The organism is Paracoccus halophilus, assembly GCF_000763905.1.
GTDB lineage: Bacteria > Pseudomonadota > Alphaproteobacteria > Rhodobacterales > Rhodobacteraceae > Paracoccus > Paracoccus halophilus.
On sequence record NZ_JRKN01000021.1, the window covers coordinates 1 to 56379 of the forward strand.

Annotated in this window: 56 protein-coding genes and 1 pseudogene (1 of these 57 only partly in view); 41 read left to right on the forward strand and 16 right to left on the reverse strand. The window is 58.6% G+C overall.

Going from position 1 to position 56379, the window contains the following annotated elements:
- Nucleotides 1–2354 (reverse strand): hypothetical protein (locus tag IT41_RS13605; RefSeq protein ID WP_197055996.1); only part of this gene is annotated, 2354 nt, incomplete at its 3' end.
- 121 nt (nucleotides 2355–2475) lie between these two features.
- Entirely contained in the window at nucleotides 2476–3129 is a 654-nt protein-coding gene (locus IT41_RS13610; protein WP_036742339.1) for a hypothetical protein, read from the reverse strand.
- Nucleotides 3130–3338: 209 nt separating this feature from the next.
- Between IT41_RS13610 and IT41_RS13615 the strand changes: the two genes are divergently transcribed.
- A complete protein-coding gene (locus tag IT41_RS13615; protein WP_139221714.1) occupies nucleotides 3339–3974 on the forward strand; it encodes an antitoxin Xre/MbcA/ParS toxin-binding domain-containing protein in 636 nt (211 codons plus the stop codon).
- Between the two features lie 214 nt (nucleotides 3975–4188).
- Here the strand turns inward: IT41_RS13615 and IT41_RS13620 are convergent, their stop codons facing one another.
- The 4 genes from IT41_RS13620 to IT41_RS21890 all read right to left on the reverse strand — a co-directional run bounded on the left by IT41_RS13620 (nucleotide 4189) and on the right by IT41_RS21890 (nucleotide 6842).
- A complete protein-coding gene (locus tag IT41_RS13620; RefSeq protein WP_036742341.1) occupies nucleotides 4189–5886 on the reverse strand; it encodes a recombinase family protein in 1698 nt (565 codons plus the stop codon).
- A gap of 12 nt (nucleotides 5887–5898) precedes the next feature.
- Entirely contained in the window at nucleotides 5899–6279 is a 381-nt protein-coding gene (locus tag IT41_RS13625; RefSeq protein ID WP_036742343.1) for a helix-turn-helix domain-containing protein, read from the reverse strand.
- Nucleotides 6269–6592 carry a type II toxin-antitoxin system HigB family toxin gene (locus IT41_RS13630; RefSeq protein ID WP_036742345.1) on the reverse strand — a complete coding sequence of 108 codons (324 nt, stop codon included), beginning with the start codon at nucleotides 6590–6592 and terminating at the stop codon, nucleotides 6269–6271. Before IT41_RS13630 ends, IT41_RS13625 begins: the two co-directional genes overlap by 11 nt.
- Before the next feature lie 124 nt (nucleotides 6593–6716).
- Nucleotides 6717–6842 (reverse strand): hypothetical protein, encoded by a 126-nt coding sequence (locus IT41_RS21890; RefSeq protein WP_269429316.1) that lies wholly within the window; start codon nucleotides 6840–6842, stop codon nucleotides 6717–6719.
- Between the two features lie 616 nt (nucleotides 6843–7458).
- On the opposite strand from IT41_RS21890, the gene IT41_RS13640 reads away from it, so the two are divergent.
- The 3 genes from IT41_RS13640 (at nucleotide 7459) to IT41_RS13650 (ending at nucleotide 11517) form a co-directional block, all read left to right on the forward strand.
- A complete protein-coding gene (locus tag IT41_RS13640; protein ID WP_074948147.1) occupies nucleotides 7459–9654 on the forward strand; it encodes a hypothetical protein in 2196 nt (731 codons plus the stop codon).
- A 648-nt stretch (nucleotides 9655–10302) separates the two neighbouring features.
- Complete coding sequence (locus IT41_RS21970) at nucleotides 10303–10620, forward strand: tyrosine-type recombinase/integrase (RefSeq protein ID WP_331435324.1); 318 nt, start codon at nucleotides 10303–10305, stop codon at nucleotides 10618–10620.
- A 240-nt stretch (nucleotides 10621–10860) separates the two neighbouring features.
- Nucleotides 10861–11517, forward strand: a complete 657-nt coding sequence (locus IT41_RS13650; protein ID WP_036742353.1) for a DUF2971 domain-containing protein — start codon at nucleotides 10861–10863, stop codon at nucleotides 11515–11517.
- Here IT41_RS13650 and IT41_RS13655 read toward each other — a convergent pair.
- On the reverse strand, nucleotides 11514–12761 hold the full coding sequence (locus IT41_RS13655; RefSeq protein ID WP_139221715.1) for a Shedu immune nuclease family protein: 1248 nt from the start codon (nucleotides 12759–12761) through the stop codon (nucleotides 11514–11516). The two genes, IT41_RS13650 and IT41_RS13655, sit on opposite strands and share 4 nt — an antisense overlap.
- A gap of 263 nt (nucleotides 12762–13024) precedes the next feature.
- On the opposite strand from IT41_RS13655, the gene IT41_RS13660 reads away from it, so the two are divergent.
- A complete protein-coding gene (locus tag IT41_RS13660) occupies nucleotides 13025–13453 on the forward strand; it encodes a hypothetical protein (protein ID WP_036742356.1) in 429 nt (142 codons plus the stop codon).
- Nucleotides 13454–13552: 99 nt separating this feature from the next.
- Nucleotides 13553–14322, forward strand: a pseudogene (locus IT41_RS20055) (IS5 family transposase).
- A 526-nt stretch (nucleotides 14323–14848) separates the two neighbouring features.
- Here IT41_RS20055 and IT41_RS19515 read toward each other — a convergent pair.
- Nucleotides 14849–16558 (reverse strand): SIR2 family protein, encoded by a 1710-nt coding sequence (locus IT41_RS19515; RefSeq protein WP_081967565.1) that lies wholly within the window; start codon nucleotides 16556–16558, stop codon nucleotides 14849–14851.
- Nucleotides 16559–17354: 796 nt separating this feature from the next.
- Between IT41_RS19515 and IT41_RS13680 the strand changes: the two genes are divergently transcribed.
- The 3 genes from IT41_RS13680 (at nucleotide 17355) to IT41_RS20065 (ending at nucleotide 18846) form a co-directional block, all read left to right on the forward strand.
- Nucleotides 17355–17882, forward strand: a complete 528-nt coding sequence (locus IT41_RS13680) for an antirestriction protein ArdA (protein ID WP_036742463.1) — start codon at nucleotides 17355–17357, stop codon at nucleotides 17880–17882.
- A gap of 168 nt (nucleotides 17883–18050) precedes the next feature.
- Nucleotides 18051–18266 carry a transcriptional regulator domain-containing protein gene (locus IT41_RS20060; RefSeq protein WP_074948148.1) on the forward strand — a complete coding sequence of 72 codons (216 nt, stop codon included), beginning with the start codon at nucleotides 18051–18053 and terminating at the stop codon, nucleotides 18264–18266.
- A 115-nt stretch (nucleotides 18267–18381) separates the two neighbouring features.
- Nucleotides 18382–18846: a DUF2285 domain-containing protein gene (locus tag IT41_RS20065; protein WP_231564750.1), complete on the forward strand. Its 465-nt coding sequence runs from the start codon at nucleotides 18382–18384 to the stop codon at nucleotides 18844–18846.
- A gap of 7 nt (nucleotides 18847–18853) precedes the next feature.
- Here the strand turns inward: IT41_RS20065 and IT41_RS13690 are convergent, their stop codons facing one another.
- On the reverse strand, nucleotides 18854–19150 hold the full coding sequence (locus IT41_RS13690) for a DNA -binding domain-containing protein (protein ID WP_197055998.1): 297 nt from the start codon (nucleotides 19148–19150) through the stop codon (nucleotides 18854–18856).
- Nucleotides 19151–19611: 461 nt separating this feature from the next.
- On the opposite strand from IT41_RS13690, the gene IT41_RS20070 reads away from it, so the two are divergent.
- The 8 genes from IT41_RS20070 (at nucleotide 19612) to IT41_RS21345 (ending at nucleotide 25909) form a co-directional block, all read left to right on the forward strand.
- Nucleotides 19612–19884, forward strand: coding sequence for a helix-turn-helix transcriptional regulator (locus tag IT41_RS20070; RefSeq protein ID WP_074948149.1), 273 nt, complete (start codon nucleotides 19612–19614; stop codon nucleotides 19882–19884).
- The gene (locus IT41_RS20075) at nucleotides 19885–20976 is read left to right on the forward strand and encodes a replication initiator protein A (protein ID WP_074948150.1); all 1092 of its coding nucleotides are present in this window, start codon (nucleotides 19885–19887) and stop codon (nucleotides 20974–20976) included.
- A complete protein-coding gene (locus tag IT41_RS13700) occupies nucleotides 20973–21380 on the forward strand; it encodes a ParA family protein (RefSeq protein ID WP_052081562.1) in 408 nt (135 codons plus the stop codon). The genes IT41_RS20075 and IT41_RS13700 overlap by 4 nt, the downstream gene beginning before the upstream one ends.
- The gene (locus tag IT41_RS13705; protein ID WP_036742366.1) at nucleotides 21377–21895 is read left to right on the forward strand and encodes a DUF2840 domain-containing protein; all 519 of its coding nucleotides are present in this window, start codon (nucleotides 21377–21379) and stop codon (nucleotides 21893–21895) included. The genes IT41_RS13700 and IT41_RS13705 overlap by 4 nt, the downstream gene beginning before the upstream one ends.
- Nucleotides 21892–22437: a S26 family signal peptidase gene (locus IT41_RS13710; protein ID WP_036742368.1), complete on the forward strand. Its 546-nt coding sequence runs from the start codon at nucleotides 21892–21894 to the stop codon at nucleotides 22435–22437. The genes IT41_RS13705 and IT41_RS13710 overlap by 4 nt, the downstream gene beginning before the upstream one ends.
- A 35-nt stretch (nucleotides 22438–22472) precedes the next feature.
- Nucleotides 22473–22808: a DUF736 domain-containing protein gene (locus tag IT41_RS13715; RefSeq protein ID WP_036742371.1), complete on the forward strand. Its 336-nt coding sequence runs from the start codon at nucleotides 22473–22475 to the stop codon at nucleotides 22806–22808.
- Nucleotides 22809–22812: 4 nt separating this feature from the next.
- Nucleotides 22813–23523, forward strand: coding sequence for a lytic transglycosylase domain-containing protein (locus tag IT41_RS13720; RefSeq protein ID WP_036742472.1), 711 nt, complete (start codon nucleotides 22813–22815; stop codon nucleotides 23521–23523).
- A 1153-nt stretch (nucleotides 23524–24676) separates the two neighbouring features.
- Nucleotides 24677–25909 carry a DUF3363 domain-containing protein gene (locus IT41_RS21345; RefSeq protein ID WP_081967567.1) on the forward strand — a complete coding sequence of 411 codons (1233 nt, stop codon included), beginning with the start codon at nucleotides 24677–24679 and terminating at the stop codon, nucleotides 25907–25909.
- A 25-nt stretch (nucleotides 25910–25934) separates the two neighbouring features.
- Here the strand turns inward: IT41_RS21345 and IT41_RS13730 are convergent, their stop codons facing one another.
- Nucleotides 25935–26831 (reverse strand): LysR family transcriptional regulator, encoded by an 897-nt coding sequence (locus IT41_RS13730; RefSeq protein WP_197055999.1) that lies wholly within the window; start codon nucleotides 26829–26831, stop codon nucleotides 25935–25937.
- 129 nt (nucleotides 26832–26960) lie between these two features.
- Between IT41_RS13730 and IT41_RS13735 the strand changes: the two genes are divergently transcribed.
- Nucleotides 26961–28460, forward strand: coding sequence for an MFS transporter (locus IT41_RS13735; protein ID WP_036742476.1), 1500 nt, complete (start codon nucleotides 26961–26963; stop codon nucleotides 28458–28460).
- Between the two features lie 27 nt (nucleotides 28461–28487).
- Entirely contained in the window at nucleotides 28488–29432 is a 945-nt protein-coding gene (locus IT41_RS13740) for a LysR family transcriptional regulator (RefSeq protein ID WP_036742376.1), read from the forward strand.
- Nucleotides 29433–29455: 23 nt separating this feature from the next.
- Here the strand turns inward: IT41_RS13740 and IT41_RS13745 are convergent, their stop codons facing one another.
- Nucleotides 29456–30334, reverse strand: coding sequence for a LysR family transcriptional regulator (locus IT41_RS13745; RefSeq protein ID WP_036742379.1), 879 nt, complete (start codon nucleotides 30332–30334; stop codon nucleotides 29456–29458).
- A gap of 173 nt (nucleotides 30335–30507) precedes the next feature.
- Between IT41_RS13745 and IT41_RS13750 the strand changes: the two genes are divergently transcribed.
- From IT41_RS13750 to IT41_RS20790, 18 genes are all read left to right on the forward strand, one after another.
- Nucleotides 30508–32031 carry an MFS transporter gene (locus tag IT41_RS13750; RefSeq protein WP_175496431.1) on the forward strand — a complete coding sequence of 508 codons (1524 nt, stop codon included), beginning with the start codon at nucleotides 30508–30510 and terminating at the stop codon, nucleotides 32029–32031.
- Nucleotides 32032–32068: 37 nt separating this feature from the next.
- Complete coding sequence (locus IT41_RS13755; protein ID WP_036742384.1) at nucleotides 32069–32743, forward strand: NADPH-dependent F420 reductase; 675 nt, start codon at nucleotides 32069–32071, stop codon at nucleotides 32741–32743.
- Nucleotides 32744–32785: 42 nt separating this feature from the next.
- Complete coding sequence (locus IT41_RS13760) at nucleotides 32786–33718, forward strand: LysR family transcriptional regulator (protein ID WP_036742387.1); 933 nt, start codon at nucleotides 32786–32788, stop codon at nucleotides 33716–33718.
- A gap of 164 nt (nucleotides 33719–33882) precedes the next feature.
- Nucleotides 33883–35871 carry a conjugal transfer protein TraG gene (locus IT41_RS13765; protein ID WP_036742391.1) on the forward strand — a complete coding sequence of 663 codons (1989 nt, stop codon included), beginning with the start codon at nucleotides 33883–33885 and terminating at the stop codon, nucleotides 35869–35871.
- Nucleotides 35852–36343 carry a ribbon-helix-helix domain-containing protein gene (locus tag IT41_RS13770; protein WP_425320055.1) on the forward strand — a complete coding sequence of 164 codons (492 nt, stop codon included), beginning with the start codon at nucleotides 35852–35854 and terminating at the stop codon, nucleotides 36341–36343. The genes IT41_RS13765 and IT41_RS13770 overlap by 20 nt, the downstream gene beginning before the upstream one ends.
- A gap of 194 nt (nucleotides 36344–36537) precedes the next feature.
- Nucleotides 36538–37470, forward strand: a complete 933-nt coding sequence (trbB, locus tag IT41_RS13775; protein ID WP_425320056.1) for a P-type conjugative transfer ATPase TrbB — start codon at nucleotides 36538–36540, stop codon at nucleotides 37468–37470.
- Nucleotides 37467–37799, forward strand: coding sequence for a TrbC/VirB2 family type IV secretion system protein (locus IT41_RS13780; protein ID WP_036742398.1), 333 nt, complete (start codon nucleotides 37467–37469; stop codon nucleotides 37797–37799). Before trbB ends, IT41_RS13780 begins: the two co-directional genes overlap by 4 nt.
- On the forward strand, nucleotides 37799–38080 hold the full coding sequence (locus tag IT41_RS13785) for a VirB3 family type IV secretion system protein (RefSeq protein ID WP_036742400.1): 282 nt from the start codon (nucleotides 37799–37801) through the stop codon (nucleotides 38078–38080). The genes IT41_RS13780 and IT41_RS13785 overlap by 1 nt, the downstream gene beginning before the upstream one ends.
- Before the next feature lie 10 nt (nucleotides 38081–38090).
- On the forward strand, nucleotides 38091–40598 hold the full coding sequence (gene trbE, locus IT41_RS13790; RefSeq protein ID WP_036742402.1) for a conjugal transfer protein TrbE: 2508 nt from the start codon (nucleotides 38091–38093) through the stop codon (nucleotides 40596–40598).
- Nucleotides 40595–41377, forward strand: a complete 783-nt coding sequence (trbJ, locus tag IT41_RS13795) for a P-type conjugative transfer protein TrbJ (RefSeq protein WP_036742405.1) — start codon at nucleotides 40595–40597, stop codon at nucleotides 41375–41377. The genes trbE and trbJ overlap by 4 nt, the downstream gene beginning before the upstream one ends.
- Before the next feature lie 20 nt (nucleotides 41378–41397).
- Nucleotides 41398–41685 carry a putative entry exclusion protein TrbK-alt gene (gene trbK-alt, locus IT41_RS13800; RefSeq protein ID WP_036742407.1) on the forward strand — a complete coding sequence of 96 codons (288 nt, stop codon included), beginning with the start codon at nucleotides 41398–41400 and terminating at the stop codon, nucleotides 41683–41685.
- Nucleotides 41686–41688: 3 nt separating this feature from the next.
- A complete protein-coding gene (gene trbL / locus IT41_RS13805) occupies nucleotides 41689–43050 on the forward strand; it encodes a P-type conjugative transfer protein TrbL (protein ID WP_036742410.1) in 1362 nt (453 codons plus the stop codon).
- On the forward strand, nucleotides 43047–43736 hold the full coding sequence (gene trbF / locus IT41_RS13810; protein WP_036742412.1) for a conjugal transfer protein TrbF: 690 nt from the start codon (nucleotides 43047–43049) through the stop codon (nucleotides 43734–43736). The genes trbL and trbF overlap by 4 nt, the downstream gene beginning before the upstream one ends.
- On the forward strand, nucleotides 43733–44746 hold the full coding sequence (trbG, locus tag IT41_RS13815) for a P-type conjugative transfer protein TrbG (protein WP_036742415.1): 1014 nt from the start codon (nucleotides 43733–43735) through the stop codon (nucleotides 44744–44746). Before trbF ends, trbG begins: the two co-directional genes overlap by 4 nt.
- Nucleotides 44743–45876 (forward strand): TraB/TrbI/VirB10 family type IV secretion system protein, encoded by a 1134-nt coding sequence (locus IT41_RS13820; protein WP_036742417.1) that lies wholly within the window; start codon nucleotides 44743–44745, stop codon nucleotides 45874–45876. Before trbG ends, IT41_RS13820 begins: the two co-directional genes overlap by 4 nt.
- Before the next feature lie 2 nt (nucleotides 45877–45878).
- Nucleotides 45879–46124, forward strand: coding sequence for a DUF2274 domain-containing protein (locus IT41_RS13825; protein ID WP_036742420.1), 246 nt, complete (start codon nucleotides 45879–45881; stop codon nucleotides 46122–46124).
- A gap of 147 nt (nucleotides 46125–46271) precedes the next feature.
- A complete protein-coding gene (locus IT41_RS20785; RefSeq protein ID WP_139221718.1) occupies nucleotides 46272–47117 on the forward strand; it encodes a hypothetical protein in 846 nt (281 codons plus the stop codon).
- Entirely contained in the window at nucleotides 47114–48220 is a 1107-nt protein-coding gene (locus IT41_RS20790) for a hypothetical protein (protein ID WP_139221719.1), read from the forward strand. Before IT41_RS20785 ends, IT41_RS20790 begins: the two co-directional genes overlap by 4 nt.
- 38 nt (nucleotides 48221–48258) lie before the next feature.
- Here IT41_RS20790 and IT41_RS20085 read toward each other — a convergent pair whose 3' ends face one another.
- The 3 genes from IT41_RS20085 to IT41_RS20800 form a co-directional block, all read right to left on the reverse strand.
- On the reverse strand, nucleotides 48259–49125 hold the full coding sequence (locus IT41_RS20085) for a site-specific DNA-methyltransferase (RefSeq protein WP_074948152.1): 867 nt from the start codon (nucleotides 49123–49125) through the stop codon (nucleotides 48259–48261).
- The gene (locus IT41_RS20795; protein ID WP_139221720.1) at nucleotides 49122–50858 is read right to left on the reverse strand and encodes an N-6 DNA methylase; all 1737 of its coding nucleotides are present in this window, start codon (nucleotides 50856–50858) and stop codon (nucleotides 49122–49124) included. The genes IT41_RS20085 and IT41_RS20795 overlap by 4 nt, the downstream gene beginning before the upstream one ends.
- A gap of 203 nt (nucleotides 50859–51061) precedes the next feature.
- Complete coding sequence (locus IT41_RS20800; protein ID WP_139221721.1) at nucleotides 51062–51433, reverse strand: hypothetical protein; 372 nt, start codon at nucleotides 51431–51433, stop codon at nucleotides 51062–51064.
- 89 nt (nucleotides 51434–51522) lie between these two features.
- Here IT41_RS20800 and IT41_RS20090 point away from each other — a divergent pair, with 89 nt between their 5' ends.
- The gene (locus tag IT41_RS20090) at nucleotides 51523–52653 is read left to right on the forward strand and encodes a phospholipase D-like domain-containing protein (RefSeq protein WP_081967566.1); all 1131 of its coding nucleotides are present in this window, start codon (nucleotides 51523–51525) and stop codon (nucleotides 52651–52653) included.
- A 69-nt stretch (nucleotides 52654–52722) separates the two neighbouring features.
- Here the strand turns inward: IT41_RS20090 and IT41_RS13840 are convergent, their stop codons facing one another.
- Complete coding sequence (locus tag IT41_RS13840) at nucleotides 52723–54387, reverse strand: recombinase family protein (RefSeq protein ID WP_036742426.1); 1665 nt, start codon at nucleotides 54385–54387, stop codon at nucleotides 52723–52725.
- Between the two features lie 19 nt (nucleotides 54388–54406).
- Nucleotides 54407–54598 carry a hypothetical protein gene (locus IT41_RS13845; RefSeq protein ID WP_217642792.1) on the reverse strand — a complete coding sequence of 64 codons (192 nt, stop codon included), beginning with the start codon at nucleotides 54596–54598 and terminating at the stop codon, nucleotides 54407–54409.
- A gap of 292 nt (nucleotides 54599–54890) precedes the next feature.
- Here IT41_RS13845 and IT41_RS13850 point away from each other — a divergent pair, with 292 nt between their 5' ends.
- The 3 genes in view from IT41_RS13850 to IT41_RS13860 are tightly spaced (at most 36 nt apart) and all read left to right on the forward strand, a layout consistent with a single transcriptional unit that may run on beyond the window.
- Entirely contained in the window at nucleotides 54891–55193 is a 303-nt protein-coding gene (locus tag IT41_RS13850; protein WP_036742432.1) for a hypothetical protein, read from the forward strand.
- Entirely contained in the window at nucleotides 55190–55621 is a 432-nt protein-coding gene (locus IT41_RS13855; protein WP_036742435.1) for a type II toxin-antitoxin system VapC family toxin, read from the forward strand. The genes IT41_RS13850 and IT41_RS13855 overlap by 4 nt, the downstream gene beginning before the upstream one ends.
- Before the next feature lie 36 nt (nucleotides 55622–55657).
- On the forward strand, nucleotides 55658–56379 hold the 5' portion of the coding sequence (locus tag IT41_RS13860) for a phage Gp37/Gp68 family protein (RefSeq protein ID WP_036742438.1). It continues 61 nt past the right edge of the window; 722 of the gene's 783 nt are visible here — the first part of the coding sequence; its start codon is at nucleotides 55658–55660; the stop codon falls past the right edge of the window.

Below are 56379 nucleotides of genomic sequence, written 5' to 3' on the forward strand. Positions count from 1 at the left end.
CCCGAAACGCAGGCCCGCGTCGGCTGCGCCAGCTGGAAAGCTACGCCGCCACGGGCCTGCTCGCCACATCGCCAAAGGGGTCCCTTTTGGACGCCGATAGGGGGGGAACATTCAACGCCGATTGACACGCTGGCAAGCCTTTCGCTGTGCCATAGCCCGGAAATCTGGACCGCCTCCTGTTCGAAATCATCAAGCCCGGTAGCTGGCAGATTGTAACCTTGCTGGTTCAGTTTCTGGAAATCGGCTTCCATACTCCGAAATTTGTCCTCGGCCGCCGCCAGATCGTCGGTGGCCTGTTGCAGGGTAGCCTTCGCCAGCCGCAGTTGCCGGAGTTTCTCGTCATCAGCATTGGTCCGAGCTTCGCCGAGACGTCTTCGAAGGCCAATTTGACGGTCGGCGTTTTCCTGGGCCTGCATGCGGTGTTCCTGGGCTGCTGGCCGGCCGAGAAGGCGGGACCACCAGACCGGCCGCTGCCGGTCGAGAAGGCGTTCCTCTTCCTTCAGATCGTCAAGATCCCGTTCCAGAGCGGTCACGATCTGCTTCGATGTCTCAAACTCATCTTCCGCATGATCCACGCGACGGGCCGCGTCCTCGAACTTGCGGCGGTGCTCGGTCACAAAGCTATCGAGCGTGTGCATGGCCAGCACATTGCCAAGTTCGGCAAAGCGGGCAGCTTTGGTCGTTTCCTCCTCGACCAGCTTCGACTGCTCTCGGAATGCTGCCGAAGCCTCTGCGAAGCTTGGTCCCGCGTAGCTCCTGCGCCACTGCCAGATGGTTTCCGGTGATACCACGTCACGGGCATCAGCCTCAGGTTTTGCCTCGACGGGAACATAAACCCTGTCCCGAAAGAGGCGACGGTTCGCTTTCTTGCCCAAGGCTGCGGCGATCAGCCCCCAAGGCCTGTCACCGTCCGGCAGATTTTCGAATGTGCCATCGGGTTTCTGCGTCGCAAGCTTATGCGCAACCGGCTGGAGATAGCCGAAACGCTCAGGCGCGGTTATCGACGATGCCTTTGGCAAATCGCGCGAGATGTTCTCGACGGCAGCATTGTTCGATGAGGCCACGATCATCCCGAACCCGGTAAGTTCTGCCTTGAGAATCGAAACTGTCGCCGAATGTCCCTGGCCATCGTCATATTTGATTTTCTGCCTTTCGAATGCTTCGGAGGCTCTTCTGTACCGGCTGAGAATCTCGGCACGCGCGACGATGTTGTCGGCGATGATGTCCCTGAGCAGCGTGGTTTTGCCGGTGCCCGGGGGGCCGTTCACTGAAAACAGGCCCTGTCCATTCCGCATGGCAATCACCTTGTTGATCGCGAATTGCTGCATCAGGCTCATGGCATTGTTTGGTGGGCTCATCCAGCGCCCGCGGTTCGACAATTCAGGAGAAAGACCCTGCATAATAGCATCCGCCCCATCAGGGCCGTAGAGGTCGATCGGTGTATCTTCCGGCCCCGCCATCAGATATGGTGCCAAAGTGCCGAGATCGCCGCCTTGGTCCACACGGTCCATGGCCGCTTCGAGATCGGTAATGAAGAAGCTGTTCAGAATGCCGATCTGGAGATCGTCTGGCTCTTCTGCCTCGTCAATCTCCGTATCTTCAGTGGTTTTACCGACATCACCATCACCGGCAGATGCTTCCGTAATATCCTCGGGCAAGGTGTCTGCCTTGGCTTTGCCGGGCTTTGCGTCACTGAGATTGATTTCCACGCAGGCGACAGGGATATCACCCCTTTGGAGCTCGAAATTTGCCCAGGCTTCAAGGGCGGCTAGCACGTCAAGGATGGTCGCCTTGGCAAGGGGTGCCTCCATGTCAGCCGATGCGCGGTCACGGATCCCGCGAAAATCGTCTTTCAGCCGCTGCTGGCTGTCATGGTAGGCTCGGTGGCCAAGAGCGTTCAGGCCGGTCTTGCGGCACTGCCCCATCGCCCAGGGAAGCGTGGAAACCTCGATATCGTCAAAATTGATCCCGAACCCGGTACCGAGGCTGAACTGGGCAAAGCAGCTGCGCCCCTCCGGCAGGCCGCGCTCTGCATCCTCGAACGCATCATCGTCATCGCTCGCAGGTGCCAGTTCGTTGGCGAAGCGCTCAACCTCACCCATGCTGAAGACGCCAGCAAACAGATATGCGCTTGTTATGCGTTTGCCCGGCGGAGGGGCATATACGGCAAGTTTCGCGAGACCTTCCTGAAGGTCATCCTCCCAGAGCCAGATGATATGCTTTCGCTCGGAAGGTTCGATGCGCTTGTCCAGGTCAAAGGGACTGAAAAATTCGAGGCGGTGCCAGAATTGCAGGACATCCATGAATTTTGCAGATATTGCCTCGGACCCGGACCTGTTCAACATCTTTTTCACCTGAATACTTTTGGTCGAAATGCACAGATTTCAACTATGGCCAAAGCGATCCGAGAGAGAAACCCTAAACCGTCCTCCGTCTGGCAGCAGCTAGGGGCCGGCATAAGGTTTCGATGGCACGTCACGCCCACGACGTCCGCTTCGGCAGGGCATCGGTGACTTCGATGCTCCGCAGTATGCCGCCGGCCACCAAACCGTCCTGGACCCATTCCAGCGCCAGCCACCATTGCCCGTAGTGCCGGCGTGCGGCGGTAATCTGATCAGGATGCGGCGACCAGGTGACGGGACAGGCGCGGAGTTCTACCGTCCGCCATTTGCCGCGTGATTGCACTCGAGCAGTCCCGACCGGAATGGTGGTCGACCGTTTCCCATGCTGGTTGCGCTTCATCTCGACCGGAACGCAGCGGGGCACGGCGCCGGGCATCCAGTCGGGCGTCATGCCTGCCCGGGCCAACTCCGCGATGCGGATGGCCATGCGCAGCCCGCCCCGCGATGTCGGCAATCCTGCGACACAGGCGGCGATCGCCTCGGCATCCTCGTGGGTGGAGCTGTCCGGCTTGTAGCGCCCGCCATCGATCCGGCAGCCCAGCGCGGCGCGCTGCATCAGCACGTATTCGAGGCCGAAGCCGGGGCTTTCGCCGCGTTCGGGATCGGGCGGCTCGGGCAGTTCAAGCCGGGCTTTTTCGGTCCGAAAGGCCCATTCCAGCGCCTGTTGGACGCCCAGTGGGCGTTTCGTGCGGGCGGATCCGCTTGGGAAGCGTGCATGCGCCGTCACAGCACAGCCCGCGCTCTCAGGCGTTCCGCTGTGACAAGGCCGCGTTCCAGCATGGCATTACGCACCGTGTTCGAAATTGCGTTGGAAGGTAGGTAGCCGTCGCCGTTGACCATCCGGGCGTAAAACTCCGCGATCTCGTCGAGGCTGGCGCGTGGCGCGCCGGCGGGCTTGCTGTTGCGCTTGCAGCGCTTGTCGCCGTCAGCGGGCTTTTGGGTCTCGGCTACCCGCTTGCCAGCGGCGTCACGCAGAAGGCGGTGGTCGAGCGGCTGGACCGGGTGAAGGGCTTCCTGCCCGAGGGACCGAAGTTCTGGAACTGGTTGTCCACGCGGAAGGCGCGCGGTGGCAAGGCTGGCGGCGGCATCATGCTGGACACGCAGATGGAGGGGGCCACGGTTCTGGGCTCCGTGGAACTCAAGGGCAAGACGCTGCTCGTGACCGTCAACTCGGCCGAGCGGGCGGCCAAGGTCCAGACGTTGATCGGCGCGGCTGCCGGGGATCTGCTGAGAGCATCTTTGGCCACGATCCGGACTGTTGAGCAGGTGCGGGCCGACAAACGGCGTGACAGGCCAAGTGAGGCGGCCGACGAAATCCCGCCAGAGATCGCGCACCAGATCATGCGGGATCACCTCGACAATCACTACCGCGAAACGCTTGACGCGCCGATCCCGGCGCTGGGCGGCAAGTCACCGCGCCAGGCTGTCCGGACGGCCGCGGGGCGTGAGAAGGTGATCGACTGGCTGAAGATGCTGGAGAACCGCAGCGCCGGGCACGGAGAGGGGCCGATTGCCGAGTACGATTTCGGCTGGATGTGGGTCGAGCTTGGGCTCCAGGATCATCGGAAATGAAGGCGGACAAAACGGTCTGCGATGATGATCTGCGGGGGAGGGCGCGTGGGCTACATCAACACCACATCAACCTGCGACTGCGGGTTTCGTGCCGGTCTTGCGCGTGAATCCGTGCGAACGCTGATGTTCGCGAGGGAGAAAATCACGCCAAAACAAAGGCGTGCCTCGTAAATTGCTGATTTACCAGATTATTCCGTTTTGCCCTTCCATGGGCTCATAACCTGAAGGTCGTAGGTTCAAATCCTACCCCCGCAACCACCGATACTAACATACCCGTCGCAACAGCGGCGGGTTTTGTCGTTTTAGCAGACTTTCCAATGGCTTGACGCTCCGTCCATACGAGGATCGTGCTCAATTCTCCGTGCAGCGTTGCGTAAATCTCTCCGCGTTCCGGCCCCGGCGTCAGCACAATCTTCTCAATCAGGCCGCGCAATGTCTCCGCCGCTTTCTGTCGCTCTTCCTTGTGATTGAGCGCTTTGGTCAGGGTAGAAACCTTCTTCGCATAGATCGCCGAGGCGCTTGGCAGAATGTCCGGTGTGTCATCTCGGGCGTCGGCAAGCAGGGCGGTCAGTTCAGTCTTACGCGCCTCCAGCATGTCCATCTCAGCCTTCATGCTTTCGTGGAACATGCCAGCCTTGATCGCCTCGATAATGCCGCGGATCTGCTTCTCGATCTTTACGAGTTCTGCTTTCCATGCATCGCCGCTGGAGCGGCGTTCCCGGTTCAGCCGGTTGGTTTCCTCGGCATAGGCGCGCATCGCCTCCTCAACGATCTCAGGCGCCATCATCCGATCCTTCAGGCCGGTGAGCACCCGGTATTCCAACTCTTGCTGGCGTATTGTGCGGCTATTGTCGCAGGTGCCTTTGCTGATGTGGTTCGAGCAGGCGTAGCGCTGTGGGCCGCGCAGCGAATAGGGGCCATCGCAGCAGCCGCAGAAGATCAGTCCGGACAGCAGTGTGCGTGGTCGTCGAACACCGTTGAGCTTGTTCTTTTTGTGGTGCTTGCGCGCGCCCTCGGTCACGTTGACGAACTTCTGTGCGATCTCGCCCTGGCGCTCGCGCACCGCCTGCCACAGTTCGTCATCGACAATACGCAGCTCCGGGACATCCTTGATAATCCATTCCGATTCCGAGTTCATGCGTGAGACGCGCTTTCCGGTGGATGGATCTTTGATGTAGCGAAGCCGGTTCCAGATCAGACGACCGATGTAGAGTTCATTGTTCACTAGACCTGTGCCGCGTTTCACATGGCCTCGGATGGTGGTGTCGCTCCAGAGCTTGCCGTTTGGGCCGGGGACACTTTCCTCGTTCAATGTGCGGGCGATGGTGCGCGGGCCAATGCCTGCGGCGAACTCGCGGAAAATTCTGCGGACGATATTAGCCTCAGTTTCGTTGATCTCGCGCTCTCCACGTATCGGATCACCGCGTGCATCAAGTTGTTTGATGACGTTGTAGCCGAAGCAGAGCCCGCCGCCTGATTTGCCGTCCTCGACGCGGCCACGAATGCCGCGATGGGTTTTGGCGGCAAGGTCTTTCAGAAACAGTGCGTTCATCGTGCCCTTGAGGCCGACATGCAACTCGCTGATCTCGCCCTCGGACAGTGTGACAATCGGAACACCAGCGAACTTGAGGTGCTTGTAGAAGGTGGCGACGTCAGCCTGGTCACGACTGATGCGATCCAGTGCCTCTGCCAGCACAACATCGAACTGGCCTGCCTGCGCGTCCTGCATGAGTGCCTGAATATTGGGGCGCAGGGTCATGCTCGCGCCGGAAATCCCCGCATCCTTGTAGGTTCCGACGATCTTCCACTTCTCGCGCTTCGCCTGCTCGCGGCAGATGCGTAACTGGTCCTCGATCGACGCCTCGCGCTGATTGTCGGAGGAATATCGGGCATAAAGCGCAACGCGGGTCATCAGCTGTCTCTCCTAAGCTACCTTATCCATACGGCTCGGCTGGATAAGCACTTCGGCTGAAATGCCGAGTCGGGCATGCAATTGCCGGATCATGTCGATCGATAGGCTTCGCTTGCGGTTGAGCACGTCCGCAACCCGATTGCGTGGGCCGATCATCGGCTCCAGATCCTTGCGGGTCAATCCCTGTTGCTCCATGCGGAAGCGGATCGCCTCTACCGGATCAGGCGGGTCCATAGGATAGTGCTTCGCCTCATAGACGTCGATCAACGTTGCCAGCACGTCCAAGCGGTCGCCTTCCGGCGTTCTGCTCTTGGCACCCCAGAGCCGTTCGACTTCTGTCAGAGCGTCTTCGTAATCCGCTTCCGTGCGGATCGGCTTCAGATCAGTTGCCATGGTTGATCTCCTTCACGTCGATCTTGTCGTAAGCCTTGTGCGTGCCGAGCCACTTGATCCAGACGATACCCTTCTCGAAGTCCGCCGACACGATGAGGCGGTAGTCATTGCCCTTGATGTTGAAGACGATTCTCTCGGCGCTGACGATGCTCGCGGTCGCATAAAGCCGCTTCACATCGGCGGTGCTTGCCCACTCCGCCTTACTGACTTCGTCGAACCAGGCATCGAGCGCGGCCTTGACGGCCGGCTGCTCTTTCTGGCCCGCGAGGCTTTCGACAAATTCGCGCAAAGTACGGCGGGCAATAATCCTCATTTGTCACCTATAGCACGAGACCAAAACGGTCTCAAGGGAAAACTGCATCAGTCCGGCGCTGGAAGCCTGCCCCGGGTGAAACTCACGTGCATGTCAGTAGCCAGAGACGCTGGCTGTTGGACCATCAGGGCGAAGGTAGATGTTGTTTCTGGGCCTTGCGTTCGAACTGCTCGCGGGCGATCTGGCGGCCGATCAAGCGGGCGATGGAGCGGATCGCTGCGTCGGTGCGTGCAGGATCGTTCTCGCCCATTTCCCGTCCAGGCGAGGGCGAAATAGCCTTGTTACTGATCCTGTCCCGTTTAACTGCCATATTCCCCATAATTCCATGCCCGGAAAGGGCAGGAGACATGGAAGCGTGGAATGCCAAGCTGATGAAGGTCTCGCGATGCTCCGTGCGGTGAATTGGATGACTTGGCGTAGAAAAGGGATGGGTCACTCAGAGTCGGAGAGAGGGTGAGTGAGGCCCATATGCTCAATTAGTACTCGGTCGAGTTCGAATCGCTTCCGGTTGATTGGTCGTTTTTGACCCTGCGTAGACCTAGCTTATAGGGCATTAAACGACCGCTATGCGCCCTCATCTCGGCCATTAGGACTAGCACCGTCATGTCCGTAAGCAGCCATTAACACAAGGTGTCAACGATGGCCGACTTTGGGGTGGCAAGCGGACAGGTGCGTTTCGGGTGCCTCTTCTGGAAAGCCGCCGGCCACAGATTTTGAATACTTGAGGCGTCCAGAATTCTAGGGGCCATTGAATGATCCCCGAGCCTCTTACTAGCGATGTACCTATTTGCATTCGCTGCCATAGCAAAAGGGAGGGGAATCACTGATGTTACCAAACGCATTGAATATTCTGAGTGGGGTACCGGGTGGAGCGGGCAGGCAAACCAAAGTTCAGCAAAGAGCAGCATGTTCAGGACTGGCTCGAGTCGGTCATTGCGGCGGACAAATTGTCAGACGCCATTATCGACGCTGGCAAAGTCCGTGAAAAGCTGGCCGAATATGAATCGCCCGAATTCAAGCCATCCTTTCCCATTGATTACCTGACGCGGCTGGGAAATCTTAGGGCTGCCCAGCATGTGCTGGAATCGCTTCATACCCTTGAGCTGGTCAGCAAGAACAATCGCAGCATCTCTCGTGAGAAAGGAGAAAGCCTTTTTGTCGACCTGCTCTACTGCACGCGGGAGTCCTCCCGGTTCATTCTGTTCGAGATAAAAAATCAGGATGGGAGTGCCCGCGAGGCGGTGACAGAGATCATAGCCTATGAGCATGAAGCGCTAAATCACATGCCGTTCTCCAGTGCGAACGATGTTATGATGGTGATCGTGTCGCGCGACTTCTCGACGCTTCTCGATCATGCCGTCACTGGACTCAATAGTTGGTCTCGGCGCCGCGTTCTGTGTCTACGCTTCGATGACGGAGAAGAAAGCCCTCGGCTGGTCGTCCATATTCCAACTGCCTGGAGCGCGATCGGCCAGAAAAGCTTGAGTGCCAATGGGATCGTGACGGCAACACTATCTTTCAAACCATCGCCGGATCTGGAAGAAGACGACATCCATGCCGTGTGCTCGACCGCTGCCAGCCTGATGGTCCGCGAGTCGGAGCGTTCCGGGAGCTCCGGCTTTGCGATCGTGGCCTATAACCATCTATACCCGGGGATGGCCGACTCGCCTTACCTGATTTTGGCCGGTGTCGTTAATCCATTTAGTTTTCTGGAAAGGGCGCAAAGCGAAGGGTTTCTTGCAAACAGCCGCTCGCCCATGTCCGATTACATCTTGTCAGATGGTCGGACGCACGATCTAACCGCTTCCTGGGACTGGCTGTCATGTGACGGTGGCGCTGCCGTCGAGTATCTGAAGGGATATGGCTCGCCGGAATGGGCTTTTAGCCAAGGGTGGGAAGAGATCAGAAATATCGAGCGCTGGCGCTATCCGGGGCTTACGCTGGATCGCCACATCATGCCGATTGCCATCGATTTCTGGGGCGTCTTAGGTGACTATGTGCGGGATGCCGTTCGTCACGTCGAGCGCATGCGGAATTTCATGTCGAGCTGCGCCAGACCAGGCATGGACTGGCGCCATCCGATCTTGGGCGTGCTTCTTCTCGATGAGATCGCATCGGCGCCGCCTCTCATCGACGGTCAGTGGACCTTTTCGGCTTTGTTCCGATTGGGACTGCTGCTCGGCCGTTTTGGCTCTCTCTCCGCCCAGATGGCGGACGCCGAACCAGAGCAGCAACGCCTGCTGCAAGCCAGCTCCTTTTGGGCGGAGGTCGATATGGCTGGCCTGCTCCAGGAGGTGGCGCTACGCTATATGTCGGCCGAAGACATGGGCGAGGCTCCGCCCATCATTGCCGTGCGTCAATGCGAAACCGGAGAAGAGGCATTCGCTTCCGTGTCAGCATTTGCTGACTGGATTTCTCGGGCATTTATCGGTGAAGACGAAAAACTCATGCACGCAGCGTTCTCCACTGGCTGGCAGGTTCATGCCATTTTCGACTGGCAGTTCGACGTGACACAAGACAATCCGCAGGTCGCATCTCTTCGTGAATTGGCGGTAGCGAGGGCGCGAGACTGGCTGAAATGGTCCGTCGTGGCGGCGTGCGGCGATGGTCGTGACGCTGGCACTGCCACCAGGGCCATTACTGCAAGCTTTGGTGATCAGGTGCCTTTGACCGCAGGGAAGGATACCGCTTTGGCGGCGATCGACGAGCTGAACCCGTCGACCCTGATTGACAAGTTGCTGATTGAAATCCCTAGGATCGTTGATAGTTGGCACCCCCAACTCGCACACACATTGGTACCCGTGGCATCCATTGGCCACGATTGGGATTGGGTGGAACAACAAATTGCAGCCGCCCGGAAGCGTGGAGAGAAGCACCCTTGCGTCTGCATCGGCGCAGGCGGTGAGATCGCCGTAGGAATCCTTCCATCATTTCCTTGGATTCCAGTGGTCGAAAACGTAACTGAAAAAGTCCTGCTATCCTCCAATAGCAGCGGATCAGAACTCATTCTGGTGGTTAGCTGGGAGGACCTGAGGGCCGGGAAGGTGCCGGGTCTATCGTGAAATATTCAGTTCCTAGGTCTCAAAGCTGGTTAGTCCGCAAACGCTCCTAGATCTTCAGTTCGGCGGAAACTAAACGGACGGCAGGTTTCTTGCGGCTACGGAAGTGCCTCTAACGGCAACATTTAGGTCGGAAGCTGGTACGCCAACCTCTCAAGACAAATGGAAGTAAAATCTTACTTGGTGTCGACGACCTGCCGTTCTGCTTAAAGTTCACAGTTAATTCTCAAGATCAAACGTTCTCATAATGGCCAATGGTGGCCAAAGGAGAATTATTATGGGTATTTCACGATATGATCCCGCCGCGCTAGGCAGGCCAGCATGGAATACAGGTCGAAAAGTTGGCGTAAAGAAGCCCCTGAAGCAGCGACAAATTTGGGCAATTGGTTTCTTTCTCGATAGGGAAGGGCGCATGCGTGACCGAGCGCTGTTCGATCTCGCAATTGACAGCAAGTTACGAGGCTGTGATCTCGTCAAAATAAAGATCGGTACTCTCGTCACAGGCCAGGAAATCCGAACGCACTCAATGGTTGTTCAGCAAAAAAATGGGGCCCCGTCCAATTCGAGATCACGGCCGACGTCCAAGCAAGTTTGCTTGCTTGGCTTGAACGGAGAGGTTGAACAATCGATGACTATGCTTTCCCGAGTCGGATCGATTATGCCGATCATCTCAGTACCAGGCAGTATGCTCGATTGATCGATGAGTGGGTGACTGCAATTTGGCTGAGCAGCGAAGATTACGGCACACACTCGCTTCGACGGACGAAAGCCGCGATGATCTACAAAGCGACGGGGAATCTTCGTGCGATCCAGATCCTCCTCGGACATACCAAGATCGAGAATACGGTTAGGTATCGAGGTGTGGACATTGAGGATGCTCTGGAACTGGCAGAACATACTGAGATTCGACAGTGTGCGGCCCCACACCCGGCGGGGCCGTGTGTCCAGGCGCAAATAGACTTTGCTTAGAAGAACGATTGAACTGCTATGCGCCCTCAATCCGTACTTAGGCGAAACATTCTCACGCTCTCCAAAGCGGTCGTTCCGCTTATCCTGCTTTCAACGTCCGCGAAGGAGTGGTTTGTAGACTTGCAGCTTTTACGACACCATTACCAAGCCGGACACGAATAAATGTCTACGCCATTTCATCCTCAGGCTACCCGAATTGCAAGGGTTCGCGTATAGCTGGAGGATCACAGAGGAGGCAAGATGAGGCTTTATCGGTTTTTGGGCGCCGAGTACGGCAAGCGTTCAATTGAGGAGCGCAGGATCAGGGTCGGGCGTATAGAGGAGCTCAACGACGACTTCGAGTTTATCGGGGTCGCGCTGGCGGAGAAAGCCGAACGGATCGCGTTGCGCGAGATGCGGCGACACCTTAATGTCAACAATGGCGTGATTTGCATGAGCAAAGACTGGGGCAGTCCGCTCATGTGGGCGCACTACGCCGACAGCCACAAAGGTATGGTCCTCGGGTTCGATGTTTCAGACCGAGCGTTTTATGAGGTCGAATACCAGAAGAAGCGACCCACACTCTCGGACATGGGCCTCAACACCCTTGACGACATCACGCCCGAAGATATCAAACGCCTGATCCGAACAAAGGCCGAAGGATGGTCCTACGAACAGGAATACCGGGCATACATCGCGCTGAAGGACGGCATCGTCATTAATGGGGAGACCCACTACTTCATGCCCTTTTCGGAGAAAATGAAATTGAAGGAGATCATCGTCGGATCAAGATACAAGGGTCAACGTGCCGAGCTGGTAGCGGCCGTCGATGATCCGAGTGTCGACATCTACATGGCACGCGGGTCCTTTGAGGAGTTCCGGGTCGTGCGGCAGAACCAAGAAAGCATGTGGCCCTAAGTCTTCTTTGCAATGACGGTTTCTCCACCAAGAGCAACAATCGTGTTGTCGAGGCGACGAATCAGATCGTCGTACGTGATTATGTCCATCATGTTCGCGTACTTGCGCTTGATGACCTCAAAGTCGAGACGTTGGCCGTCCGTCATGTCCCCGCCAAACGTGGTATCTCGCCCGAGTATGATAATTGCTTTTGGATTTGAAATGCGGATTTTCATGCCTTCGGGAATATCAGCGGCGTATCGCTTCGTCAGTTCCCGTTCGCCCTGAATGCCCCACTTCGACAGATGAAACAGATACTTCTCGGCCTGCATAATGGCACCGCTCAGCTCCGACGTGGGAACATTGTTGCCGCGGTACTGGCCCTTTCGGAGAATCTTGTTATCAAAAGGCTTTTTTAACTCGATAACATCGAGATTTCCGTTGGCATCCAGCAGCGCCAGATCGATGTACCGGGGGGTCTTCTTGCCATCTTCTCTGGTGTAATAGTCGTTGATCGTAACGTTTTCCAAAACTCTGATGTACTTGGGGAATAGGAGAAGAATGAACGAAAGCATGTAGATCTGCCATTGTTCCTCGGCGAGATCGGTCTTGTTTTCGAGAGCGTCGTTGATAAGCTTGCGTATGAGGACATACTTCTCGATTTCCAGCTTCTTCAGATCGGCCGTCTCGAGTTTCAGGCCTCCCTTGACGACCATTTTCTTGTTCAGATAGTCCTCATACATCCCCCGGGCATCCTTCATGCCATCGAGGTAGGTAGACAGTATAGTGTGGACTCGGGCGTCGGCGTACCGATTTAGCTCGTATGTGTTCGGGAATTTCCTGAGCAGTTCTTCGAATACTTCCATGGGTATCGCCTTCGGATCAGCGCCTCCGACTATGATTGGATCGCGATGGTCCAGCAGCTTGCTGAGACGACCGAAGATGGAGATGTTTCGTTCGGCTGCAAATAACTTCCGCTTGAAGAAGGTGCCCGTTGGAAACATGACGTCATTTTCGCTGCCGATCATGCGCCCTGGAATACGAACGTATTCGCCCTCGATCTTTCCAAAGTCGAAGACATAAACATAGTCATCCATGTCGGTGGTATCATCGGGCGGCTCGCGCAGATCTGATCTGACAAAGTTGAAGATCTTAGAAATCGTGGTGGAACCGTCGTTCTTTAGTTCTGTCCATACCCAGGCATTCTCGTCAGCGCCGCCTTGATATTCGAAATACCAACCATCTGAAGTCTTTGCAAAATTCATCAATCCACCCTCGCTACCGAGGGGAATGTAGTCGACAATAATGACAACTGCCAAGGCTTTAGATGTTCTCAAGCTCGATACGAGCGAGTTTGTCGTCTGCAGCGGCGATTTGACGAAAGCCCTGACCCCACCTCCACCACATTGCCAGCCACGTTGACGCCTTCAGGGATGGCGTTCCTGTTAATCCATGGATATAGCATGTTCTAGCTCTTGATTAAATTTCCATCCAATCCCACCATGTATGCAAGCTAGGAAGGGAAGACATGGCAAAGTTAAGTTGGGACAAGTTCGTTGCGAAGTACGGCAAGACCGGAAATCTTGTTACGGTTGGCACAGTGTCGGGCCGCTTTGTGCGCCCCAACATTCTGTCTCAAAAGAACATGAAAAAATATCCAACCGTACTAGGCTTGCTGACGGAAAGTATCGGCGAACACTTGGTTGGCGATTGGGCCTACACTACCGAGAGCCAGAAGATCCGCAGGCTTTCAAACGGTAAAGCGAAGGTCTTGTATGTGACAATACATGAGTTTGTCTTCTCGAACCCAGCCGATGCGGTCTTGGCAGGAAAGCTCTGGTCTTCAGGAAAGACAAAGGTTGGTCCCTCCGAAAATCCCAACTTCGCTTCGCTCCTGCGAGGGCGAGAGTTGGAGACCAGAGAATACGCCCGCCTCGTCGACATCCTTGGTTATTAATAGTCCATCCTAGGTAGTGTGGACAAAGTGGATTCCCAAATCACCAGATGACTGATTCAAGGCTGCTCTTTGCGGAGAGTGGCGTTGGTTCGTGGTTTGATGTCGGACGAGGAATGGGCGTTCTTCGAGCCGTTCGTTGTCGAGAAGGGGCCGAGACGGGGGCGGCGTCCTCGTGATCACCGACGGGTGCTGGACGGAGTGTTCTGGATCGCTCGGACAGGCACGGCCTGGCGTGACCTGCACAGCCATTTCGGCGAGTGGAACTCGGTCTATCGGCAGTTCCGGCGCTGGACGCTGGCGGGGACCTGGGAGGTGATGCTGGAGGCGCTGAACGAGGCCGGCGCAGGGCATGGCAGCGTCCAGATGATCGATTCCACCATCATCCGCGCCCATCAGCACGCCGCCGGCGCGCTAAAAAAGGGGATGAGGACCAGGGTCTTGGCCGCTCTCGCGGTGGCTTCTCGACCAAGATCCATCTCCGCAGCAACGCTTTGGGCCTCCCTGTTGCGGTCACGCTGAGCGGCGGTCAGGTCTCCGATGTGAAGGGCTATGCGCCGGTCATGGACGAACCCGGCCCACAGCCTCGCGTGCTGCTCGCCGACAAGGGATACGACGCCGACTTCATCCTGGCCGACCTTGACGCCAGGGATGTCGTCGCCGTCATTCCCGCAAGGCGGAACCGCAAGGTTCAGCCCGTCATCGACGGTCATATCTACGCCCTGAGGAACCTCGTTGAGCGCTGCTTCTCAAGGCTCAAACACAGCCGCCGACTGGCGACCCGATACGACAAGACCGCCGACAGCTTCCTCGGTTTCGTCCTCGTCGCTTCAATCCGCTTGTGGGTCAGGCACTTTGTCCACACCACCTAGGGGCGCGCCGCATCCTCGTATTTCGTTTTCTCGACGCAGAACTCTAGTAACTCCAGATCGTAGCTCGGCACCCGACAGACGGTAATTTGCTATCCCCGGCGTTGTCATATCCGTCGGGATCGACCGTTGCCTTGGCGATCCTCCGGCCGACTGGTTAAAGTCCGCTTTTGGTAAGCGGCCAGATTGGTTTTTCCGATCGCAATAAGGTCGGACACGGCCATAGATGTCAATCATGCGCCGTGCCGGCAATCTCTTGGGCGGCAACTGAAGCCTGACTGACCACTTAGGGCCTCTTAGCTGCCTGTCGGTGATGTGCCTCAATTCAGGTCGTTCAGGCTGCCGAAAAGTTTGCTGAAAGCGGTCATTTCGCTTTTCATACTACTAGTGACCGCGAAGGGTTGGAAACCGGACAGTCTGTTATTGCCACGCCAGCGACACCTAAGCGCCAGAAGCAGACATTGGTTTGCCGTAAGCAACACTCCGTCTATTTCTAGAAAAAGCCAAGGATCGTGAAACACGTGGCCAATCACCAATAGTGATTGGCCATCTTTTTTACGTTCTCAAACAGATTTTCAATCAACGAGGCGGAGCTGTCCTTCGTCCCTCCGAACAAGCCAGCTTTGAGCGGGGGCCACTCATCCCCTTCTCGTTCTATCTCCTGTTGCACCTTCTGAATGGACTGACCGGAATGGTTCCAAACGAAGCGCCCGCGCAACGTGTTGCGGTTACCGGTTTGGGATGCATGAAGATACTGGAGGGCTAGGAGGACTTCTAAACGTTCAAACTCTCTTTGTATGTCCTCTACTTTGGAAAGTTTGCCGAAGAGTCTCATGAAATGGTCACTGATCGGAGTATAGCGCTTTTGTGGATGTAGAGCATTTGCTGTTTCAGAGGATACGACTGTAATCGCCCCCAGATGCTCAAGAACATTTTCGTCTCTTCCACTATGCGTGAGGCGGCCTTCAACAAGGTGTTTGAAGAGTGGCCAGTTGCCTCCCGCCATGGCTCCGTAGGATGCGGCGTAGAAGCAAACAGCACCTGGGTATTTGTTCATTTCCAACCATACACTAAAGCCGCTGCATAGATTGGACGGAACCAGTTTAGTGATGGATTGCCGTATGGAGTCGAAATTGTAGGCTTCAGCCCAGTGAGCCGCCGCAAACAACATATGTTGTAGCCCGCCTGTAGAGGCGTCATATGCTTCGAAACGTGCTTTAATCGTCGCTGCGTCGACCGGCCTCGCTTCCATCGTATAAGCAGATTCCCACAAAGCTCTTATACGGCTTGTTTCGTCGACCAGAAGGTCGTGAAATCTCACGCGATATTCTGGGGCCGCGACAAACTTCTTGACTGCCGCAACTTGCGCACTGACTGATAGAGGGTGAGCAGCTTTGGAATCCTTGAGGCCTTCGACCATTTCTTGTAACTGCGCGAAGAACTTATCTGCCCCATCTATCTCGATTAAATGACCACCTCGCAGGGTGAGCAGCTTCTCGGCTCGTGCGCCAAGTTTTCCACGAGCTGCCCAGAAAGTGGCATAGCGGCGAGACTTGCACCGCTCAAATGCTGCCCTGAGAGCTTGATCCCATTCCCCGGACCAACCGCAGACGATCAAGCCAAATTCATCCAAAATACGGTCCAGATAAGTGTCCATCACAGGATCATACGAGGCGAGTTCGTCTTCCGTGTTTTTGATGCGATCATCCAAATAGTCACCATGGATTTTCACGACTACGCACCTCTGGTGCACCAAAGGCGCGGCACCCTTTGTTGCATCAGCCGTGGATATGACGGTCGGAACAATACCGCAGTCGGTAAGTGCGACTTCCATCAGACGGTCGAAATTCGTGGTGACTAATACCTTGATGAAGCCGTCGCGCACTAACTCGGCTATGGCGCGATGTGCGGCGGTTGGCATTTTGATACCATCATCGCGCTCTTCGTCCGTAGGCTCGAAGAATTCATGCAAAATCGCGCGACGCTCCGCTGGCGTCTTCGCAAGCATGTCAAGCAGCTCAGAGTAGCCAGGGTCTTTCCCAAATCTATCCTTGTACCATTGGGCAGGATCACCATGCGTGTCCTCCCCTGATAGAATAGCGACTCGCTCCACCATTTCGAGAGTTACTTCCCACCCAGTGGGAATTCCTGCACTTCGAGAGATGCCAGAGCCCAAAAGGACGGCATAAACATTCGGGGATGTTTGAACCGAGTGCGCGAGGGAAAGAATCGGATGCATTATCGACTTTCAGGTTGCAACCTGAACATTATGCAAGCAGTGCTTAAGGGCATGCAATCTTATTCTCGAACTGCCTCGAGATATACCAGCCTGAGTCTGCTGTAGGAAGCAGGCGGTTCATGGTTAGATTCCAGACTTCCTAGTAGTGAGAACCTCCCATTTACTCTCGATGGAGAAACTCCCGCCGCTCGTCCATGGATAGGCGATCACAGATCGGCGCCGCAAGGACAACGTGGGAACGGTACAGCGGTTATGAACACCTATCTTCGGGATGGGATCAGTGGATTACCACTTACTCAGGAGTAATTTCCCAAAAAACAGGGAGGCCATATAACTGATTGTTAAAAGGCGGATGTTAGCTACCCGTGTGGGTCCGCTCTTCGCTAGATTTGCCGAAAAGTCGACAGTCCGCAATCGGCCCCATATCGGTCGTTCATCGGAGTGTAACGGGAAACTTACCTATGGATTTTTTCGGACTTAATCTGGCTGCCGGTCTTATCTCCAAGTTCATTTAGAGGGCTATGACGTAAACGTAGTTCTCATCATTAACTGGTGCGGCGCAGGAATTCTACAGTATGGTGCCCAGGCACTAAGGGCGTTGCCCTCGCGCCAGCAAGGTAAGTGAACCGCTCAGGGCGGTATCCCCATCCTTCCGCGCCTAAATAGGCTTGTGCAGGTCGGGTGATCCCCCTCCGCCCTGGCCGCCCTTGCTGTATGCTACCCCAGTCTCGCCGAGGGGCAAGGGTTCAAGAGCGGCGCTTCGCTGCTATGAACCCAAACCCAAAGGATCATGGACATGACTAACGTATCCGACAGTAATCCTCGCATCTATGTTGCCTGCCTTGCCGCTTACAATAACGGCCATTTGCATGGGGTTTGGATCAACGCGGATCAGGACGCAGACGAAATCAGGGACGAGATTACGGTCATGCTAGCGCGCTCCCCGATCAAGGAGGCGGAGGAATACGCCATTCACGACTATGAGGGCTTCGAAGGCGTTGACATCAGCGAGTATGCTGAGATCGGCACCGTCGCGCGAATGGCCGCTTTCATAGAAGAGCATGGCGCACTAGGCGCTGGCCTGCTGGAGCAGTTCGGCGGTGACATAGACCAAGCCGAATTCACTTTGCAGGACTGCTATCACGGTCAGTTCCCGAAGCTTGCCGACTACATGGAAGAACTAACCACCGAGAGCGTCACGATCCCCGACGTTCTGAGCTACTATGTCGACTGGGATGCGATGGCACGTGACGCTGAGATGGCCGGCGAGTTCTTCACCATCGAGACCGCATATGGCGAGGTCCATGTGTTTTCCAACAGATGAAAAAACGGGTGGATTGGTTTCTGGGGCACTGGAGAGAAATGCTGAACAGACTTATCGGTTTAGGCGATCCACTTATCTTATTAATCTGGCTACACGAAGCGCTGAAGTTGCGGCAGCCTCTCCGGATCGGACGATGTCTCGCGTTGTCCGATTATGGGAGGACGCGCCATGCAAAGCATAGATTGGCGTATTCCGGCGGCATATAAACACGTCAAAGATCTTTCAGCTGCTGGTTTCGCTTGGGAATATCTTCGTCGCAATGAGGATTACCGCAACGATGTCACGTGCCTTGCACAGAAGGCAGAGCCGAGTGTTACTGAGGTGGACGCCTTTGCTTGCCGCTGGGGTGTGCGATTTTCCGCACGATCCAAACGCGCGGCCTGACTTGAACCCGCCTTTCTGGTCGCCTTGCTCTAATCCGCAGGCTATTATCCTGTCACCTGTCGAGAATGTATGCCTTGAGACTGAAAGGCTTATCGCTCTCGCGGGTCTGGAGGACTTGATCCTGCGCCGCGCGCCGGATGGCTGGCATGCCATCTGGCGTGTCGACGGGGTGGAGCATCAATTCTGGCTACCGCAGGGGGCGATCAATGCCACGGTTTTCTATGCTGCAACCCTGCCTATGGACGAGTTCATGGAATTACGCGCCCATGCTGCCCGCCGCCTCTGGCGGTGCCTGACAGGCCGCTCCCCGGGGCGGGATATTCGCGCCATGCCAGCTCAGCTTCGCCAATGGCATCTTCTGTCGCTGCGCGCTCTGGACGCCAGGCTGCACGGTGAAAGCTACCGTTCTGTCGCGGAAGTGCTGCTTGGGTTCCGTGGCAACAAGGAAGATTTCGAGATTGATCCGCGTAAGAATAAGGCACGTCGTCTTGTTGCCCACGGTATCAGGATGATGCGCGGGGGCTATCGGCTGCTTTTGCATTATCCGGTCAAGCTGATTCCACGATCAAAAGGCAAATGAGGTAATCTCAACGATTTCTGTTTGCCGCAGCCTGTTCCAGTATTTGCCTGTAACCTTCCCGCGACAGCCATTGAGCGCGTTCCAGATGGCTCTGCCAGCATCGCCGGGTTAGCATCTCATCAGATGCCGGATCGCGGTGCAGAACAATTCGTGCCACTTCCTTCCAGTCCGCATCCTCGGTTTTGGCGTCGAGGAGCCGCAGATAGGTCACAAAGTGTTGCTCGTCATAGGCGGTGATGACATCGCTGGATGGGGCCAGATCATCCACATCGGGATCAAGTTCGACGGGTGCTTTCACGGTCATTCCCCTTCTTTCAGAGGAGTTTCTGCGGTTCGCCCCCGCAAGACAACTCTCTGACTCCTGGTGATCGGGGAGTTAGTAACCGTGTTGGACGGCCCCATGGCCTTTAGGCGAGAAGCCCTGAACATACGCCAAGGGCTCCCCGACCATAGGGTCAAGGAGTGTGGCATCGTCACGGCCGACACCAACCGCCAACAGGGGTTACTAAGCCCCGGAGCAGTGCGTCTGCTCCAACGGCATTCTTAACCGAATTACACGCCAATGTCTTGAGAAATTCCACATACCTCTTCCTGAGTTGCTGAAATCTCACATCTTTTCGCGCTGACACAGCCTATTTCAGGGGTGCCGTCTGTGCAGGGGCGCAAATGCGGCACGCTACGCGCCGCCGATCTCTCTCCATGGTTCGTCATAGCGCGCCGCCGTCTCCGGCAGCCGCATCAACCTGACGAACTGGAGGTGATCTCATGGCAGAGCGCCGTAACATGGAAATGCCACCACGCATGCTGCGCACCCAGGAAGCTGCGCGTTTCCTTGGCATTTCTCTTCGCACACTGGAAAAACACCGGACCTACGGGACCGGCCCGACCTATCGCAAAATCGGTGGCCGCGTCCTCTATACCGTCGATGATCTCCAGTCCTGGGCCGACATCGGCGCGCGAAAGTCTACCAGTGACAAGGACGCTCGCACGGTCTTTCCGGCGCGCCCCCTGACGCCTGAAGAGCGGAGCAAGCTCTGAATGCGGCGCGTCGATCACCATGACACTCGACGGCGAGAGGGGGACAGCGAGCGTAGTTACCTCGATCCCTTCGTGGTCGCAACCGGTGATGCCAGTCCACGCGATCAGCGCGATCTGATGGAGCGGCCATTCTTCTCGCTGGCGAAGACGCCGCGCACGAAACCGATCCTCTACAAGACAGCCGATGTCGAGGTGCAGGTATTCGGAATGCCTGAACACGGTATGGCGACGATCTGGGACGCCGATGTGCTGATCTGGGCTGCGAGTCAGATCGTCGCTGCCGAAAATAATGGCATCAAGACATCCCGCTTCTTTCGCTTCACGCCCTATCATCTGCTGCGCGCCATCGGCCGCGACAGCGGAAACCGGCAATATTTGTTGCTGAAGGCAGCACTTGCCCGGCTGCAATCCACCGTCGTCGCCACGACGATCCGTAACGGCAAGCATTGGCGACGCCGTCAGTTCTCCTGGATCAACGAATGGGAAGAGATGACCACGCACGATGGTCGCGTAGAAGGCATGGAGTTTGTCCTGCCCGAATGGTTCTATAACAGTGTTCTTGACCGTTCTCTGGTCCTCACCATCGACCCGGACTATTTCCGGCTGACAGGCGGTATCGAGCGCTGGCTCTACCGTGTCGCCCGTAAACATGCCGGTCATCAGCCGCATGGTTGGATGTTCGAGGTTGCGCACCTCCACCAGAAATCCGGCAGCATGGCCCGGCCATCGGACTTTGCGCTGGACCTGCGGCGCATTGCTGCCCGCCAGCCACTGCCCGGCTACAGGCTCAAGATCCTGCGCGAAGATCGCCGCGAACTACTGCGAATCCGCCCTGAAAATCTATCCACAGTGCCTGTGGGTAACATTGTGGATGCCGTCGGTACATCAGGCGCAAAGGGTATCGGTACATCAGGCGCAGCACTATCGGCACATCAGGCGCACGAACCCCAGTTAAGTCTCTGGAACGAAAAGAAGAATCCGGCTGCTAACTTAGAATCTAACATAGAATCTAACTTTTCTTCTTTGACGCGCGCGCATGAAAGGCACGGTGCCAGTGCCACTTCCCGCCGACCTGGGCGGGGTACGCCATGATCGTCGCGCTCCTCAATCAGAAAGGCGGCGTGGGCAAGACCACGCTGGCGCTGCATCTTGCCGGGCTCTGGGCGGCGCAAGGCAAGCGCGTCATCCTGATCGATGCCGAACCGCAAGGCACTGCACTCGACTGGTCGGAGCTGATGCGTGACGCCAATCATGTCGACATTGATGGTCCGCCCCGTGTCGCTGGTCTTACGCGCTCTGCGCTGCTTGCAGCCGATCTGGTGCTGATCCCGGTGCAACCATCGCCCTTTGATGGCTGTGCCTTTGCCGAGATGCTGGGGCTTCTGAACGAAGCACGCATCAAGGTTGCCGCTTTCCGGCGTGGTGTCACCGTCGCCGTGATGCTGCGCGAACTGCTGGTCCGCGAGTTTCCACCCATCGAAGGAGATCAGCCATGATGGGCAAAACCGTGCGCGCTGCGCATGCACATCCGCAGGCGGACGGGCCTGCACCGTTTACCACATTGGTCGAACTGACCTTCCAGAAGAAGAAGGTCGAGCGATGGATACGCTTCGGCCGCAAGAGCTTTGAGCAGATCATCGACCGCCGCCGCAGTCTGATCGGTTTTGCGCCCGAAAGCATCTTCGCCTTCGTCCGTTGGGCCTCCAACGATTACGGCACCATCGTCTCGCGGCTCGACATCCTGCGCGCTACCGGGCGTGGCGAATCGTACCAGACCGTGCCCTTCGTTCGTCCTGGCGGCGAGATCTTGCTGCGTATCGACGGCTGGCGACAAGTCCAGCGGGTGCTGACCCTGATCGATGCGGTGGACGCGCTTGGCGTCGATCCGGCCGATGTTGCGCCGGATTATTGGCGGCACGTCCAAAACCGCTTGAGCGCCGGTCAGGAACCCAATCCCTACACCCCGGAGCGCCATGCCGCATGGGTTGGCCGCCGGAGGATTGCGCCATGAGCCGCCGTCATATCCTCGCCGTGTCCATTCTGGCTGTCGGAACATTGATCGCCACGGCTGTTGCCGATCTGCCAACCCGGCTGATCTGGAATGTAACCGCCAGTGCGCCCATTGGCTTCTACACAGTTGCTCACGCCGATGCGCTCGAAGTTCCCGAACTGGTCGCCATCATGCCGTCCGAACCGCTGGAGCGGTTCATGGTCGAGCGTGGCTATATCGGACGCGGCGTACCGCTGCTGAAGCGCGTCCTCGGCCTGCCTGGACAGCGCGTCTGCCGCAACGGTGCGACCATTACCGTCGAAAACGTGGAGATGGGGGACGCGCTGGAGCGCGACCGCATGGGCCGCGACCTGCCGGTCTGGCACGGCTGTCGCATCATCGGCGGGGGGGGACTCTTCCTCATGAATTGGGACATCCGCGACAGCCTCGACGGGCGTTACTTCGGACCTGTTCCCGCCAGTTCCGTCATTGGCCGGGCGCTGCCGCTCTGGACCGATGGGGAAGGTGATGGCCGCTACGAATGGCGGGCGGCCACGCATTGAACCCACGCCGAAACCTCAACAACAGGAGATTTTTCATGCCGCAGATCGGATTGTTTACGCGTGATGAAACGGGCTTTTCCGGGCGCGTTCACACGCTCACGCTCTTCCGTGAGCTTACCATCCTACCAGCCGAGCATTCGGACGCCGAAAATGCGCCGGACTATCGTGTCCATCACGGTACTGATGACGGCCCCGAGGTCGGCGCTGCATGGAAACGCACCGGCGAAAAGGCCGGCGAATATCTCTCGGTGCTGCTCGACGATCCCGCCTTGCCGCAGCCGATTCGCGCCAATCTGTTCCGCGACGCCGATGCAGGCTCGTCATGGTCGCTACACTGGAGCCGCCCGCGGCCCCGTGAAGATCGGGACTGAGATCATGCGATCCCGCACTCTTCTTCTCTTCACGGCCCTGCTGTCGGCTGGCGGCGGATTGACCTCAGCTATTGCGCAGGTGGAGACGCACCTCGCGCCTGTTCCCGCGTATCCCCATGCTGCTTTCATTGCCGAGGCGTCACAGCGTTTCGGTATTCCGGAGCACTGGATTCGAGCCGTGCTGCGTGTGGAAAGTGCGGGCGATGTGCGGGCCATCTCGTCGGCGGGTGCAATGGGACTGATGCAGGTCATGCCCGGTACTTGGGCGGGCCTGCGCAGCCGCCATGGCCTCGGGCGCGATCCTTACGATCCGCGCGACAACATCCTCGCAGGTACAGCGTATCTGCGGGAGATGTGGGACCGCTATGGCAATGTCGCAGCCATGCTTGCCGCCTACAATGCGGGTCCCGGTCGCTATGACGAACATCTGGCGACGGGCCGCACTTTGCTCGCAGAAACGCGCACCTATGTTGCCACGCTCGCACCTGTTCTCGGCAACGGGGCTGCGCCTGATGTGCCGACGATCGTGCCGCCGCCACCACCGGATTGGCGCGAAGCTCCGCTTTTTGTTGCGCAATCGAGCGGCAATTCGGCGGCGGCCAATCCGCCGTCGAATGATGTCCGCGCAACCGTTCCTATGCGCGTTTCCGTCGATCATGAGCCGCAGGACGGCGGCATATTCGTGGCCCGTGCTAGCAACGGAGATTCACCATGAGCATGGCTTCTTCACGTTGCTTCGGTTCGCTTCCGGTGTGCAGTCAGGCAAGGGGTCGCCTGGCTGCATTCACGGCAGTAAGGGCAAAAAGGGCAGGGAAGGCGGAGGGCAAGATAAAGGAAACCGGCACCCTGTCGGGTCGGTTTCTCGGCAAGCCCTTGTCTGCACACTGTTTTGGGGCGCGGCGCACGGCACCCTGCTTTTGGGTCTCGCGTGCCGCGATATGGCGCAAAGCCTTGGCCTTACTGGGTTTTGATCGGCACTCTAGCCGAATATCTGCCGTTTGCGTGCCTGAACGGCATGGAATGCGCTCATGAGCGCCGACGGCGAGAACCGCTTTCGCCCCAGGCCAGGTCGGATCAAATCCGACGCGCCGAAGGTGGGCAAGGCGAAGAGCTTTCTGACGCAGGCGAAGAAGCTGGCGCGTCAGCATAGCAACAGCCCCGGCAGATCATCATCATTCGTATCACGGATATCCTCGTCGTCTTCATCTGGTTCGGCCGGAAAGAGCGGGAAGGCATCGCGGGCGGGCAAAGGTCCGGGCGTCAAGCGTGGCCGTGGCGCGGCCGTTGTCCGCGCCCGAACCCTGTCGGGCGGTTGGCGTCACAGTACGTCTGGAATGCGCCGCGTCGTCGTGAAGACCCGCTACGTTCAGCAGGCCGGGAAGAACGGCAAGGCCGCCGCCCACCTGCGCTATATCCAGCGCGACGGGACATCGCGCGACGGCGAACGCGGCCAGCTCTATTCGGCCAACGAGGATCGCGCCGATGGCGACGCCTTCCTCGATCGCGGCAAGGAGGATCGCCACCAGTTTCGGTTCATCGTCTCACCGGAGGACGGGGCTGACCTCACGGACTTGACGGCGCATACCCGCGACCTCATGAAACAGGTCGAGGCCGATCTTGGCACCAAGCTCGATTGGGTCGCTGTCAACCACTACAACACCGGCCATCCCCATGTGCATGTCATCGTGCGCGGCAAGGATGACCTGGGCGAGAACCTTGTCATCAATGGCGACTATCTTGCCAACGGCATCCGCGAGCGCGCGGGCGAGCTGACGACGCTTGAGCTTGGTCCCGTCACCGAGATCGAGCAGAGCCGCAAGCTGTCGGCCGAAGTCGATCAGGATCGCTTCACCCGCCTCGACCGGGCGATGACCGAGGAAGCCAATGAGCGGTTCCTCGACCTGCGCCATGAGCCGGCAGCCGCGCGGGGGCAGTTCAACCGGACGCTTCGCCTGCGCCGTCTCGCCAAGCTGGAGAAGATGGGCCTTGCCAGCCAGCACGCGCCAGGCGTCTGGGAAATGAGCGCGAGGATGGAACCAACCTTGCGCGAGCTGGGTGAGCGCGGTGACATCATCCGCAACATGCATAAGGTGCTGAAGGCCGATGGGCAGGAACGTGATCCGATGACCTTCCAGCTTCACGATACCGCACCCGTGGCGCCCATCACCGGTCGCGTCGTGGACAAATATCTCACTGACGAGATGGGCGAGAACCTGACGCTCGTGGTGGACGGCATCGACGGCCGGACGCATCACGTTCCGGGTATCGACCCCACCCGTGTCGAGGATGCCCGGATCGGCAGCGTCATCGAAATCGGCCCGGCCGACCCCACGCAGCGTCCATCCGATCGGACCATTGCAGCCATCGCCGAGGATGGCATCTATCGCCCGAGCCGTCATCTGGAGCAGGCGAAGTTCGAGGGACGTGTGCCGGGAGGCGATTACGAAGGGTATGTTGATGCCCATGTCCGGCGACTGGAGGCGCTGCGCCGGGCCGGGATTGTCGAGCGCATCGACGCAGACCAATGGCGTCTCCCTGAAGATTTCGAGAGCCGCGCCGCCGCCTATGATGCCGGCCGTAATCGTCAGGCCAGCGTTCGAATCCTGTCGACCTTCGATCTGGAAAAGCAGATCGGTTCGGACGGCGCGACCTGGCTTGACCAGAGGATGCTCGCCAACGACGCATCGGATCTCGCGCCGGCCGGATTCGGTCAGCAGGTGCGCGAGGCCATGGATCAACGCCGCGACCATCATATCGAACAGGGCGACGCTAGCCGCCAGCAGAATGGCCGCGTCTTCTATCGGCGCAATCTGCTCGCCACTCTGCGCGAGCGCGAGGTTGCCCGTGTTGGCGCGGAGATGGCTGAGAGCAAGGGATTGCCGTTCCGTGGAGCGAACGACGGCGAGCCCGTCAGCGGCAAGTTCACCGGCACAGTGCAGCTATCGAGCGGCAAGTTCGCCATCGTGGAGAAGTCCCACGAGTTCACCCTTATCCCGTGGCGACCGGTCATCGACCGCCGACTCGGCCGCGAGGTCATGGGCGTCGTGCAGGGCGGATCGGTGTCCTGGCAGTTGGGACGGCAGCGCGGGTTGGGAATTTAAGGTCGCTTAAGCGATGCGTTTGACTTCATCTCTTATCCCAATCAGGTGACGGTGACCAATTTTCCGCAATCAGATCAATGAAGCGTCGCACCTTGGGCGACAAGTGACGCGGCGACGGATAGACGGCCCTGATCGGTTCGCCCGTTGTCGCGTGTTCTTGGAGCACGGGAACGAGCCGACCAGCGCGAAGATCGTCGCCGACAAGGAAGGTCGCAAGCTGGCCGATACCATAGCCGGCCAGTACGCCGTCGCGTAACGCCTCCGCATTGCCGGCGCAGAAGCGGCCATGGACCGGAACTGAACGTATCACTCCATCGCGTGTGAACCGCCATTCCGCTGGTCGGCCACCATGGATGAAGGCGAGGCAGCTATGGTCCGCCAGATCGTTCAGGTTCACGGGTGTTCCGTAGGCCTTCAGATACTCGGGTGTCGCGCAGGTGACGAGCCGATGTGGTGCGAGTGTCCGTGCAATCAGGCGGCTGTCCTCTGCTCCGCCGATCCTAATAGCGAGGTCAACACCTTCCTCGATCAGATCGACATAGCGGTCGTTGAAGCTAACATTCACCACCAGCTCCGGCCACTCTGCCATAAAGCGGTGCAGGATTGGCAGGACGTGCAACCGGCCGAACGACACGGGCACATCAAGCCGCAGCTTCCCGCGCGGTTCCTCCTTGCGCGTTGCCATCACAGCTTCTGCTTCATCGAGATCGGCAAGAATGCGCTGGCATCGCTCGTAGAAGGCCGCGCCTTCGTCCGAGAGGCTGACGCTGCGCGTCGTGCGATGCAGGAGCCGTAAACCCAAGCGTTCTTCCAGCCGCACGATACGCTTGCCCACGGCCGAGCGCGATAGGCCAAGCTGTTCAGCCGCCACCGTGAAGCTGCGCGCATCCGCAGTGCGGACGAATGCGATGATGTCGCCCATTCGATCAATATTCATGCGTCGCATTATTGCACACTATTGATCCCCAATGAAGGGAATTATCATCACTTAATGTATCTGCAATTCCCCAATAAGTTCGATTGGATTATGTCTGAATCCGAAAGAGACCTGATGACCACCTCCATTCATGACCGCCGATACTGGCTGTTGCTGGCCGTCTGCATCGCCAGCTTTCTCGAACCGTTGGCGACAACGGTTGTCACTGTTTCCCTGCCGCAAATCCAGCGTGCGACCGGGGCGAGCTTCGCAGAGCTGCAATGGGTGCTGAATGCCTACGTGCTGACCTTCGCCGCGTTGGTACTGACCGGCGGTGCGCTGGCCGACCGCTTTGGGCGCAAGCGCATATTCATCGTCGGCTTATGGATGTTCATTGTCGCCTCGCTTGTCTGCGGCATCGCGAACGATCCGTTTCTGCTGATCGGTGGCCGTGCCATTGCCGGCACCGGATCAGCCTTCATGTTGAGTGCGGGCCTCGCGCTTCTGGTTCAGGTGTTCCACGGCAAGGAGCGTGTTCGGGCCTTCGCAATATGGGGCGTGGTGGTCGGTGCGGGGTCGGCGCTCGGTCCGCTCGTCGGCGGATTGCTCACCGACAATCTCGGCTGGCGTTGGATTTTCTTCGTCAACCTGCCGGTCTGCCTCCCACTGCTCTGGTTGAGTCATTGGAGTGCGGAGGAATCGCGCGATCCGCAGTCGGGCGTAATCGACTGGATCGGCCTTGGCAGCTTCACCAGCATGTTCATGCTGCTGATGTATGCCTTGATCGAAGGTAACAATCTCGGCTGGGCCAGTCCCACCCTTATCGCACTTCTCGTCGTCTCGGCTGTTCTGCTAGCGATCTTCATCCGCGTGCAACTTCGCCAGACGCGCCCGATGTTTGACCTGTCGTTGTTCGCCAACCCGACTTTTACCGGAGCATCCATCGTCGCCGTGGCGATTGCTGCCGCGTTCTTCACCTTGTTGGTCTATCTGCCGATCTACATTCAGGGCGTCCTCGGCTACAGCCCGTCGCAAACCGGATTGGCGCTGGTGGTCATGGCTGTGCCGCTACTGGTTATGGGGCCGGTCAGTGCGCGGATGGCGGCAGTCATCTCGCCGAAGCAGTTCTTGCCGTTTGGGCTGCTCGTCATTGCCGGAGGCGGCATCCTGTTGAGCCTCGTCGATCAATACGGTGCGACGGCCCTCTACGCGGGGATGATAGCCACCGGCATCGGCGCGGGTCTTATCAATGGGGAACTATCGAACGTCGCTATCAGCGTGGTCGCGCCGGAACGCAGCGGCATGGCATCCGGCATCAACAACACAATGCGCCAGCTCGGTTTCGGTATCGGCATCGCCGGGCTCGGGGCAATCTTTAGCGCCGACCTCACGCGTGGCCTCGCGCAATACGACCGCTCCTTTGTCGAGCGGATCGCCTCCGGCGATGTGACAGCGGCAGCTTTCGCGCTCGGCGACGATGCGGTGCGTGCCACGGACGCCGCAACGGCAACACTCGCGTCGGCAATCTCCGGTCTGTCATTGTCGGCGGCTGCGTTAGCGGCAGTGGCGGCTATGCTCGCTTTCCTGCTCATCCGCCCCGCAGCTGCTACGAAGGCAACGCAGGAGCGCGGATAGCATATGCGACGGCGGCGTTCTGCACCGATGAATGATCGCCAATGGGGAGTGCCGACTGCACTCGGGTCGCGCATCCCCCTAGCGTCGCTCATCCAGACACTCGCCGTTGCTGAATACCTGAACTTCCGTCACGCCGCCAACGCGCTCGGCGTGGCGCAATCCAGCGTCAGCGCACGTGTAAAGGGGCTGGAAGAAAACCTTGGTATTCTCCTCTTTGAGCGCCATGCACGGGGCGTCCGGCTGACCGAGGCCGGACGCCATTTCGTCGAGCGAATAGCGGCAGGTGTCGATCAGCTCGACCATGCGGTGAAGACCGCAAGCATGACGGCGGCAGGGAAATGGGGTCGCCTGCGCATCGGCATCCATGCCCTGATCCCCGGTAGCTTCCTTGCCGATCTGATCGCGCAATACCGGGAAGACCATCCCGGCATTGAGGTCGAGATGACCGAAGGCACGGCTCGCGATGCGGTGATGCAGCTTCGAGCCGACCGGCTGGACGTGGCTTTCGTCGTCGGCAAGCTTGAATTGCCTGACTGTCATACCCGCCCGATCTGGACCGAACCGCTGGTGGCGGTGCTGCCGGAACAGCATTGCCTTGCCGGTCAATCGGCAATCACATGGGGTGATTTGGCCGGCGAGACCTTGCTTGTCCGCTATGGTGGCACTGGACCGCAAGTCCACGATCATATCGTGCTGCGCCATGCCGGGCGCTGGCCTGCGCCGTCGATCCTGCGCTTCGACGTGGGGCGCGGCACCCTGTTGTCCATGGTCGGACAGGGCTTCGGCGTTACTATCGTCGGCGCGGCCACGACGCTGCTGCCAACGTCCGGCGTCGTCTTCCTGCCGTTCGCCGACGAGCCGGAGCCGATCACATTCTCGGCTGTTTGGTCGCCGTCCAACCGTAACGCCGCGCTTCGCAGCCTGCTCGCGCTAGCAGGCAAGATGAATAGGTCACGCGATTTGTCGATCTGATGAAACGGGCATAGTTCCAACCCCTACGCGGAGACGAAGCTGATTTGCTTGTTGCTGTTCCTCCGATGCTCGCTGAACGTGGCCGTAATCGCGCGCAATGTTTCGCGCGTCTTGGGGTCGGTCAGAGATGAGTGCAGAACGATGGACAGTGACGGAATTGGTGGCAGGTGGAGCATCTGACTGACCTCGATCATATCGGGAGTAGCCAACCGACAGGGGAACGCAGCGACCGCAAGACCTGCCGACAATGCTGCCGTCACCGCCGAGGTACCGCCAACGAATACCTCGGTCCACGGAATTGAAGCGGTGTCGAGCAAACGTGTCGCCACTTCCCGAACCGTGCAACACGAAGGATGGCTTGCGATCCGCAACGGCTCGCCGGCGTGATGCTCGAAATCCGGCGACGCGAACCAGCCGAAATGCTCTGGTCCAAGCACTTCGCCATCCCGCCTGTCGTCGTCACTGCGCACGATCACAGCGTCGAGCGTTCCTTCCTCATAGGCATCCAGAAGTGCCCGAGAGTTATCGACGAGTACTTCGACCGCCAGGCAGGGATCGAGCGATTTGAGTTTCGCCAGTAATGTCGGAACCTCCGGCCCCATGATGTGAGCCGCGATCCCCAGACGGAAACGGCGTCTTTCCGCCGCGAGGGCAGCAAGGGCACGTTCATGAGCTGCCAGGAACTCCCGTGCGGGCGGCAGGAAGGTTTCGCCCTGCGCAGAGAGCCGCACCTGTCTTGGAGTTCGTTCGATCAGCTTTTTGCCTAGTCTGTCTTCCAGCCGCTTCAGTTTTACGCTCACTGCACCCTGCGTCGAGCCAAGGGCCTCGGCAGCGCGGGTAAAGCTCTGAAGGTCGGCGATCATTACAAAGGCTCGGACGGCATCAACCTCAAGCACGCTCATCTATCTATCCATTTTTGTTGTCACTGAAATGCCCTGCCATACGATTGCCAAATGAGCATATTGACGGCAATTCTGCAAGCGAACCGTATCGTCGCGCGCAGGGTGAGCCGAGTAACGCATATCGCCGTAGGTGATGAGGCGCCTTGCGCTGCAAGTAACAGCAAGGCCCAGATATGAATCCAACTTCCTCATCCAAGAACAGTTTCGCGCTTGTCGCCGTATGTCTTTCGGCGCTCATGCTTGGACTGGAAATAACCAGCATCCCCTCAATCCTGCCGACGCTGGAAAGCGTTCTCCCGGCTGATTTCCGGCGACTGCAATGGATCATGAACGCCTACACCATCGCCATGTGCGCGGTGCTGATGGCAATGGGCGCATTGGGGGATCGCTTCGGTCGCAAGCGCATTTTCATGTCGGGCGTGGTGGTCTTCGGGATCGCGTCCCTTATCTGCGGGCTGGCGACCAGCGCACCGCTGCTGATCGCGGCACGCTTTCTACAGGGTCTCAGCGCAGCAGCCATGCTCGCCTGTCAAGTTGCGGTGCTATCGCACCAGTTTCGCGAGGGAGCGGAACGCGGCAAGGCGTTCGGCTGGTGGGGCGTCATCTTCGGGATAGGCCTCGGATTCGGCCCGATCGTCGGTGGCGCGATCATCACGCTGGCAAGCTGGGAATGGGTGTTCCTGATCCACGTCGTCATCGCGGCCGCGACAGTTTTCTTTGCTCAGAAGGGCATCGAGGAATCTTCCGACCCGCAAGCGACACGGATCGACCTCGCAGGCATGATCACGCTGTCGATTGCGGTCTTCGGTATCGTCTACCTGATTACGCAGGGGCAGGAGCTGGGGCTGACAAGTCCGGTGGCGTTGGTGACCCTGACGATTAGCATCGCGAGCCTTATCCTGTTCGTCATTGTCGAGAACCGTATTGCGCGTCCCATGTTCGACTTCTCCGCCTTGCGTATTCGCAGGCTTTCAGGCGCGTTGCTCGGTTCCAGCGGTATGAATTTCAGCTTCTGGCCGTTTGTGATCTATCTGCCCATCTATCTGCAAGCCGTGCTGGACTACGATGCCATTGCAGCGGGGCTGACTGTGCTTGCCTACACCGTGCCAACGATCATGGTTCCGCCGCTCGCGGAGCGGCTGCTTCTGCGTCGTGGCCCCGGAATGGTCATTCCTCTTGGTCTCTTCACCATTGGCGCGGGCTTTGCCCTTCTGCATCTTGTCACCGCCAGCGATAATGCGAATTGGATGACGCTGCTTCCCGGCTGCATCATTGCCGGGATCGGCCTCGGCCTAACCAATACGCCCGTTACCAACACGGCGACTGCGGCGGTGCCGCAGGAGCGGGCCGGTATGGCGTCCGGCATGGACATGAGCGCACGGTTCATTTCGCTGTCGGTCAATATCGCGATCATGGGACTGATCCTTTTGAGCGGCGTCTATGCCCATCTCGCTGAAGCCCTCCCGCAACTCCCGACCGAAGTCACGCTCCGCGGGCTGGCAGAGGCTGTATCGGCGGGCAACCTTGCCGGCGCTGAAAGCCACGGTTTCCCCATCACTGTCGCGCGCGATGCACTGGCGCACGGTATCGGCTGGGTCACGCTCTATGGTGCCATTTCGGCGTGGACCCTCGCGTTGATAAGCTTCCTTGTTTTTGGAGGGAAGAAGACGATGCAGGCGGAAACCTTACCGGGCTGAACTTAGATGAACGTCAGAAACATGGAAGGAAATAGAGATGAAAATCGGCATCATTGGCGCGGGCAGAATGGCGCAGGCCGTGGGATTGCTGGCAACGAGGGCAGGCCATGATGTCATGTTGAGCAATTCCAGAGGGCCGGAAACGATCCCGCACGTCGGCCAGCAGATCGGTTGTGAGGTCGGGACCGTGAATGACGTTGCCGCATTCGGGGACATGATCGTCGCGGCGATCCATCTGCAAATGTCAGCGGCCATTCCGGCTGCGCCGCTGACAGGAAAGATAGTGCTTAACCCGCAGAACTACTTCCCGCATTTCGGCCCGGTGCAGGAGTTGGACAGCGGCGCGCTTACGACCGCCGAGGTGCTGGCAAGGCTTCTTCCGGGAGCCAAGGTGGTGAAAGCGCTCAATTCTATTCTGGTGGAGGATGTGGTTTCCGATGCCCGCCCGACCGGCGCGAAGGATCGTCGCGCGCTTCCGATAGCCGGGGATGATGCCGATGCGAAAGCGGCCGTTGCCACGGTCCTCGACCAGATCGGCTACGATTCCGTCAATGCGGGAGGCTTGGCCGATGGATGGCGCTTCGAGCGCCGCAGGCCGGTCTATTGCATTCCGCTCGACAGGGTCAGGCTTGAGGAACGACTGGCCGCGACCACGCGCGACAGCTTCGTGCCAGATGGCAACTGGCGGTTTGATCGCGGCATCCGGGCCTAATCGAGCGGAGGGTGAGCGATGCGGCGGCGACGATCAGCTCCGATGATCGACCGTCAACGTGGAGTGCCGATCGCACTTGGCTCGCGGATTCCCCTTGCATCGCTCATTCAAATGCTGGCCGTCGCCGAACATCTCAGCTTCTACCGCGCCGCCAATGCGCTCGGCGTCAGCCAGTCGAGCGTCAGCGCACGCATCAAGGCGTTGGAGGAAGACCTTGGCATCCTCCTGTTCGAGCGCAACACAAGAGGCGTTCGGCTCACTGAAGCCGGACGCCTCTTTGTTGAACGGGTATCAGCCGGCGTCGATCACCTCGACCATGCTGTGAAGTCTGCCGGCATGACGGCCCTAGGAGAGCGCGGTCGCCTGCGCATAGGCGTCCACGGTCTGATCCCTCATAGTTTCCTTGCCAAGCTGATCGGTCGATTCCGCGATGCTTATCCCGGCGTGGAGATCGATATCGCTGAAAGCACGGCGCGGGAGGCGATCGCCCAATTGCGCGCCGATCAACTCGACATCGCATTCGTGGTTGGTACTCCTAACCCGCCCGATTGCCACTCCCGGCGAATTTGGACTGAGCCGCTTGTTGTGGCTATGTCGGATCGAAATCCGCTTGCCGCGCGGGAACGCATCACTTGGGCCGAACTGGCCGATGAGACCTTTTTAGTCCGGCCCGGTGGTCCCGGACCGCAGGTTCACGACCATATCCTCATCCGGTTATCGGGTCGGTGGCAGACACCGTCGATCCTGCGCGTCAGTGTCGAACGTGCTTCGCTGCTTTCCATGGTGGGGCAAGGCTTCGGCGTCACTTTGCTTGGGGCAGCGTCAAGCCTGTCACCCGTGGCTGGCGTGGGCTTCTTGCCAATCGGCGACGAGCCAGAACCTGTTATGTTCTCAGCCGTGTGGTCGCCATTCAACCGAAGCACCGCCCTCCGAAACCTGCTCAATCTTGCCGACGAGATGAGGCGGTCACTCTAATCCGTATAGTCCTGCACGCCCGCGACGATCACTAAGCACCATCGTAACCATCCTATTTGCCGCCGTTGCTATCCGGCAGCCCTCCGGCCTCGTGATACCTGTTGCACCTCGCAGAAACGCCCATTCTCTGATCGGCTCCGACATTTTTGCCGATTGGAGTCTATATGCGTGGAGGGCGAATACTCTGGGGCCAGATCATTGTCGTGTTCACCATCGTCGTGGTGATGGTCTGGGCCGCGACGCAATGGGTGGCTTTCCGGCTCGGCTTCCAGCCCCAGCTCGGCGATCCCTGGTTCGAGCTAGCCGGCTGGCCTTTTTACCATCCGCCCGCCTTCTTCTGGTGGTGGTTCTCCTACGACGCCTATGCGCCCGGCATCTTTACAGAAGGTGCGATCATCGCCACGTCCGGCGCAGTTCTTGCCATAGCTGCCGCCTTTCTCATGTCAATCATCCGGGCACGGGAGGCTCGCAATGTCGCCACCTATGGCTCGGCGCGATGGGCCGAGGATAAGGAAATCCATGCTGCCGGATTGCTTGGTCCTGATGGCGTGGTGTTGGGACGGAATAGCAAGGATTATCTGCGCCATGACGGCCCCGAGCATGTTCTGTGCTTCGCGCCAACCCGATCCGGAAAGGGTGTCGGCCTTGTAGTGCCAACGCTGCTGACGTGGCCGGGGAGCTGCATCGTACATGACATCAAGGGCGAGAACTGGAACCTGACCGCAGGCTTCAGGGCCAATTATGGCCGCGCCCTTCTGTTCGATCCGACCAATGTGCAGTCGGCAGCTTACAATCCGCTTCTGGAAGTACGGCAAGGTGAATGGGAAGTCCGTGATGTGCAGAACATCGCGGACATTCTCGTTGATCCCGAGGGCAGTCTCGACAAACGTAACCATTGGGAAAAGACCAGCCACAGCCTGCTGGTCGGCGCGATTCTGCATGTTCTCTACGCCGAGAAAGAAAAGACACTGGCGGGTGTCGCCAATTTCCTGTCCGATCCACGCCGTCCGGTCGAGGCGACCTTACGCGCGATGATGGACACGCCGCATCTGGGCGAAGCCGGTGTGCATCCCGTCATTGCTTCGTCTGCGCGGGAACTGTTGAACAAATCCGACAACGAACGCTCCGGCGTGCTTTCGACCGCCATGTCGTTTCTTGGTCTTTACCGAGATCCGGTTGTGGCCCGCGTGACTGAACGCTGCGACTGGCGCATCGCCGATCTGGTCGGTGCGAAGGAACCGGTCAGCCTCTATCTCGTCGTGCCACCCTCGGACATCAACCGCACCAAGCCGCTGATCCGCCTGATCCTCAACCAGGTCGGGCGGCGGCTGACCGAGGAACTGGAAACCTCCGGCAAGCGGCATCGACTGCTGTTGATGCTGGATGAGTTTCCCGCGCTCGGGCGGCTGGATTTCTTTGAATCGGCACTCGCCTTCATGGCCGGCTACGGCCTCAAAGCGTTCCTGATTGCGCAGTCTCTCAACCAAATTGAACGAGCCTATGGGCAGAACAACGCCATTCTCGACAACTGTCATGTGCGCGTGGCCTTTGCTGCCAACGATGAACGCACCGCCAAGCGGATCAGCGACGCGCTCGGCACGGCGACAGAAATGCGAGATTCCACGAATTATGCCGGCCATCGCCTCGCGCCATGGCTGGGGCATTTGATGGTTTCCCGGCAGGAAACGGCGCGGCCGCTGCTGACACCCGGGGAAATCATGCAGCTCCCGCCCTCCGACGAGATCGTCATGGTGGCGGGCGTGCCGCCGATCCGTGCTGCCAAGGCACGTTACTATGCTGATGCGCGGTTTCAGGAACGGGTGATGTCGCCGCCCGATCTGCGCAGGCAGTCGGTGAAAATTAGTACATCGGCGCCAGATGACTGGACGAGCCGCATTGTCGCGGCTGCGACCGGCAATGTCTCTGCCTCAGATACATCCGATGACGATCCGGCCAATGCCGGTATCCGGCGCGAACCTGAACTACCTGAGCATGAGGAAATCATCCCGCCACCTCCGCCACCATCGCAGGAGTTCGATTTTCTGGATGATGAGCCGGACGTTGATGCCGCCAAGGCCCGTGCTCTCCGATCGCGGATGCGGATGATTGCCCGGCAGGCGTCGATGAATCCCGATGACGGCATTGAACTTTGAAAGGGCGCCCATGATGACGCGCACCCGTATGAATGTCTATTTCGACCCCGCTCTGCTGAAACAGGTGGAAGCCTTGGCTTTGCGCCGCAATGTCTCGAAGTCCGCAGTGATCGAGGCTGCGGTAGCATCCTTCATGTCCGGCGATACGACTGAGCGGCTGGAAGCCGCCATGTCGCGCCGCCTAGACAAGCTAGGCCGTCAGTTCGACATACTGAACGAGGATATCGCCGTTCTGGGCGAAACCCTTTCGCTATTCGTACAATTCTGGCTGACCCTCACGCCGCCGTTGCCGGACAGCGCAAAGCAATCTGCGCGTATCAAAGGAAATGAGCGTTTTGAGGCGTTCATGCAGTCACTTGGTAAGCGCCTCGCCACTGGTGACAGGTTCCTCAAAGAAATATCCCACGATATGGCTGCGCTAAACGACACCCCGTTGGGTAGTAAAACCGAAGGTGACGGAGATGGGGTCTAGGATTGCAACCGGTCCTATTCACCGCCAGGCTCCGCCGATGGCCGCACGCGCGTAAACATCTGTTGAAACAGTCCAAGATCAGGTTCTTTTAATCGACCCCGATCCGGGGTCCGTCTTTTGCGCGCCCCGTAATGAACGGGGCCACTATGACCGCATCAATTCAGAAGCCGGAAACGATTGCCCGTGGTGCGCGGATGCTACGCACCGCGCTTGGGGCATCCATTGCCCGGTTTCTGGAAGATCCCGGTGTGGTCGAGGTGATGCTGAACCCGGATGGCCGTATCTGGGTCGACCGGCTGTCCGAGGGCTTGGCCGATACGGGGGAAATTCTGTCCGCCGCCGATGGCGAGCGGATCGTGCGTCTCGTGGCCCATCATGTCGGGGCGGAGGTTCATGCCCGCAATCCACGCGTTTCGGCAGAGCTTCCCGAAACTGGTGAACGGTTCGAAGGGCTATTGCCGCCCGTTGTCGCCGCGCCCGCCTTCGCCATCCGCAAGCCCGCCGTCGCGGTGTTTACGCTCGATGACTATGTGACCGCCGGGATCATGACCAGTATTCAGGCAGAAGTGCTGCGCCTGAACGTCGCCACGCGCGCCAACATCCTTGTGGCAGGCGGCACGTCCACCGGCAAAACCACGCTGACCAACGCGCTGCTGGCCGAAGTGGCGAAAACCTCGGATCGCGTGGTCATCATTGAAGATACGCGCGAGCTGCAATGTGCCGCGCCCAATCTCGTGGCCATGCGGACCAAAGATGGCGTCGCGACGCTTTCCGATCTTGTCCGCTCGTCGCTGCGCCTTCGCCCCGACCGTATTCCCATCGGCGAGGTGCGCGGCTCCGAAGCCCTCGACCTGCTCAAAGCGTGGGGAACCGGACACCCCGGCGGCATCGGCACCATCCATGCCGGCACCGGCATCGGCGCGCTCCGTCGCCTCGAACAGCTCATTCAGGAAGCTGTCATCACTGTCCCGCGCGCGCTGATCGCCGAGACCATCAACCTTGTCGCTGTCCTTGCCGGGCGCGGATCGTCGCGCCGGCTGGTTGAACTCGCCCGCGTCGATGGGCTGGGCCCGGACGGTGACTACGCCATTACCCCCGCTACCACCACGAAAGGAGAGCCTTCATGATCCGAACGATTTCGCGCAGCTGCCGTCTCATGACAACTGCGGCTGCCACTGTATACATCAGCCTGATGCTGGCGCCTGCCGCACACGCATCCGGCTCGTCCATGCCGTGGGAAGCGCCGCTTCAGAGCATTCTCCAGTCGATTGAGGGGCCCGTCGCCAAGATCATCGCCGTCATCGTGATTATCTCGACAGGCCTGGCGCTGGCTTTCGGTGACACGGGCGGTGGCTTCCGCAAGCTGATCCAGATCGTGTTCGGCCTCAGCATCGCCTTCGCCGCCAGTTCCTTCTTCCTGTCGTTCTTCTCGTTCGGCGGCGGGGCGCTCATCTGATGGCGGGCAACCTTGAACAGCTCGACGCGGTGCCGGGTTTTTCCGTCCCGGTCCACCGGGCGCTGACCGAGCATATCCTGCTCGGCGGCGCACCGCGCTCCATCGCCATTCTGAACGGAACGTTGGCCGGGGCCGTCGGCCTCGGCCTTCGCCTGTGGCTGGTCGGCCTCGCTATCTGGGCGGTCGGACACTTCCTCGCGGTATGGGCGGCTAAGCGAGATCCGCTCTTTGTCGAGGTCGGCCGCAGGCATCTGCGCATCCCCGGTCATTTGTCAGTGTGAGGACGCGGCTATGATGAACCTCAGCGAATATCGCCGTACCTCCGCCCGGCTTTCCGACTATCTGCCTTGGGCAGCCCTGGTCAGCCCCGGAGTCGTCCTGAACAAGGACGGCAGCTTCCAACGGACGGCGAAGTTTCGTGGGCCGGATCTGGATTCTGCTGTCGCTGCTGAACTGGTCGCGGTCGCCGGTCGCATCAACAACGCTGTGCGCCGTCTTGGGTCTGGCTGGTCGATTTTTGTTGAGGCGCAGCGGAGCGAGGCCGCGACCTATCCAGACAGCCGTTTTCCAGATCCGGCGTCCGCTTTGGTCGATGCCGAACGCAAGGCCGGGTTTGAGGAAGCCGGCACCCATTTCGTGTCGGGCTATTTCCTGACCTTCCTCTGGCTGCCGCCTGCGGAAGACGCCGCACGCACTGAGGCCTGGCTTTATGAAGGTCGTGAGCAATCCGGCGTCAATCCGCATGAACTTCTGCGCGGCTTCATCGATCGCACTGACCGCGTATTGGCGCTGCTCGACGGCTTCATGCCGGAATGCCGCTGGCTCGATGACCCCGGCACGCTGACGTATCTTCATTCCGCCATCTCGACCAACCGGCACCGCGTTCGCGTGCCGGAGGTGCCGATGCATCTAGATGTGCTGCTTGCCGACCAGCCGCTGACAGGCGGGCTGGAGCCACGCCTTGGCGAGCAACATCTGCGCGTCCTCACGATCATCGGCTTTCCGACAGCCACCACGCCGGGTCTGCTCGACGAGATGAACCGGCTCGCATTTCCGTATCGTTGGTCCACCCGCGCCATCCTGATGGACAAGACGGATGCGACGAAGCTGCTGACCAAAATCCGCCGCCAGTGGTTCGCCAAGCGCAAATCCATTGCTGCGATCCTCAAGGAGGTGATGACCAACGAGCAATCGGCGCTGGTGGACACCGATGCGTCCAACAAGGCGCTCGATGCTGACATGGCCTTGCAGGAACTCGGCGCTGACGTCGCCGGCATGGCCTATGTCACAGCGACCGTCACCGTCTGGGACAATGATCCCCGTATCGCCGACGAGAAGTTGCGTCTGGTCGAGAAGATCATTCAGGGCCGTGATTTCACGGCCATGTCGGAAACTGTCAATGCTGTCGATGCCTGGCTGGGCTCGATCCCCGGACATGCCTACGCCAATGTCCGGCAGCCCCCAATCTCGACGCTCAACCTTGCCCATATGATCCCGTTATCGGCCGTGTGGGCGGGGCCGGAACGGAACGAACACCTCGGAGCGCCCCCCTTGCTATATGGCAAGACCGAAGGTTCGACGCCGTTCCGGCTTTCCCTTCATGTCGGCGATGTCGGCCATACCCTCGTCGTCGGCCCGACCGGCGCGGGCAAGTCCGTGCTGCTGGCGCTGATGGCGCTGCAATTCCGCCGCTATGAAGGCAGCCAGATCTTCGCCTTCGATTTCGGAGGATCGATCCGGGCATCCGCGCTCGCCATGGGCGGCGACTGGCATGACCTTGGCGGCGGGTTGACCGAGGGATCGGAGGTTTCCGTCTCCCTGCAACCACTCGCGCGAATTGATGATGCTTATGAGCGGTCATGGGCCGCTGACTGGATCGCTGCGATCCTGATGCGTGAAGGCACGACCATCACGCCGGAGGTGAAAGAGCATATCTGGACAGCGCTGACCTCGCTCGCATCCGCACCCGTCAGCGAGCGCACCATCACCGGCCTTGCTGTCCTCTTGCAATCCAATGACTTGAAGCAGGCGCTCCGACCCTATTGCATCGGCGGCGCCTATGGCCGGTTGCTCGATGCCGAGGCCGAACACCTCGGCCACGCCGATGTGCAAGCCTTCGAGATCGAGGGACTGGTCGGCACGGGTGCCGCGCCCGCTGTGCTGGCCTATCTGTTTCATCGGATCGGCGACCGGCTCGATGGACGGCCAACCCTGCTTATCATCGACGAGGGTTGGCTGGCGCTGGATGATGAAGGCTTCGCAAACCAGCTCCGCGAATGGCTGAAGACGCTGCGCAAGAAAAACGCATCGGTCATCTTCGCCACACAAAGCCTGTCCGACATTGACGGCAGCAACATCGCGCCGGCCATCATCGAAAGCTGCCCGACACGGCTGCTCCTGCCGAACGAACGCGCCATCGAGCCGCAGATCACCGCGATTTACCGCCGCTTCGGCCTGAATGATCGCCAGATTGAGATCCTCGCACGGGCAACGCCCAAGCGGGACTATTACTGCCAGTCGCGCCGCGGCAATCGCCTGTTTGAGCTCGGCCTCTCCGAAGTCGGCCTCGCGCTCTGCGCCGCGTCATCCAAATCCGATCAGACCCGCATCGCCGATCTCGTCGCCGAGCATGGGCGGGACGGGTTTCTGGCCGCCTGGTTGCGCGAGCGCGGTGTCGAATGGGCGGCCGAGCTGATCCCCGAACTCACCAATCTTGCCGAACGGCCCGAGTCGGCTCAGCCGGTCAGGCCAGATCCATTCCACCCCGACGACATCCAGGAAGAGGAGACCTTGCCATGATCCGTATCCCCATTGCCCGTTTTGCCAGTGCGTCCATGCTGGCGTTGCCCCTCGCCATGCCGGTTGCATTGTCACCAATCCTGACAAGCCCGGCTCAAGCCTTTGGCTTTGGCCGCATCGTCTATGATCCGACCAACTACGCGCAGAATCTGCTCACGGCCACGCGCACGCTTGAGCAGATCAATCACCAGATCACTTCGCTTCAGAACGAAGCGCAGATGCTCATCAATCAGGCGAAGAACCTCGCCAGCCTGCCATATTCCTCGCTCCAGACCTTGCAGCAGAACGTCCAGCGCACGCAGCAACTCCTCGCCCAGGCGCAGAACATCGCTTTTGACGTTCAGAACGTCGATCAGATGTTCCAACAGCAATACGGCAATGTATCGCTGTCTGCGACCGACGCTCAGCTCGTCACCGATGCCCGTTCGCGCTGGCAGAACACCGTGGGCGGCTTGCAAGATGCCATGCGCGTGCAGGCAGGTGTTGTCGGCAATATCGACACCAACCGCGCCGAGATGTCCGCTCTAGTCGGCCAGAGCCAGAACGCCACCGGCGCCTTGCAGGCCACACAGGCGGGCAATCAGCTTCTCGCTCTCCAGTCTCAGCAGCTCTCTGACCTGATCGCGCTGATGTCGGCCAATGGCCGCTCCGAAGCCCTGATCGAGGCTGAGCGTGCCACCGCAGCCGAGCAGGGCCGTGTCCAGCGCGAGCGCTTCCTGACGCCGGGATCGGGCTACCAGCCCGGCAATGCCCGGATGTTGAGCAACGGCAACAACTGACCGGACAGGAGGGGCGCGACATGGACGGCAAGATGTTGGCCCGGCTGGGCGCGATCATATTCGTGGCTATCGCCATCACTGCCACGGTGATCGAAATGACCCGCGAAGATGAGCCGGCGCAGAACCGACCGGCTCCATCGCTACAGCTCTCTGCCGATCCGCTGCGCCAGAGCCTGCGCCTTTGCCAGCAGTTAGGCGAGGCCGCCGTGAATGATCCCGGATGCCTCGCCACCTGGGCCGAAAACCGCGACCGCTTTCTCGGCCGGACGCCTGTGCCCGCCGCTCCGCATCAGAACGGGGGACAATGAACCATGGGCGGCACCGGCGTTATCGATAATTTCCTCGGCGTATTTACCAGCTATATCGACAGCGGCTTTGGTCTGCTTGGCGGGGAAGTCGCCTTCATCGCCACCACGCTGATCGTCATCGATGTGACTCTAGCGGCGCTGTTCTGGAGCTGGGGTGCCGATGACGACATCATCGCCCGGCTGGTCAAGAAGACGCTCTTCGTGGGGGTCTTCGCCTACCTGATCGGCAACTGGAACAATCTTGCCCAGATCATCTTCGACAGTTTCGCGGGTCTGGGCCTGAAAGGGTCAGGCACCGGTTTCTCCGCCACTGATCTGCTACGACCCGGCAAGGTCGCACAGACCGGCCTCGATGCCGGCCGCCCTCTGCTCGAATCCATCTCCGACATGATGGGCTACTGGTCGTTCTTCGAAAACTTCATCCAGATCGCCTGCCTGATGTTCGCCTGGGTGCTGGTGCTGCTCGCCTTCTTCATTCTTGCTGTGCAGCTCTTCGTCACCTTGATCGAGTTCAAGCTGACCACGCTGGCGGGCTTCGTGCTGATCCCGTTCGGCCTCTTCGGCAAAACCGCCTTCATGGCAGAGCGGGTGCTGGGCAATGTCGTCTCAAGCGGCATCAAGGTTCTGGTGCTGGCCGTCATTATCGGCATCGGCTCCACCCTGTTTTCACAGTTCACCGCAGGTTTCGGCGGCGTGACGCCGACGATCGACGACGCCATGGCTATCGTGCTCGCTGCGCTGTCGCTACTTGGTCTCGGCATCTTCGGTCCCGGCATTGCTTCGGGTCTGGTTTCCGGCGGCCCGCAGCTTGGTGCAGGCGCAGCCGTTGGAACCGGCCTTGCCGCAGGCGGCATGATGCTTGCCGGGGGTGCCGCCGCAGGCATGGCCGCAAAGGGAGGAGCTGCGGCGCTCTCCGGTGGAGCCGCTGCCGTCCGGGGTGGTGCAGCCGCCGCAGGTGCGGCGAGCGCTGCCTACAGTGTCGGTTCGCTTGGTCAGTCAGGCGCCGCAGGTGTCGCCTCCGGTCTGGGCGGCGTTGCCCGTGCCGCAGGTTCCGCCGCCGTCTCGCCGTTGAAGCGTGCCACATCGAAAGCAGCAGAAAGTGTCAAAAGCAGCTTCTCCGATGGCGCCCGCGCCGGGCTAGGCGTCACCGGAGGATCGACGACGCAGGGCACAATAGGCGGTGCGAGCGCCGCCGCTTCCACCGCGCCCACCGCTCCGGCGGGAGGCCCGCCGGCATGGGCGCAGCAGATGCACCGCCGTCAGGCTCTCAATCACGGCACCACCATGGCCGCCCATGCCGTCCGTGCCGGCGACAGCCACGGCAGCGGCTCTTCCGTCAACATCTCCGAAAGTGATCGCTTATGAACATCTTCAGACGCCCGTCGACCCATTACGGCAAATCGCCTGAACCCGAGACCCCGTACCAGAAGGCCGTCCAGGCGTGGGACGAGCGCATAGGTTCGGCGCGTGTGCAGGCGAAGAACTGGCGCATCATGGCATTCGGCTCACTGATCCTGTCGGCGGGCTTCGCCTCCGCCCTTGTCTGGCAATCGGCGCGCGGGACGGTCGTGCCTTGGGTGGTACAGGTCGACAATCTCGGGCAATCGCAAACCGTTGCCCCGGCCGTCGCCGACTATCGGCCGACAGATCCGCAGATCGCTTTTCATCTCGGCCGCTTCATCGAGCAGACGCGCTCGATCCCCGCCGACGCCATCATCGTCCGGCAAAATTGGCTCCGTGCCTACGAGTTCACGACGGATCGGGGTGCGGCAACGCTCAATGATTATGCTCGGTCCAACGATCCGTTCACGAAAGTTGGGCGCCAGCAGGTTGCTGTTGAGGTGTCGTCGGTGATCCGCGCCTCAACTGACAGTTTTCGTGTCGCCTGGACGGAGCGCCATTACGAAAACGGCCAGCTCTCCAGCACCGAACGCTGGACCGCCATCCTGACCATCGTGATCCAGACGCCGCGCGACGCTGAACGGCTGCGCGCCAATCCGCTGGGTATCTATGTCAATGCCATCTCATGGTCGCGGGAGATGAGCCAATGACCCGCATGATGGTCCGCAACGCCGGCTTTCCGGTTTTCCGTAAATACTCATTGGCGGCTCTATTCCTGTCGGCGACCATGCTGGCCGGTTGCGCAACCAACCGCACGCCACAGTTCAGCTATGATGCCGATGTTCCCGCACTGCCCGTGGTGCAGGCCGCCGTCACCGACGACCGGCCCCGGCCATTGCGCACGCCGCCCGCATGGACAGTAGCACGCGGCGGCACCGCTGCCGGAACGCCGGCAGGACGCGTCGAGAATGCCAACGCCGCTGCCCGCGTCGAACCGCGCCGCGAGGGCTACTATAACGCCATCCAGATCTATCCCTGGTCGGAAGGCGCGCTCTATCAAGTCTATGCCGCGCCAGGCCAGATCACCAATATCGCGCTGGAGCCGGGAGAGAGCCTGACCGGCGCGGGACCGATTGCGGCAGGCGACACCGCCCGCTGGATCATCGGCGACACCGAGAGCGGATCAGGAACAACGCGCCGCGTCCATATACTTGTGAAGCCCTCTCGGTCCGACATCTCGACCAATCTCGTCGTCACGACCGACCGGCGCACCTACATGATCGAATTACGGGCCCGTGAGGCGCTCTACATGCCGTCTGTGTCCTGGTCCTATCCTGCGCTGCCTGCGGGTCCGCGTCAGAACGTTCCCGCAGCACCCATCATACCGGCAGAGGCGGAACGCAACTATCGCTATGGCCTGACGGGCGACACCCCGCCATGGCGCCCCATTTCCATCTTCGATGATGGCCGCCGCGTTTATGTCGTCTTCCCGCGGGGCATCGTGCAAGGCGAAATGCCACCGATCTTCGTCATTGGGTCCGACGGGGAACCTCAGATCGTCAACAGCCGCATTCACCAGAACATCCTGATTGTGGATCGCCTCTTCGGTGCTGCCGAGCTGCGCCTTGGCAGCGGCGATCGCCAGCAGACCGTGAGAATTGTCCGCACAGAACAACGGCAGGCGGCCCAGTCCACGCAAACCGGGGAGCAGCCGTCATGAGTGAAGATACAACCACTACCGCGGCTCCGATGCGACTGCGGGCCGAACCGCCTCGCGTTACCCGCCTGTCACGGAAGATGTTGGCCGGTGCTGGCGCTGTCGCACTGCTCGGCATTGGCGGCGCATTGATCTACGCGCTCCAGACCCGCGACATGAGCGGAAATGCCGAAGAACTCTACTCGACAGAAAATCGGCCGACAGCGGACGGCTTGTCCGGCCTGCCACGCGACTACACCGGACCCGTCCTGGGACCTGCTTTGCCAGGCGATCTCGGCGGCCCGATCCTCGATGCGCAGAACCGGGGCCAGCCTGTCACGCCGCCCGCTATGGCGGCGCCAGCCCGAGACCCTGCCGAAGAGCGCCGTCTTGCCGAGGAAGAGGCCGCACGCCTGAGCACGGTATTCTTCCAATCTGGCCAGAGAACGGCAGCGACACCGGGGTCCGGTGTGCCGGGCATTGCAGGGCTTGACCTCGGTGCCCAGCCAGCAACACAGGACCGGCATACGGCTTTCCTGAATGGCCCGGTCGACCGACAGACGGTCGCCCTGGACCGCATCATGGCACCTGCATCGCCTTACATCCTTCAGGCCGGGGCTGTGATACCGGCGGCGATGATTACAGGCATCCGATCCGACCTTCCTGGCCAGATCACCGCGCAGGTAACGGAAAACGTCTATGACAGCCCGACCGGCGCGCTGCTGTTGATACCTCAGGGAACGCGCATCATCGGCCAGTACGATGCAGGCGTGACCTTCGGCCAGCGCCGCGTACTCCTCGTCTGGAACCGTCTGACCCTGCCCAATGGCCGATCCATCGTGCTGGAGCGCCAGCCCGGTGCGGATGCTGCCGGTTATGCCGGTCTTGAGGATGGCGTCGATTACCACTGGTGGGACCTCATGAAGGCCGCAGGCCTGTCCACGCTGCTCGGCATTGGCACCGAGCTTGCAGCCGATGACGAGGACCGTCTGATCCGCGCCATCCGTGACGGGGCGCAGGATACGATCAATCAGGCCGGACAGCAGATCGTCCAGCGTCAGTTGCAAGTCGCGCCGACACTGACCATCCGGCCGGGTTATCCAGTCAGGGTCATCGTCACCCGAGATCTCGTACTCGAACCTTACAGAAATTGACCATGGCAAAGCTGAAACTTGGACCGCTCACCGAGGACAAGCCCGTGAAGGTGACGGTGGAACTGTCCGGGCAACTGCATCGTGATCTCACCGCTTATGCAGAGCTTCTGGCCCGCGAAAGTGGTGAGCCTGCCGTCGATCCCGTCAGGCTTATCGTGCCGATGCTGGAGCGGTTCATCGCCACTGATCGCGGCTTCGCCAAGGCCCGACGGGCAGGACGGGCAGAGGAAGGGTGTAGAGTGCAATGAAAATATGCACTTAGTAGGATGTTCCGTCAGCGCTGTAGTTTCATATTTGTAAGTATAGTTACTTTGCTTTATCTCTCTGTTTCGATATATAATTCATCGTCCAAGCGAACTATTATGGCGCGAGGTATCTTCATAGGGAAGGGAGCAGTGACCGGTATGGGAGCAGACGTAAGAAGAAGGCCCCGTGGCATTCCCGTCAACCGCGAACTTGTTGAGCTCGCTAAAGCAGCTCATCCGAATTTATCGATTTCTCCACCTGATCTTGTTCACGTAACATCGGTTGGTTGGGGGAGGCGTATCGTGGATACAGGTAATCTGGAAAAGCGCCGTTGCAGTGTTTTTGGAAAGGAACTTGTATACTTCTTCCTTAGTAGGCCGGCTTATCGTTTCGGGCGTGGTGACGAAAAAAATGATCAGTTGAATTTCTTCCCTTTTGTAATCGTGTTGTCGCCCGCAGCCCTGCCGCCCCCTTACCACGTATATCCCTTCGATACCGGTGCCTACATGTCGGGCTTCTATGATGAGGTTGTGGACCCGTCGATATACATTGATGACTATGAGCTTGAGCCCAATCTTGATTCTGCGGTGCGTCACATTGAATGGGCATTTGTTGGTCCAGATGAATATCTTGACGCAAAGATAAGAACTGGGTTGGCTGGCGCGATTCCTCAGTGGCGATCTGTTGCGCAAAGCTGGATACGCATTGCTTCTCTTGCCTCAGTGGGGCGTGAAAAGCCTGACCGCAGGGCATCTGCAATTGAGTTCGCATATGGGCAATCTATCGATCTAAGGCAGGGTCACGGTCGGTTGCTCATCTTCCCGACTCAGCTCTTGGAAGACCCGAATGGCAAAAACACCGCATTCCTCGAGGCTATTCAGAAGTTGAATATCGAATTTACAACCTATGACTGGAGTCCCAACGAGACGCCAGATTCGTTTGCGGATATTATCGAACAAACGTTGAGATGCCATTGCGAAGCGAGAGCAGCATGAGCGCTCAGAAAGATTCTTCTCCCTCAATGACTTTGCTCGCCTACGAGCTTTTGGCCGATCACGGTCTTGCATTGCCCCTTTTCGGGTCATCAGTTTCGGCGAATGCTCTACACGTAGCCGTGCCGTCCAGACCCGGAGACCCCACTACGGATATCCACGACTTTGAAGTCTATTCTGCGACGTCGCCTATCACTCTCGACGTCTCACTACACCGCATCGCAACCATCGGCACGGTTTGGGTCGATGTTTTTGTCTGGGACGATGTAGTCCATGTCGGTACCAGGGCCGAGCTATGGGAGAGCACGGAACCTGAGCACGGAGAGATGGAGCGGACAGCGCCCCTTACTCTCTTCTCGTTGGCCGAGGGGGCGAGCCGCGGTGAGGCTGCACGTTGTGCTGCGCTGGTACATGAGTGGTTAGAAAGGTCATGGGGCGCTAAAAGAGCGGATAATTGGAGATTAAATAGCTATCTTACTCGGGTGGCACGCCGTGATCTGGCACGACATTTTAGAGAGCCCTCGATGGCGGCAAAGGCTCACGCCATTTTGCGGAAAATGCTTCTGGTACAACGGAAAAGTGTTCTTGAACTTAAAGCGCCTAGCGTGGCGGAGTTTGCAGCCGATGACCTTCCAGATCTTGCTTTCGCCGTAGAAGAATTAGGGTGGCGGCTGGAAGTCATATTAGATTCTGTTTCGCAGGCCGCAGCCTCAGAGAGCGACATAAAGCCTTCTCATGTGATGGTGATGCGGCTCAGGCATGGTCGCGGTCGTACACAAACGCAAATACCACTTCGCGTATTCGACGGGTTCTTCGGCGGAGAGCGAGATTTACGTGATGCTAAAACGGGACGCACGCGCACGATGACCTTGTCCATGGCTGATGGGGTTCGGAATACTATGAAGTTACAACTGCCGGAGATAGCCAAAATGTCCGATCCTGTCGCCCGTTTTGAGCGTTTTCCCGATAGTATTGCGTTCGAGGTGTATGACTCATCCTCAGTAAACGGTCGTCGTATCGCTAATTTACTGGAGGAGGGGCTCCACGACGGTAGCACACTAAAAACTCAGGGAGGCGCAACGTGGTGGCGCCTCCTGCAACCGTGATGGTTCTCTTGAGAGAGACACTTTTGCGGCGATCAAATCTATTCTTTATGGTTCACCTGTGGCGACAACGTCATTAGCGACTTGTATTCGCGAACCTTTGCGCCCTTGGATTTTGACGGCCCTGGCTTGGCAAAGATGATGATATACTCGTGGATGTTCTTGAAAAGAAAGTTAGGTGGGTAAGGATAGCTACCAAAAATTGGCCGCTGGCCGTTGGCTGACCCCCATCGTCCACCTGTGCCGTCTTTTGACCATATGACCTCGTTAATCATGACAAGACCTATTTCCCGCAGCATAAGACCAATGTCTGTACTGATTGGAAAGGTCAGTAGACCATGATCCGTCATCTGGTTTACGTTGGCGGTAACGACGCATAGCTTGCGTCCCGGTTTCAAGACGCGAAAACATTCCTCAAAAACATTCCGAAGTTCTGCTAGGAAGTCAACGTAGGTACCGGCCGTGCCTATGTCGCTTGCGCGGCCGCCGTAGTTGGCCTTGTCCCAGTAAGGTGGGCTTGTGACGATTAAATCAACACTACCATCTTTAATCTCCGACAGGTCGCGTGAATCTCCATGTCTAGCTTCTAGGAGCGAAGAGTCTAGGTTTTCTCGACTTACACGTTGCTTAATCTCTTCGACGAAGTCTTTATTTTGGTCAACGCAAATTGCCCGACGCCCCTCCCTAATCGCTGCCACAGCAGTTGATCCCACTCCTCCGAAAGGGTCGAGCACCGTTTCTCCCCAAAAACTGAACAGCTTCGTGAGACGCTTAGGTATTTCAACGGGGAATGTAGCTGGGTGAATGTCATGCGAGACATTGGCAATACTCCAGACTGTTTTTGTATACTCTTTCCATTCTTCTTTTGTAAGCTGGCTGAGCGCTTTAATGTCGGGTGGCGTCTTCATAGTTGTATTCCGTTTTCTTTGTTTGGCCGTGAGAGACGAACAGTCCCGTCAATCGACACGACTTGATTTTCGAAGTGCCGCAGCATTTCGCATGCGGCGAATTCAGCGCCGATTTCGTTCACCAAAAGCGCATCGACCTCATCACGAAGAGCTGAAATGAGAGTGGGCCGAAATGCGAAGGTTAAGCGATCTCTATTTGAACTGCAGATCACATCTTTCTGAAGTCCATCCCAAATCTCACGACCGAGCGACGCCAGTTTCATTTTGACACTGTTGTTCATCCGAACGTTGAGTAGCGGTAGTTCAGATAAGAACCATGCCGGGACGTGGAAGCCATCGCATTCGACGTGCCACAGCCAAAATGTGATGCGAGAGGCGAGAATGGCGAGAACTGCGTCGGCTTCCTCCATGTCGCCGCAGGGCAGGCGGTGAATACCGCTTGCGCTTAATGTGCCGCGCCAGCTGAGTTGGTCGGGGTAGTTGCGGAATATATTGAGAAAGTTGTATGCGGTGCCCGCGACGAAGACGTCTGGAGTGAGAGCGTTGCCGACAATTTCGGCGGCGCTTGCTTTTGTAGGTTGTGGCCGGACGCCGGCAGGGAGCATGTGAGATTGCAGTGCTCGATACAGAGCGACCTCGCCAGCTCCGCCGAGTTTTGGCACCAGCCTACCAATAGGGATGTCGTCTAAGCCAACAGTGCGTTCTTCTGTAAAGATATTCGGCCGCTGACGGCTTGTCCATTTCAGCATCCGGCTGGTTCGAATCATTGTTGATACTGAACCGGGACGCCGTATTGCTATAGTTGCCCGTGTTTTTGCTTCTTCGCCAAAGAGCGCGTGTGGCTGTCTGTCAAAAAATAGCAATGTCCATTCGCCTCCAGCTGCTGCCATTCCGATACGGCAACGACGATGATCAGCGGAGCGATTAGCGCCTAGCGCGAGTGGGACAACGAGACAAGCTGCGTCTCTTGGTTCAGACGCCAGCCGCCACGACATCTCGACAAATGGAAGATATAGCGTTCCAGTAGAGCGACCATCTGCCATTAATGCCTCACTCGAGCCAGAACTTGCATAAGGCGGATTGCATATTAATCGCATTGGACCGCGAAGCTCGGGCAGCATTTCACGAAGGCTCCTGCCGTCCCTTTCTCTTTCCGATCCGGTTGCATCAAGCGCTATTAGGTGTCCTCTGATCTCCATCCAAACGTCCAGGGGTGCTTGCAACGCAGCAGATATTTTCCCGAGGATAGCAAACGCAGTGAAATCGCAGGCTTGGGGTGATATATCGAAGCCAGAGAGCCGCTTCGTGGCAAATTTCACTCCATCGGTGTTTGTGTTGGCAAGATGTCGTCGAAGGGCAGCGACGAGAAAGACACCGCTTCCCACGGCAGGGTCGAGCCACCACTCTGTGTCTGCCTCGGAATCGTTCGATCCAGATGCAATCGACTGGACCATGAAGTCTGCTACATCTTGGGGCGTGTAAAATGAGCCGACTTTTTTACGTTTTGCCCGACTTCCCGCACGTGATGTATCCCGCATTACATCCAGTCGGGTTGTCCGCCCGTAGGTGTCTAGCAGGTAAGGTAGTAGATCAGCCAGGTTGGAAGTTTTAGTCAGCGGACAAAGTGCGGCTTCGACTGTGGACCAGTCTGCGTTATCGTGTTCAATGCCGAACCATGCTGCCGCTCGCTCCATATCAGGAGGCAATCCAGAGCGAACGACATCGACAAGCATTACTGCCACCTGTGCCCAAGCGGCCCTTGACGTATCGGATGATGCGACCAGGTCGTTGGCCGAGGCTGCTATGATCCATGGTGGACATGGTCCCACAATCGTGCACGCCGCAGTAACCGCGTCGAGCACATGCTGACGCAGGGGAGACACAATCCCTTCTAGCGATCGCCCTGCACGGGGCGCCGCAACGTGATCTATAGCCGTCACAGAACAGGTTCCTTAAACTGCTGGCGCAGGGCGGAATGCAGCCAGCGTTCTTCGACCTCACGTTCTACAAGCTCGGCGACGCAGTCCGATACGGAACGGCCTAGACCGCCTGCATGCCCCTTGAAAAGAACTGCCTGTGGAGTCGGTACATATGTCGTGACTTTAGAGGTTCGTGGATCAGAGCCGTTCTGCCATCCAGTGGAAGTAAGGCGCTTCAACTCGATTTCTCTGACAATAAGCAGTGCGACTAGAGCTGACGCACTGGTCAGCCCTAGGCCGCTGCGGTAACGTTCAAATCTATCGTGGGTTTCATTGGGAACGTATCCGTGGAAGGCTATTTTGCCAATGTCTTCGTGATTCGGTTGCACTTTACACCTCATGATGAGGTGTATGGCACGACTCATTATGAGGTGTCAACCTAGGCCGTATTCTGTTGTGGCGCTTGGAGAGTTCATCAATGCTGATTCCTCAACTCCATGGTAGAGCTTTTGTTGACACGCTTTTACGTGAAATAGCTCAATCTGATTCTGGAATTATTGCTACGGCTTGGGTGCGCGCTTCAGGTGTTGGACTTCTTTGGGAGCACTTGACGGAGTTGCTTGGTCGCGGTGGTAGCTTGCGCATCGTAGCTGGAATTGATCGCGACAACACCTCGCTCGAAGGCTTGGCTATGCTTCTAGAGCTACGCGGTGATGTGCGGGTCTGGGTTCGACATAATGAAGCAGGCCCAATTTTTCATCCTAAACTTTACGCTTTCCGAACGACCTCTGAATTTAGAGTTCTAATTGGATCGAACAATCTAACCGGCGCAGGCTTAACGCAAAACGAAGAGTTGTCCGGATTTTTGTGCGATGCTATAGGCGGACAATTAGAGCGTTCGCTTGATGACTACATGGGCGAAATCACGGATGAATCTAGCGGCTTAGTGCGGCAGCTAGATCGCGGATTTTTGGATCAGCTTCTTGCCGCAGGTTATATTGACGCTGAGGCGAGATTGAGAGGTAAAGCGGCTGCCGCAGTCCGTCGAAGGCCGCGAGGTGCAGCGCTATTTGCTTCTCTTGCGGCACCTGCTAGGCGAATTTCCTCTCATGTTCCATTGCCGGGAATTATAGAGCCTACTGAGAGTGCTCCGCCGGCGGATTGGAAGCGCGTGTTCGTGAAATTACGTCTTGCCCGGGGCACGCAGGGGCAAATTCCTTTACCGGTTGCTCGTGAGGTTAGGCGCCGACTTGGACTTCAGGGGCTCGACGGTCCCTTCACAGTTATAGACCGTCATTCCCGGACAGAGCGACTTATAAGTCCGACATTTCCAGAGCGCAGGCCTGATGTTGCAAACACATACAAAATTGAGGCGATTTCTCCCAAGGGTGATGCGATCCTCAAGCTGGAGTTGATTGGCCAAAAGGTTCTTGCCGAATTCTTCGACACAGCGCAGCCGGATGGAAGAGCGGTGTTCGCATTCGTTATCGATGGCCTCCGGTCAGATCCTCCTCTGACTATAGATTCTCGTGGTGCAGCGCGGAACCGCGCTGCAGGAAAGAGTATCGAAGAGGCGACCAACGGTGTCACGCTTTATAGATTTGATTAACACACTGATGGACGGTGCATATAACAGATGCTGCGGTTTTAGAGAAGGTAGGTACGTGATGCATATGTCTCAAATCGTGACTTCAAGTGAATGTCGGTATCGGTAGTTGCGTGCCCCCGCAACCATCTTTACTTGTGATCCACCCCGCCCTCCGGCGGGGTTTTTCGTTTGTGCGGAAATCATAAGGATTCCAGCGAGATCGCCCTGAACGTCGATCTCCACCTTGCCGTCCACGGGGGTCAGAACGATCTGGTCCACCAGCGAGCGAAGGATGTCCGCCGCCTCGATCCGCTTCTCTTCTTCTTCGTCCTGCAGGGCTTCATAGAGCTGCTGGACCCGCTTGCGGTATTGGAGCGCCATTGAAGGGTGCAGCAGGGGAGGGGGTTCCTCGGCCTCGGCCAGGAACGTCCTCAGCTCCGATTTCCGAGCTTCCAGCCGCTTCATGTCCTCTACGATGGCTTCAATCGGCCCGCCAGCCTTAATGGCGGTCAATAGCTTCGCCAGTTCGCGCTCGGTCTTTTCGATCTCGGCTTCCGCCGAGGCAATGCCCGCACGGCCTTCCATGCGTAGGCGATTCATCTCCTGTGTGAATACCTCGCAGAAGCGAGCGAACATCTCGGGATCGACAAGTTTGGTACGCAGGGCGTTCAGAACGCGCGCCTCCAACTCGTCGCGGCGGATGTTCACCCGGTTGTCGCAGGTGCCCTTGTTGCGCGCTGTCGAGCAGCCGATCAGCGTCGCCGAGATCGCGGAATAACCGCCACCGCAGCAGGCGCATTTGGTCAGTCCAGAGAACAGATATTTTGGCCGGCGCCGATGGTTCATCTTCCGGACATCGGCAATGCCGCTTTCGTCGCGTTCGGTGCGGTTCTCGCCCTGTCTCGCCTTCACGGCGTTCCAGAGATCGTCATCGAGGATGCGCAGTTCCGGCGCTTCCTGAATGACCCATTCGGATTCCGGGTTGGGCCGGGCCTGCCGCTTGCCGGTATCCGGGTCTTTGACGAAGCGCTGACGGTTCCAGACGATCTTGCCCACATACATCTCGTTGTTGAGGATGCCGTTGCCACGCTTCGGATTGCCGTTGATCGTGCTGAAGCCCCAATCGCCGCCAGACGGGGCGGCAATGCCATCCCTGTTCAGGGAGAAGGCGATGGTCTTGGCCGACTTGCCGGCGGCATAGTCGCGGAAGATGCGGCGCACGACCTCGGCTTGAGCTTCGTTGATCGTGCGATGGCCGCGGATCGGTTCGCCGTTAGCGTCCAGCTTCTTCACCACGTCATAGCCGTAGGAGTTGCCGCCGCCCGACTTGCCCGCCTCGACCCGGCCGCGTTGCCCGCGCCGGGTCTTGTCGGCCAGATCCTTGAGGAACAGCGCGTTCATCGTGCCTTTCAGGCCGACATGCAGATGCGAGACTTCACCCTCGGAGAGGGTGAACATCTTCACGCCCGAATAGGACATGCGCTTGAAGAGGCCCGCTATGTCCTCCTGATCGCGTGAAAGCCGATCCATGGCTTCGGCGAGGATCAGGTTGAAGCGCCCGCGTGTCGCGTCGGAAATCAGGGCCTGGATGCCGGGGCGGAGCAGCGACGAGCCGGAGATTGCGTGGTCGGAATATTCCTCGACGATCTGCCAGCCCTGCTTCTCGGCATGAAGGCGGCACATGCGGAACTGGTCGGCGATCGAGGCGTCGCGTTGATTGTCGGAGGAATAGCGGGCGTAGATCGCGACCTTCAATGCACCTCTCCTTTCGGCATCAGGAGGTGCGCTTCCCCCGTCGCCTCGTCATCTTGACTTCTTCTGCGTAGCATTCCCGTGCTGCCTGTCGCGCCAGAAAGTCGACCAGACGCAAAAGCCGCGGATCGGGATCGCCCCTCGGCGTAAAGGTCAGGTCCGGCTCGTCGATGAGCAGGGATTCGAGCAACTCTTCGCGCTCGTTCCTTGTCATCTTCGCCGGTGATTGGGTTGATCGTAAAGTCATACATCCAAGCATTCACCCGAAGAGCAGCATAAGCAATTGAAATAACGCGCGTATATTGGGCGGCGGAAAGCATGCCCCCGGCGGCATCGGCGAAGCGCGGCGCACTCCTTCGTGCTACTGCATATGGAAAATACTGACGTGAACGCGCAGTATTCTCGTGCATTACTGCTCTATGGTGAGCGTCCAGGGGCATCGCTGACATCCCTTGTTTGCAACGCAGAAATCGGCTATATGTCAGGATATACCACGGAGGCCAGCCATGAGCAACGCTGCGCAGAAGAGAGCGATCGAGAATTACCGGGCGCGCCTGACACAGCGCGGCTTCAAGCGCTTTGAGGTTCTTGCGCTGGAATCCGATCGCGATCTAATCCGATCGCTCGCCCGTCAACTGGCCGAAGAAGGACCAGAGGCAGAGCAAGCCCGACAGACGGTGAGGGCTCTTGTTTCGGGTGAGCCTTCGAAATCCAGCGGCATTCTGTCGGCCCTGCGCCGCTCGCCTTTGGTCGGCGCCGATCTCGATCTGTCGCGCCCGCGCGAGGAAGGGCGACGGGTCGATCTGTGACGCGCTATCTCCTTGACACCAACATCATCAGTAACATCGTCAAGCCGCAGCCCTCGGAATCGCTGCTGGCATGGTGGAGCGAGCAGAGCGATCAAGACCTGTTCGTCGCGTCTCTGACTATAGCTGAAATACGCCGCGGCATTTTAGAAAAGCCACGTGGCAAGAAACGAGAAGCTCTCGATACGTGGTTCACAGGACCGGAGGGACCGCAGGCTCTTTTTGCGGGGCGCATACTGCCATTCGACGACAAGGCCGGGTTGATCTGGTCGCGATTGATGGCGGACGGCAAGGCCGCTGGACGCCCTCGCAGTGGGCTCGACATGATCATCGCGGCGACGGCAGGCGCAAACGATTGCGTCGTGATCACGGACAACGAAAAGGACTTCGCCGGTATCCAGTTCATCAACCCCATGCGAGGCTTCGTTTGATGCTGCGGCAGAGAGCAAAATGCTCGGGAGGAAAATGTGGCTGAAACCCAGATCGAGTGGACCGACGCCACCTGGAATCCTGTCGCCGGGTGTTCGATTGTAACGGCCGGCTGCACGCACTGCTATGCAATGGAAATGGCCAAGCGCCTGGAGGCGATGGGCGTCGAGAAATATGCGGGGCTGACCCGCAAGACTGGCCGACGCACCGTTTGGAACGGGGTGGTGCGCGAAGACCGCGAGGCGTTATCCATACCACTTCGGTGGCGCAAGCCGCGCAAGATCTTCGTCAATTCCATGAGCGATCTGTTCCACGAACAGGTCAGCGACGACTTCATTCTCGATGTATGGCAAATCATGCGCGAGACGCCGCACCACAACTATCAGATACTCACGAAACGGCCAGAGAGGATGGCCGATCTGGTGGCCAGCAAGATAGGCGAGGTTCTGCCCAACGTGTGGCTCGGGACCAGCATCGAAAACGCTGCTGTAGCCGAACGGATCGAGCATCTGCGGAAAGCGCCTGCTGCGATCCGCTTCATATCATTCGAGCCTCTGATCGACGCCGTCGGCACCGTCGACCTCAGTGAAATCCATTGGGCAATCGTCGGCGGTGAAAGTGGGAAATCCGCTCGTCCCATCCGTGAAGAATGGATCGATGAAATCTACACCAATTGCCAAACGGCAGGGACGGCGTTCTTCTTCAAGCAGTGGGGTACATGGGGCAAGGACAACAAAAAGCGGTCCAAAAAGGCAAACGG

What these genes read in the sequence shown, in the direction of transcription:
- IT41_RS13620 (WP_036742341.1), bottom strand. Translation starts at nt 5,886, where the DNA reads ATGACCCGCGTTGCGCTTTATGCCCGATATTCCTCCGACAATCAGCGC.
- IT41_RS13625 (WP_036742343.1), bottom strand. Translation starts at nt 6,279, where the DNA reads ATGGCAACTGATCTGAAGCCGATCCGCACGGAAGCGGATTACGAAGAC.
- IT41_RS13630 (WP_036742345.1), bottom strand. Translation starts at nt 6,592, where the DNA reads ATGAGGATTATTGCCCGCCGTACTTTGCGCGAATTTGTCGAAAGCCTC.
- IT41_RS21890 (WP_269429316.1), bottom strand. Translation starts at nt 6,842, where the DNA reads ATGGGCGAGAACGATCCTGCACGCACCGACGCAGCGATCCGCTCCATC.
- IT41_RS13650 (WP_036742353.1), top strand. Translation starts at nt 10,861, where the DNA reads ATGAGGCTTTATCGGTTTTTGGGCGCCGAGTACGGCAAGCGTTCAATT.
- IT41_RS13655 (WP_139221715.1), bottom strand. Translation starts at nt 12,761, where the DNA reads ATGAATTTTGCAAAGACTTCAGATGGTTGGTATTTCGAATATCAAGGC.
- IT41_RS13660 (WP_036742356.1), top strand. Translation starts at nt 13,025, where the DNA reads ATGGCAAAGTTAAGTTGGGACAAGTTCGTTGCGAAGTACGGCAAGACC.
- IT41_RS19515 (WP_081967565.1), bottom strand. Translation starts at nt 16,558, where the DNA reads ATGCATCCGATTCTTTCCCTCGCGCACTCGGTTCAAACATCCCCGAAT.
- IT41_RS13680 (WP_036742463.1), top strand. Translation starts at nt 17,355, where the DNA reads ATGACTAACGTATCCGACAGTAATCCTCGCATCTATGTTGCCTGCCTT.
- IT41_RS20060 (WP_074948148.1), top strand. Translation starts at nt 18,051, where the DNA reads ATGCAAAGCATAGATTGGCGTATTCCGGCGGCATATAAACACGTCAAA.
- IT41_RS13690 (WP_197055998.1), bottom strand. Translation starts at nt 19,150, where the DNA reads ATGACCGTGAAAGCACCCGTCGAACTTGATCCCGATGTGGATGATCTG.
- IT41_RS20070 (WP_074948149.1), top strand. Translation starts at nt 19,612, where the DNA reads ATGGCAGAGCGCCGTAACATGGAAATGCCACCACGCATGCTGCGCACC.
- IT41_RS20075 (WP_074948150.1), top strand. Translation starts at nt 19,885, where the DNA reads ATGCGGCGCGTCGATCACCATGACACTCGACGGCGAGAGGGGGACAGC.
- IT41_RS13700 (WP_052081562.1), top strand. Translation starts at nt 20,973, where the DNA reads ATGATCGTCGCGCTCCTCAATCAGAAAGGCGGCGTGGGCAAGACCACG.
- IT41_RS13705 (WP_036742366.1), top strand. Translation starts at nt 21,377, where the DNA reads ATGATGGGCAAAACCGTGCGCGCTGCGCATGCACATCCGCAGGCGGAC.
- IT41_RS13710 (WP_036742368.1), top strand. Translation starts at nt 21,892, where the DNA reads ATGAGCCGCCGTCATATCCTCGCCGTGTCCATTCTGGCTGTCGGAACA.
- IT41_RS13715 (WP_036742371.1), top strand. Translation starts at nt 22,473, where the DNA reads ATGCCGCAGATCGGATTGTTTACGCGTGATGAAACGGGCTTTTCCGGG.
- IT41_RS13720 (WP_036742472.1), top strand. Translation starts at nt 22,813, where the DNA reads ATGCGATCCCGCACTCTTCTTCTCTTCACGGCCCTGCTGTCGGCTGGC.
- IT41_RS21345 (WP_081967567.1), top strand. Translation starts at nt 24,677, where the DNA reads ATGACCGAGGAAGCCAATGAGCGGTTCCTCGACCTGCGCCATGAGCCG.
- IT41_RS13730 (WP_197055999.1), bottom strand. Translation starts at nt 26,831, where the DNA reads ATGGGCGACATCATCGCATTCGTCCGCACTGCGGATGCGCGCAGCTTC.
- IT41_RS13735 (WP_036742476.1), top strand. Translation starts at nt 26,961, where the DNA reads ATGACCACCTCCATTCATGACCGCCGATACTGGCTGTTGCTGGCCGTC.
- IT41_RS13740 (WP_036742376.1), top strand. Translation starts at nt 28,488, where the DNA reads ATGAATGATCGCCAATGGGGAGTGCCGACTGCACTCGGGTCGCGCATC.
- IT41_RS13745 (WP_036742379.1), bottom strand. Translation starts at nt 30,334, where the DNA reads ATGAGCGTGCTTGAGGTTGATGCCGTCCGAGCCTTTGTAATGATCGCC.
- IT41_RS13750 (WP_175496431.1), top strand. Translation starts at nt 30,508, where the DNA reads ATGAATCCAACTTCCTCATCCAAGAACAGTTTCGCGCTTGTCGCCGTA.
- IT41_RS13755 (WP_036742384.1), top strand. Translation starts at nt 32,069, where the DNA reads ATGAAAATCGGCATCATTGGCGCGGGCAGAATGGCGCAGGCCGTGGGA.
- IT41_RS13760 (WP_036742387.1), top strand. Translation starts at nt 32,786, where the DNA reads ATGATCGACCGTCAACGTGGAGTGCCGATCGCACTTGGCTCGCGGATT.
- IT41_RS13765 (WP_036742391.1), top strand. Translation starts at nt 33,883, where the DNA reads ATGCGTGGAGGGCGAATACTCTGGGGCCAGATCATTGTCGTGTTCACC.
- IT41_RS13770 (WP_425320055.1), top strand. Translation starts at nt 35,852, where the DNA reads ATGACGGCATTGAACTTTGAAAGGGCGCCCATGATGACGCGCACCCGT.
- trbB (WP_425320056.1), top strand. Translation starts at nt 36,538, where the DNA reads ATGCTACGCACCGCGCTTGGGGCATCCATTGCCCGGTTTCTGGAAGAT.
- IT41_RS13780 (WP_036742398.1), top strand. Translation starts at nt 37,467, where the DNA reads ATGATCCGAACGATTTCGCGCAGCTGCCGTCTCATGACAACTGCGGCT.
- IT41_RS13785 (WP_036742400.1), top strand. Translation starts at nt 37,799, where the DNA reads ATGGCGGGCAACCTTGAACAGCTCGACGCGGTGCCGGGTTTTTCCGTC.
- trbE (WP_036742402.1), top strand. Translation starts at nt 38,091, where the DNA reads ATGATGAACCTCAGCGAATATCGCCGTACCTCCGCCCGGCTTTCCGAC.
- trbJ (WP_036742405.1), top strand. Translation starts at nt 40,595, where the DNA reads ATGATCCGTATCCCCATTGCCCGTTTTGCCAGTGCGTCCATGCTGGCG.
- trbK-alt (WP_036742407.1), top strand. Translation starts at nt 41,398, where the DNA reads ATGGACGGCAAGATGTTGGCCCGGCTGGGCGCGATCATATTCGTGGCT.
- trbL (WP_036742410.1), top strand. Translation starts at nt 41,689, where the DNA reads ATGGGCGGCACCGGCGTTATCGATAATTTCCTCGGCGTATTTACCAGC.
- trbF (WP_036742412.1), top strand. Translation starts at nt 43,047, where the DNA reads ATGAACATCTTCAGACGCCCGTCGACCCATTACGGCAAATCGCCTGAA.
- trbG (WP_036742415.1), top strand. Translation starts at nt 43,733, where the DNA reads ATGACCCGCATGATGGTCCGCAACGCCGGCTTTCCGGTTTTCCGTAAA.
- IT41_RS13820 (WP_036742417.1), top strand. Translation starts at nt 44,743, where the DNA reads ATGAGTGAAGATACAACCACTACCGCGGCTCCGATGCGACTGCGGGCC.
- IT41_RS13825 (WP_036742420.1), top strand. Translation starts at nt 45,879, where the DNA reads ATGGCAAAGCTGAAACTTGGACCGCTCACCGAGGACAAGCCCGTGAAG.
- IT41_RS20790 (WP_139221719.1), top strand. Translation starts at nt 47,114, where the DNA reads ATGAGCGCTCAGAAAGATTCTTCTCCCTCAATGACTTTGCTCGCCTAC.
- IT41_RS20085 (WP_074948152.1), bottom strand. Translation starts at nt 49,125, where the DNA reads ATGAAGACGCCACCCGACATTAAAGCGCTCAGCCAGCTTACAAAAGAA.
- IT41_RS20795 (WP_139221720.1), bottom strand. Translation starts at nt 50,858, where the DNA reads ATGCTTGTCGATGTCGTTCGCTCTGGATTGCCTCCTGATATGGAGCGA.
- IT41_RS20090 (WP_081967566.1), top strand. Translation starts at nt 51,523, where the DNA reads ATGCTGATTCCTCAACTCCATGGTAGAGCTTTTGTTGACACGCTTTTA.
- IT41_RS13845 (WP_217642792.1), bottom strand. Translation starts at nt 54,598, where the DNA reads ATGACAAGGAACGAGCGCGAAGAGTTGCTCGAATCCCTGCTCATCGAC.
- IT41_RS13850 (WP_036742432.1), top strand. Translation starts at nt 54,891, where the DNA reads ATGAGCAACGCTGCGCAGAAGAGAGCGATCGAGAATTACCGGGCGCGC.